We start from the raw sequence: 56,481 nt of genomic DNA, 5'->3' as shown, positions 1-56,481 counted from the left end.
ACACGCCGAAAGCGGCCATCGATCGCAACCTCGGCGTCGTCGGTCCGATGGCACGCAACGTCGAGGATCTCGCGCTGCTGCTCGACGCCATGAGCGGCGACTATGCCGCCGACCCGCTGTCGCTGCCGACGCCCTTGACGTCGTTTCTCTCGGCGGCGCAGTCAGGCAGCAAACCGAAGCGCATCGCCTATTCGGCGGATCTCGGCATCACACCGGTCGATCCCGAAGTCAAAGCGCTCACGCGGAAAGCGGCGGAACGCTTTGCCGAAGCCGGCGCCATCGTCGAGGAGGCGCATCCGGATTGGCGCGATGCGCATGAGTGCTTCCACGTGCTGCGCGCGTTCGACTTCGCGATCAGCAAGGCGCAGCTGCTGCGCACCAAGCGCGACCTGCTCAAGCCCGAGGTGATCTGGAACATCGAGGAAGGCCTCAAGCTCACGATCGAGCAGCTCGAACGCGCCGAGGCGCAGCGCGTCGGCATGACCGCGCGTGCGATCGAGTTCTTCAAGAGCTACGATCTGCTGCTGGTACCGACCACGATCGTGCCGCCCTTCCCGATCGAGCACCGTTATGTCGCCGAATGCGCCGGCAAGAAGTTCGACAATTACGTCGAGTGGCTCGGCATCGTCTATGCCATCACGCTCGCCTGCTGTCCCGCGCTGTCGTTGCCGTGCGGCTTCACCGCATCGGGACTTCCGGTCGGCCTGCAGGTCGTCGGGGCTCCGCGCGCGGATGCGCAGGTGATCGCCGGCGCGAAGACGCTGGAGGATATTTTGGGCGTGCGTGGCACGACGCCCATTGATCCGCGGGTGAAGAACTAGGTTCCCGCTCTCGTGCCCCGCACGCGGCGCAGCGCCTCTTCGGCGGTGCGCTGCAGAGCCGGGGCCCAAGTCTCCAGGACTTCCCGTGTATCCCTGGGTCCCGGCTCTGCGGTGCAGCGCTTTGCGCCGCACCTTGTCCGGAACACGCGCGGCCTTCACCTTCCGCTCGTCGCCTCCAGGCTCCGGCTATACCGCGACATCGCGAAGCAGAAGACAAAATAGATCACGGCGACGAAGATGTAGACTTCGACGGAGAATTGCTGCCACGCCGGATCGATGATCGCGGTCTTGGCCGTGGTGAGCAGGTCGAAGATACCGATGATCAGAACGAGGCTGGTGTCCTTGAAGAAGGCGATGAAGGTGTTGACCAGCGGCGGGATGACGTGACGGATCGCCTGCGGCAGGACGATCAGCCGGTTCTTGCGCCAGTAGGACAGGCCGAGCGCCTCGGCGGCCTCGTATTGCCCGCGGGGCACGGCCTGGAGGCCGCCGCGGATGACTTCGGCAAGATAGGCACCCGCGAACAGGATGATCGCGACCTGCGCGCGCAAGAGCTTGTCGATGTTGAATCCGTTCGGCATGAACAGCGGAAACATCACGCTCGCCATGAACAGCAGACTGACCAGCGGCACGCCGCGGATCAGCTCGACATAGAGCACGCTGAGCGAGCGGATCGCCGGCAGTTTTGAGCGCCGGCCTAGTGCGACGAGGATGCCGAGCGGGAAGCCGAAGGCCAGACCAAAGGTCGCCAGGATCAGCGTCACCGGCAAACCACCCCAACGGTCCTGCGAGACGAACGACAGACCGAGTATGCCACCCCACATCAGCATACTGATCAGCGCGAGCGCTCCGATCCAGAGATAGGCCAGTTCGCGCCGCCATAAGGCGCGGCGGCTGGAGAGATAGAACAGGGCGATGAACAGCAGCACCGCCAGTGCCGGCCGCCACTGCTCGTCAAACGGATAGGTGCCAAACAGGATGAAGCGGTATTTTTCGGGGATGATTGCCCAGCATGCACCGAGGCCGCGTACCGCGCGGCAGGCGCTGGAATCGTTCGCCGGGGTGATCCAGACCGCATTGGCGATACCCCATTGCACGAAGCTGAAGAGGCCCTTTGCAAGCACCGCCAGCAACACGACCGAGAGGATGCCGTTCGGGATCGACGAGAACAGATTGGTGCGCAGCCAGCGCAGCACCGGGTTACCAATCTGCGGGCGGCGGGCGCCGCGCGGTGCTTCCGGAATGTCGGCGATCGCCGTCATGGTCAGCGCTCCACCAGCGCGATGCGCGAATTGTACCAGTTCATGAAAAAGCTGATGCCGAGGCTGATGGTGAGAAACACCGCCATGATCAAGGCAATGGCCTCGATCGCCTGCCCGGTCTGGTTCAATGTCGTGTTGGCGATCGAGACCACGTCCTGATAGCCGATCGCCACCGCGAGCGAAGAGTTCTTGGTCAGGTTGAGGTACTGGCTCGTCATTGGCGGCACGATGACGCGTAGCGCCTGTGGCAGGATGATCTGCCGCAGCATGAAGCTGCGGCGCAGTCCCAGCGCGTTGGCGGCATCCCACTGGCCGCGCGGCACCGACTGGATGCCGCTGCGCACAATCTCGGCGATGAAGGCCGAGGTGTAGGTGACGAGCGCGATCAGCAGCGCGAAATATTCCGGCGCGAGCGTCAGTCCGCCGACGAAGTTGAAGCCGCGCAACTCAGGCCATTCGATCGTCCAGGCCACGCCCAGCAGCACGGACACCGCCGCAGGCAGTACAACGAGCAAGCCGAGTGCAAAAGGCCAGGCCGGCCGCGGCTTGCCGTCGCGCATTTGCTGCGCGATGAGCCGCCGCCGGATCACATAGAACACGACAAGTCCGAGCACTGCGGTGCCGAGCACCCAAAGCTGCGGCGTCCCGATGGGAATCGCCGGCAGGATGAACCCGCGATTGGACAGGAACACGCCCTCAATCGGCCGCCATGCCGCGCGCGCGGCCGGGAGCGCCTGCATCAGCACGTACCAGAACAGGAGCTGGAGCAGCAGCGGGATGTCGCGGAGCGTCTCGACATACACCGCGGCGAGCCGCGACAGCAGCCAATTGGCCGACAGCCGCGAGATGCCGATCACCGTGCCCAGGATCGTTGCAAGCACGATTCCGATCACGGCGACGCGGAGGGTATTGGCGATGCCGACGACGAAGGCCCAGAGATATGAGTCCCTCGGATTGTAGGCGAGCAGGCTGTCGGCGATGGGCATGCCGGCCTCACGGCCGAGGAAGGCAAAACCGGTCGTGATGCGGCGCACGGAGAGATTGGTGACCGTGTTGGACCAGAGGAACACGATGACCGCGACTACGATCCCCACCACCAGAACCTGCCAGAACAGGCCTTTCAGCTCGCGCTGCCCGAAGGCGCCGAAGAAGCGACGGCGCGGCGGCGGTCTCGGACCGTCTGACGTCACAGCACAAAAATCCTTCTCAAGACGGCGATTTCCGGCAGCGCACATCAACTGTTGCACCAAACTCAGCTTCGTGCAACAAATGTTTCATGGCCGAGCCCGCGAAATCCTCGCCACTGGGCGAACTGCGCATTGCATTGCCATCGCTTCCGATGCGGTTGCAGGAGGTCGGGCGTTTCGTCGCAGCCAACGATTACGACGCCACCACGCGTTCGATGCGCGATCTCGCAGCGGTTGCCGGCGCCGATCCCGCCGCGTTCACGCGGCTTGCCAAGGCGATCGGCTATTCGGGTTGGGATGAATTGCGCGCGGCGTTGACGGAGGCGCGGCGGCCCTCGCAGCTAGCGCCTTTCTCCGGCCGCGCCAAGGGCCGCTGCCACGGCCCGAACGCCGATGTCGCGCTCATCACCGACAAGCTGGAGGCCGAGGCCGCCGGCCTTCCGCGCATCCCGGCTCGGCCGATCGCGGAGGCGGCGCGCGCACTCCACCACGCCAAGCGGATCTGGATCACCGGCTACCGAAGCTGCCGCAGCGTCGCGGAATTGCTGAACTACGAGCTCCGGCTGTTTCGTCCCGAACAGGTGCAGCTCGTCGGCGCGTCCGGCCCCGACGATCTCGATATGGGCGCGTTCCGGCCCGGCGAGGCCGTCATCGTCATCGGCTTCATGCCCTACACCCACGCGAGCGTCCGGGTCGCGCAGGCCGCCTATCGTGCCGGCGCGGCCCTGATCGCGATCGCCGATAGCCCATCGGCGCCGATGGCTGAAGGTGCCGACCACGTGCTGCTGTTCGAGGCGGCCTCCTCTCCCGGCTTTTTCCCGAGCCTCACCGGCGCCATCGCGATCGCGCAATCGCTCGCCGCCGTGACGTTTTCGCTCGGCGGCACGGCCGCGAAAAAGCGCCTGGCGAATACCGAGGCCCGGCTGGCCGCGGCTTCAACTTACGTATCAGAGAAAGGTTGACCCATGGCCGCCCGCACCAGCCGCGTGCTGCATCGCTCGCTGCGCGAAACGCTGCCCAAGGCAATCGGCGGCGAAGGCGTCTATCTCTTTGCCGAGGACGGACGCCGCGTGATCGACGCCTCCGGCGGCGCGGCGGTCTCTTGCCTCGGCCACCAGCATCCACGCGTGATCGCAGCGATCACGAAGCAGGCTTCGACCCTCGCTTATGCCCACACAGCCTTCTTCTCGTCGGAGCCGGCGGAGGCGCTTGCCGAGACGCTGGTCGGCCACGAGCCCGGTGGCCTCGCCTACGCCTATTTCGTCAGCGGCGGATCGGAAGCGATCGAGGCCAGCATCAAGCTCGCGCGGCAATTTTTCATCGAACGCGGCGAGCCGCAGCGGCAGCATTTCATCGCTCGGCGCCAGAGCTATCACGGCAACACGCTTGGCGCACTGGCCGCCGGCGGCAATGCCTGGCGGCGTGCGCCCTATGCGCCGCTGCTCTCCGACGCCTTCAGCCATGTGACCCCGGCCTTCGCCTATCACGAGAAGCACGATGGTGAATCGGACGCGCAGTTCGTGGCGCGGCTCGCCGCCGAACTCGAAGCCGAGTTTCAGCGGCTTGGCCCCGACACCGTCGCCGCGTTCCTCGCAGAGCCCGTCGTCGGCGCCACCGCAGGTGCCGTCACGGCGCCGGACGGCTACTTCAGGGCGGTGCGCGAGATCTGCGACCGACACGGCGCGCTGCTCATTCTCGACGAGGTCATGAGCGGCATGGGCCGCACCGGCACCACGCACGCCTGGGAGCAGGAAGGCGTGGCACCCGACATCCAGGCGATCGCCAAGGGTCTCGGCGGCGGCTACCAGCCGATCGGTGCAATGCTCGCGAGCGGCAGGATCATCGACACAATCCGCTCAGGTTCGGGCGCCTTCCTGCACGGCCACACGTATCTGGCGCACCCTCTCGCTTGCGCCGCCGCGCTCGCGGTGCAGGACGTGATCCGCGAGGAGGGCCTGCTCGACCGGGTCAAGGAGCGCGGCAAGCAGCTCGAGCAGCGGCTCACCGAGCGCTTCGGCAATCACCGCCATATCGGCGACATCAGGGGCCGCGGCCTGTTCTGGGCGATCGAGCTCGTCGCCGATCGCGCCAGCCGAACCTCGTTTGATCCCGCGCTGAAGCTGAATCAGAAGATCAAGGCGGAGGCCTTCGCCAACGGCCTCGGCTGCTATCCCGGCGGCGGCACCGCAGACGGCATCCGTGGCGACCACGTGCTGCTGGCGCCGCCCTATATCACCTCCGCGGAGGAGATCGATCTGATCGTCGACAAGCTCGGCACGGCCGTCGACAGCGTATTGCGTCGTGTCAATCACTGAGGGGAGAAAAGCATGATGAGGAAAGTGGTTATCATAGCCGGCGTGCTCGCGGCGTCGACGGTGGTGGCGTCGGCGGCAACGCTCGACACGGTGAAGAGCCGCGGCACGCTGATATGCGGCGTCAGCGCCGGTTTCGCCGGCTTCTCCGCACCGGATTCGCAAGGCAACTACAAGGGTCTCGACGTCGATTATTGCCGCGCGCTCGCCGCCGGCGTGCTCGGCGATGCCAGCAAGGTGCGTTACGTCTCGCTGACCGCGCAGAACCGCTTCACCGCGCTCCAGTCCGGCGAGATCGACGTGCTCTACCGCAACTCGACGCAGACCTATCTGCGCGGTGTCACGCTGGGCCTGCGGCAAGGTCCAATCAACTTCTACGACGGTCAGGGCTTTGTCGTGAAGAAAGACCTCGGCGTGAAGGAGATCAAGGACCTCAAGGGCGCCACCGTCTGCGTCGCGCAGGGTACCACGCATGAGGTCACGCTCGGCGATTACGGCCGCGCCAACGGCATCGATTGGAAGCCGTTGGTGTTCGACCGCGTCGACACCATGTACCAGACCTTCTTCGGCGGCCGCTGCGATGCCATGACCCAGGACGCTTCCGCGCTTGCTGGCGCCGTGACGACCGCGGCGCCGAACGCGGCCGACTACGTCGTGCTGCCGCAGACCATCAGCAAGGAGCCGCTCGGCCCCTTCACCCGCAATGGCGACGAGGTCTGGAGCGACATCATCACCTGGCTGCACTACGGCTTGATCGAGGCCGAAGAGCTCGGCGTCACACAAGGCAATGTCGATGAGATGGCGAAGTCGCAGACGCCCGCGATCCAACGCCTGCTCGGTGCCTCCGGCGATCTCGGCTCGCGGCTCGGGCTCGACAACAAATGGCTGGTCACGGCCATCAAGGCCACCGGCAATTACGGCGAGATCTACGAGCGGAATGTCGGCAAGGCGAGCCCGCTCAAGCTCGAGCGCGGCCTCAACGGTCTCTGGAGCAAGGGCGGCTTGATGTACGCGGTGCCGTTCAAGTAAACGTTTTGCGTGTCCCGGACGCGTTGCGTCCGGGGCTCGCGACCTTCCATCAGGTAACGTTCAATGACGAAGTCTCCTCGCATCGCGCTGATCCACGCCCTCAAGCATTCCATCGCCCCGATCGAAGCTGCGTTCGCGAAGGTGTGGCCGGAAGCGCGGCTGATGAACCTGCTCGACGACAGCCTGTCGTCGGATCTGGCGCGTGACGGCAAGCTCAACGATGCCATGACCGAACGCTTTCTTGCGCTCGGCCACTACGCCGCGGCGACAGGCGCGGACGCGATCCTGTTCACCTGCTCGGCCTTCGGTTCCTGCATCGAGGCGGTTGCGCGCGCACATGCGCCGATGCCGGTGCTCAAGCCGAACGAAGCCATGATCGAGCGCGCGATGACGATGGGCCGGCGGATCGGCCTGCTCTCGACCTTCCCGCCGACGCTGGCTTCGATGCCGCCGGAATTTCCGGCCTCCGTCCAGATCGTGCCGAAACTCGCCGAAGGCGCGCTGGCCGCGCTCGACCGTGGCGACCGCGCTACGCATGACCGGCTGATCGTGGAAGCCGCACGCGATTTGCGCGATTGCGACGTCGTCGCGCTCGCGCAGTTCAGCATCGCGGCAACCGCGCCTCTCGTGGCAGAAGCCACCGGCCGCCCTGTCGTGACCACGCCCGACAGCGCCGTCGAGAAGCTGATGAAGCTGTTGGCGGCGAGGGCTTAAGCGCCAGCCTGTTTCCGGCGCCGCGCGCCTTTGATCGCCGCCGCAAGCGCGGCCTTGGTTTCACTGACAAAATCCTCGACCAGGTCTTCGCGCGTGGCATGGGCCGCCTCGCCGGTGAACAGTCCCTGCTCAGCCAGCATCACCACGCCGTGCACCGCCGCCCAGATCTTGAGCGCCTGCCGCTCGCGCAGATAATCAACGGCCGGGGCTTCCAATGCGTCGACCACGAGCGCAAAGGTTTCGCGGGTCGCTTCGTGCAGCTCGCTGCCTTTCGCCGCACACGACACCGTGCGCGAGGCGAACATCAAGCGGTAGATGCCATTGCGGCGTAAGCCGAAATCCAGCGTCGCCTGCGCCAGCAGCGACAGCTTCGACCGCTTCGACGGCTTTGCCATCGCCGCCCGCAATATCCCGTTGAGCTGCCGGAACGCCTCCGCCGTCACCGCCGCAAGCAGCGCCTCGCGATCGGCGAAATGCCGGTAGGGCGCCGGCTGCGAAACACCCAGCTGCTTTGCCAGCGCCTTGATGCTGATCGCCTCCGTCCCGCCCTGCTCGGCTTCGCGCAGCGCGGCCTTGATCAAGGCGTCGCGGAGATCGCCGTGGTGGTAGGTATTCTCGGGCTTGCGGGCAAGTTGTGAACGCATGTTGCGCAGAGCCTATAAGTTTGCGCTTGACAGGGGAAGCCTGCCGCGAATGTAATAGCCTATAACTTGAACAAAAACTCAAAGGGAGCGCGCGCCGCCTTCGGGCCGGAGTGCACACGATCGAGGAAGCCGCCATGACAGAGCGACTGAGGGTTCACGTTGATCCCGACAAATGCCAGGGGCACGCGCGCTGCAAGGCGCTGGCGCCGGAGCTGTTCGAGCTGGACGAATACGGCAACGCCCACGAAGCCGGCGACGGCACGGTCCCGCCCGGCCTCGAAGACAAGGCCTGGCTCGCCAAGTCCAATTGCCCGGAAATCGCGATCGACGTGATCGAGGAGTAGCGCGCCCGCTTCTGCCCGCGTGCCTTCCGCGACCACGAGCCCCCAAGGGATTTCAAGGGATTTCGAGATGTCCGACATCAGCCAGCCCACCGCCCATCCGCCCGTGACCGACTGGGTCCATGATTTCGACCACACCGATCCGCAATGGACGGAAGATCCCTTCCCGATTTGGGACGAGCTGCGCGCCGCAAGCCCGGTCGTGCATACCGAACGCTTCCTCGGCTGTTACATGCCGACGACCTATGAGGCAGTGCGCGAGATCGCCAACGACAGCGAGCATTTCTCCTCGCGCCGCATCATCGTCCGCGACGTTCGGCCGGAGATCACCAGCAGAAACTCCGCCCCGCCGATCACGTCCGATCCGCCGGTGCACAAGCCAGCCAAGCAATTGCTGCTGCCGCCGTTCACGCCGGACGCGATGAAGAAGCTGGAGCCGCGGGTGCGCGCGATCTGCAACGAGTTGATCGACGGCTTCATCACTGAAGGCCGACTTGACGCGGCAGAGCGCTACACCAAGCACATTCCGGTTCCGCGCGATCGCACACATGCTCGGCATCCCCGAGACGGACAGCGATCTCTTCATCCGATGGATCCACATGATCCTGGAACTTGGCATCAAGGACGAAAACACGTTGCTCCAGGCGGTGCACGAGATGAGCGCCTATTTCAGCGCCCATATCGAAGCGCGCAAGAACAAGCCAACCGACGATCTTATTTCCTACCTGATGAATGCCAGGGACAAGGACGGCAATCCGCTCGAGGATTCGCATGTGCTGGGCTCGCTGCGCCTGCTCCTGATTGCCGGCATCGACACCACCTGGAGCGCGATCGGCTCCTCGCTCTGGCACCTCGCCCGGACGCCCGCCGACCGCGAGCGGCTAGTCGCCGAGCCTGGGCTGATCCCGACCGCGGTGGAGGAGCTGCTGCGCGCCTATTCGCCGGTGACGATGGCGCGCGAAGTGGTCAAGGAGACCACGGTGTCAGGCTGCCCGGTCAAGGCAGGCAACATGGTGCTGCTGTCCTTCCCGGCCGCCAACCGGGATCCGAAAATGTTTCCGGATGCTGACAAGGTCGTGATTGACCGCCGCGAGAACCGCCACGCCGCCTTCGGCCTCGGCATCCACCGCTGCGTCGGCTCGAACCTTGCGCGCATGGAGATGCAGGTTGCGCTGGAGGAATGGCTGAAGCGCATTCCGGACTTCGCCCTCGATCCGGCAGGCACGGTGACCTGGTCCCAAGGAACCGTCAGAGGCCCCCGCCAGTTGCCATTTTTGCTTGGAAAGGCGATGTAGACCTCTCCAAACAGTGATACGGAGAGGCCGGACTTGCACCGCCACGAGTAGCCGATGGCCGAAGACAACGAGCCGCCCGACAGCAAGCTGACGCGCACCAAGGAAAAATGGGCGCGCGAGGGCCGCTTTTTGACAGGCAAGATCACGCGCCCGGAAGATCAGCGCCTGCCGCCCGGCCAGCACCAGACAAAGGACTGGCCAGTGCTCGATCTCGGAGTCGTACCGCCGATTTCGCGCGAGCGCTGGCGGCTCGACGTCTACGGCGCGATCGAGAACCCCGTGTTCTGGACCTTTGCCGAGTTCGCCGCCCAGAAGCGGGCGCGGTTCATCTCCGACATCCACTGCGTCACCACCTGGTCGCGCTACGACAATGAGTGGGAGGGGCTCGCCACGCGCGAGCTGCTCGCGGCCTGCCAGCCGCGCCCGGACGCGCGCTTCGTCGTGTTGCATTCCCATGATGGCTACACCACCAACCTCGCGCTGGACGACTTTGCCGCCGAGGACGCATTGCTCGCCCATAGCTGGTCCGGTGAGCCATTGTCGGCCGAACATGGCGGCCCGGTACGGCTGGTCGTGCCGCATCTGTATTTCTGGAAGAGCGCCAAATGGGTTCAGTCGATCGAATTCCTGACCGAGGACGCGCCGGGCTTCTGGGAAGTCCGTGGCTACCATAACCGCGGCGATCCCTGGGCAGAGCAACGCTATTCGGGCGACTAGGTTCAGCAAGGAACGGGGGAAACCCATGCCGACAGAGCGCTTTCAATTCACCGGCGAAGGCGGCCATCAGCTTTCGGCCGCGCTGGAGCTACCCGACGGCGAGCCCGGGGCCTTCGCGCTGTTCGCGCATTGCTTCACCTGCGGCAAGGACACGCTGGCCGCCAAACGCATCTCGGTCGCGCTGGCCGCCAAGGGCATCGCGGTGCTGCGCTTCGACTTCACCGGGCTCGGCTCCAGCGAGGGGGATTTTGCCAATTCGACGTTTTCCTCCAACGTTGCCGATCTCGTGCGCGCCGCCGATCATCTGCGTAGCGTCCGCAAGGCGCCGTCGATTCTGATCGGTCACAGCCTCGGCGGCGCCGCGATCCTTGCGGCAGCAGGACGAATCCCGGAAGCCAAGGCGGTTGTGACCATTGCGGCACCATCCGATCCCGCCCACGTCACCGGCCTTTTCAAAGAGCATCTCGGCGACATTCGCACGCAAGGTGAGGTCGAAGTCTCGCTTGCGGGACGCCCGTTCCGGATCAAGCGCGAATTCCTCGACGACATCGCCGAGCACGAGCTGATGAAAGACGTCGCCGGCCTGCACAAGGCGCTGTTGGTGATGCATTCTCCGGTCGACGATACCGTCGGTATCGACAATGCGACGAAGCTCTTCGTCTCCGCCAGGCATCCCAAGAGCTTCGTCTCGCTCGACCATGCCGATCATCTCCTGACCAAGCCGGCCGACGCGCTCTATGCAGCCGACGTGATCGCGGCCTGGGCGAGCCGGTACATCGACGCGGCCAAACCTGCGAGGGCGATGGATCTCCCCGAGGCGCCGCGCCGGGTCGTGGTGCAGGAGACCCGCAAGAGCAAGTTCAACCAGACCATCTCCGTCGGTCCGCATCAGCTCGTCGCGGACGAGCCGGTCGCCGCCGGCGGCGAGGATGCCGGCCCTGGTCCTTACGATCTCCTGCTCGCTGGCCTCGGGGCCTGTACCTCGATGACCATGCGCCTCTATGCCGACCGCAAGTCGCTGCCGCTCGATCGTGTCACCGTCTCACTGAAGCATTCCAAGATCTATGCAAAAGACTGCGCGGAATGCGAGACGCGCGATGGCATGCTCGACCAGATCGAGCGCGACATCGCGATGGACGGCGCGCTCGATCCCGAGCAGCGCAAGAAATTGATGGAGATCGCCGACAAGTGCCCAGTGCACCGGACGCTGACGTCGGAAATCCGCATCGTGACCAAGGCCGTGGATTAGCGCGACTGCGCTAGAAGCACGACGCCATTGTTCGCAGCGCCGCGGTGATCTCGCTCTCGCGCCAGGCCGCGAAGCCGAGCAGCAGGCCGTGGTCGCGCGGCCTGCCCAGTGCCAAGCCGGACAGGGCACGCGTTTCAACGCCCGCTTCGACCAGCCGCTTGACCGCCACCTGATCAGCGCGACCGCGCTTGAGACGCGCGACGAGCTGAATGCCACCGGGGGACACTTCGGCAGAGAGCACATCGCCCAAATGGCGCTCCAATCCCTCCACGAGGTGATCGCGGCGGGCGTGATAGATCCGGCGCACCCGGCGCAGATGCGCCAGGAAATGCCCGTCGGCAATGAACTCGGCCAGCGCCTCCTGGATGTGGCTCGCGGCGATCAGTCCGATGTGCCGCTGTACGATCTCGAGAGTACCGACCATGGCCCGCGGTATGACGAGGTAGCCGAGCCGGATATCCGAGGTCATGACCTTGGAGAACGTGCCGACATAGAACACGCGGCCGTGGGCATCGAGTCCCTGCAGGGCCGGCACCGGCCGGCTATCATAGTGGAATTCGCCGTCGTAATCGTCCTCCACGATCCAGGTCTTGCCGGGCCTGCTCAGGCCAAGAAACTCCGTGCGGCGCGAGAGCGACATCAGGCGGCCGGTCGGGTGCTGATGCGACGGCGTCATGAAGATCAAGGTCGGGGCCGCCAAGCCACGAATCCGCTGCATGCCCTGCTCGTCCAAACTCATCCCGATCACGCGCGCACCGGATGCGCGGAAGGCGGCCGCGGCGCCGGGATAGCCGGGATCCTCGACCCAGACATCGTCGCCGGGGGTGATGACGGCGGCCGCGATCAGGGTCAGCGCAGCCTGCGCGCTCGGCAGAATCAGGATCTGATCCGCCGTCGCGCGCACGCCCCTGCTGGTCGCAAGATAATGCGCCAGTGCCTCGCGCAGGCGCGGCCGATTGACCGGTCCGAGCTCGCGCCTCGCCGCGCGCACAGCGCTGCGGCGCAGGCAGCGCGCCCAGACCTCGTTGGGAAACTCCCTGAAATCGCCATGTCCGGGACGCAAGGGTCTCAGTCGCGCCTGATAAGACATCGGCCAGTCGGTCTGCGTGAGGCTCGACGCCCAGGGCGAAAGCCGCGGCTTGCCAGGGCGTATGCGAGATGCGACGGCGCCAGCCTCTGTGACGCGCTCGCCGCCGTCGACCGCAACCATCGGACGGCGGCCGTGCGAGGCTTCGAGATATCCCTCGGCGGCGAGCTGCTCGAACGCATAGCTGACGGTGTTGCGCGAGACGCCGAGATCGCTCGCAAGCCCACGGCTCGACGGCAGCGTGCGGCCTTTGACGAGACGCCCGGTCGCGATCAAGCTTCGGAGCTGGCTCGTCAGTTGAGCCACCAGCCCCTCGTCGTCGGCCCGGTTCAGGTCGATCAGGGCGGAGATCATGCTGTCCGGAACTGGCACCCTATTCCTTTCCGATCTGGCACTGTTTCAGGTGCCAGACGAGATGCTATCCGCTGGACTGGACTGCTTCAAGGACCTCCGAAATGAACTCCCTATCCCCCCGCGCAGCCGTTGGCCTGTTTCTCATCGTCGTGCTGGCTTGGGGCATAAACTGGTCGGTGACGAAGCAACTCGTCCAATTCCTTCCACCACTGTGGGCTTCAGCGATCCGGAGTTGGATCGCGCTGGCTGGATTGTTCGTGATTCTCGGGCTCAGCAACAATCTGATGATTCCGGAGCGTCGCGACATCCCGGTGGTCCTGAGCGTTGCACTGCTGCACATGACCGTGTTCTCGGTCCTGGTTGCGGCCGGTGTGCGCTTCCTACCCGCGAGCAAGGCCGTTGTGCTCGGCTACACCACGCCACTCTGGGTCGCGATCGCCGCGCCGCTGCTCGGGAAGGACACTTTGACGGCGCCGAAGCTCGCCGGCGCGCTGCTGGGCCTGATCGGCCTGATCGTCATCCTGAACCCGGCCTCGATCGACTGGACCAACACCAATGTCGTGCTCGGCGCCGGCATGGTGATCCTGGCCGCGATCTCATGGGCCGCGAACATTATCTATATCCGCGCCCATCGCTGGATTGCCTCGCCGCTCCAGCTTCTGATCTGGCAAGTGCTCGTGGCAACCATCGTGCTATCGGTGAGCGCGACCATCGCGGATGGCCTGCCGCATGTGGAGTGGTCGTGGAGACTCGTTTTGCTGTTCCTGTATTCCGGGCTGATCGGGACGGTGCTCGCCTATTGGGCGATGTCGATGGTGAATAAGAGCATCTCGGCCCTGACGACCTCGCTCGGCACCACCGCAACGCCGCTCGTCGGCATCGCCAGCGCCGCGATCCTGCTGGGCGAGCCGATCGACATGAGTCTGGTGATAGCGGCCGCGCTGATCATCACCGGCATCGGTCTCGCAACGCTCGGCGATCGCCTGGTGCGTGGTCAGGCTACCGCGAAGGGCTGAACGCGCAGTATCCCGCGCAAGCCCGCCGTCGTGCCGAGCAGGATGCCGGCGACGGCGACGAATGAGCCGAGCGCGAGCGTCGACACGCCGGTGAGCCCTTGGCCGATCGAACAGCCGAACGCCATCACGCCGCCGATGCCCATCAGTGCGGCGCCAGCCGCCGATCGCAGCATATGGCGTGGCGAGGAATAGCCTTCGAGATGGAAACGGCCCGTCGCAAGCGCGGTGACCAGACTGCCGGCGAAGACACCGGCAACCGTCGCGATGCCGAAATTCAGCGTCAGGCCCGTCGAGAGCATGGCATATTGCAGGCTGTCCGCGATCGGCGCGACGAAGGTAAGCGAGGTCACGGGGACGGGGTTGAAATCATCCGCGCCGAGATAGCCGGTGACGAACCAGCCGCCGGCGACGAGGAGACCGACGACGACACCGGCTGCAATCTGGCCGGGCGAACGCCGGAACGCTGGGTGCGCGAAAGCAAACAGGATCAGCGTGACGACAACGACAGCAGCAGCCATTGCGCGCGCAAGCGCTTCAGCCGGACCGAACATGGCCAACAATGACGGCAGCGAATTCACGTTGACCGTGGTTTGCGAGGCCCGGACAAGGGCGATGCGCGCCGGCGCGATCAGGCCCTTGAGCGTCATCTGCGCGGCGATGGCGAGCACGACCACCACGACGAAGGAGCGGAGATTGCCACGACCAAGCAGCACCAGCGCGCGCGAACCGCAGCCGTTGGACAGTACCATGCCGTATCCGAACAGAAGTCCGCCGAGAAACAGCACCGGCATCGAGAAGGACTGTTGCAGGTAAATCGACTTGCCGAGATTGACCATGCCGTTGCCGGCGAGGAACTGGCTCGCTGTGGTCGCAACCGCGATCGCCAGCGCATAGGTTCGGACCAACCGCCCATCCCCCTCCGACAACCAGCCGCGCATGCTGCTCATCAGGCAGAAGCCGCTGAGCAGGCCGACAGCGCCGTAGACCAGGCCGATGACGAGGCCGGCGAGGATGATGAGTTGGGGAGACGAATCCATGATCAAGGTTTCAGGATCACGCGATCCCGCGAGGAGCCTGCAACGGCGACATAGGCCTCCTTCGCGCGTTCGAGCGGATAGACGGCGTTCGCCTTGATCGGAAACGGTTTCAGGTGCCCGCTCGCGAAGCCCGGGCCGAGGTCACGCAGCACAGCGCCCGTCGCGATCGACGACAGGCCGAGCGTGTCGATGCCGACATAGGTGTGTTGCCCGCGGTAGAATTCGAGAATGTTGAACTGCACGATGCGGTCGATGGCGGCGATCAGGATCTGGCGGCCGCGAAGCGCGAGCGACTTGTGCGCCGCCTGGAAATAGGGATCGCCGACCGTGTTGAAGACGATGTCGGCGCCTTTGCCATCGGTCAACTCGCGCACGCGTGTGTCGACGTCGGTCGCGGAAGCGTCGATCACCTCGATGGAGGCGTTGGTGTGGCCCTCATAAGGTTCCGCCTTGCGCACCACGCCGATGATCCGCGCGCCCTGCCAGGTCGCGATCTGCACCGCCGCTTGACCAACCTTGCCGTTGGCGCCGAACACCAGCACCGTTTCCCCGGGCTTTGGAATGCCGGCGCGGCGAAAACCCTCCATGGCGGTGACAAAGGGCACGCCGATGCCGGCGGCCTCCTCCCAAGACACGGTCTTCGGCTTCTCCACCACCGCGTCGGATTCAACGACGAGATGGCTGGCGTGAGTGCCGTCGCGGCGGATGCCGAGATCGCCGGAGGAGCCGAACACCTCGCGGCCCATCGTACCGGCCGGCCCGTCGATCACCACGCCGGCGTAATCGCGCCCCGGCGTGCGCGGGAAGATGGCATAGGCCATTAGCCCAGTCGCGGCCTTGACGTCGGACGGATTGACGGCGGCGGCCTTGACCTCGATCAGGAGATCGTTCGGACCGCGCGCGAGCGTATGAGGCTCGACGCGAGGTGCAATCCCAGCGGCGTTCTCGGCCTTGGCATTGAGGCGGACGCAGCGCGCCTCGACGGCTTTGGGATCGGCTGACGACATGGAAAAGATCCGCGATTTCTCGCGGGCCTTGTCGCCTTTGGGGGCGGTCAAGTCAATCCGTCAAGTCAATCCCATCAACTCAATCCTTCGGCCGCTTGTCGTAGAGCCGCTTCGCCTTGCCGAGCGAGCGTTCCAGCGTCGCAGGCGCAACCACCCGCACGTTGGAACTGATCCCGATCGTGTTCTTGATATGGGTTGATATCCGATCGGCATGGTCGAGGAGACCCCGGCCATCCCAGCTCTCCGGCCGCGCCTCGGCAATGATGGTCAACTCGTCCATGCGTCCTTCCCGAGTCAATTCCAGAATGAAATGCCCGCCGCACCAGTCGGTGGCGAGCAGAACCTCCTCGATCTGGGTCGGGAACAGGTTGACGCCGCGCAGGATGATCATGTCGTCCGAGCGCCCCGTGACCTTCTCCATCCGCCGCATGCCGGGCCGCGCCGTGCCCGGCAGAAGCCGCGTCAGGTCGCGGGTGCGATAGCGGATCACCGGAAAGGCTTCCTTGGTGAGCGATGTAAACACCAGTTCGCCCTTCTCCCCGTCGGGCAGCACCGCACCGGTGTCGGGATCGATCACTTCGGGATAGAAATGATCCTCCCAGATATGCAGGCCGTCCTTGGTCTCGATGCATTCCTGCGCGACGCCGGGGCCGATCACCTCGGAGAGACCGTAGATGTCGGTCGCGTCCATGTCGAAGGCATCTTCGATCTCGCCGCGCATCGCATTGGTCCACGGCTCCGCGCCGAAGATGCCGACCTTGAGCGAGCATTGGCGCGGATCGAGCTTCTGACGCTTGAACTCGTCAAGGATCGCCAGCATATAGCTCGGCGTCACCGTAATGATGTCGGGCCGAAAATCGTTGATGAGCTGCACCTGCCGCTCGGTCATGCCCCCGGAGATCGGCACCACAGTGCAGCCGAGTTTTTCGGCGCCGTAGTGCACGCCAAGCCCGCCCGTGAAAAGACCGTAGCCATAAGCATTGTGGATGATCATGCCGGTGCGGCCGCCCGCGGCGCGGATCGAGCGTGCCATCACGTCCGACCAGGTGTCGATGTCGCGTTGCGTATAGCCCACCACGATCGGCTTGCCCGTCGTGCCGGAGGACGCATGCACGCGCACCAGTTTCTCACGGGGCACGGCAAACATGTTGAAGGGATAGTTGTCGCGCAGGTCCGTTTTTACGGTGAACGGAAATTTCGCAAGATCCGAGAGTTCGCGAAAGTCGGACGGGCGCACGCCGGCCGCGTCGAAAGCCTTGCGATAGTGCGCCACGTTGTCGTAGGCGTGCTTCAGCGACCAGGCCAGCCGCTGCACCTGCAGCGCCATGATCTCGTCGCGCGATGCACGCTCGTGCGCATCCAGCTCGGCCTTATAGGTGTTGCCACCTTCCTTGAGCCTCGTCAGAGCCATCCTCGTTTCCCCGTATCATTGCTTTTCTTTATTGATCCTGCGCCGGCAGCCAATTTCCGCGAATCGCCCGCGAATGCCCGCGAAATTCGGCGATGACTGTATCGCCGGCGGTGACGCGCACGTCATAGATGCCGGAGCGGCCGCCGCGCGTAACCTCGCGGGCCTTTGCGACGAGGCGATCGCCGAGCTTGCCCGGCTTGATGAAGGTGATCTGTCCCTGCGCCGCCACGACGCGGTCGTTGTGCGAGTTGCACGCGAAAGCGAAGGCGGAATCGGCCAGCGTGAAGATGAAGCCGCCATGGACGATGCGCTGACCGTTGACCATATCCGGCCGCACATTCATCGCCAGCGTCGCGAACCCCGGGCCGATCTCGACGATCTCCATGCCGAGTCCTTTGGAGGCATCGTCCTCCGCCCACATCGCATCGGCGCAGGCGCGGGCAATATCCTCGGGCGACAAGGCGGCTTTGACGTTCACGCGCTTCTCCCGTCCGATTGTTTGGACACGATGTTCTGCTGCCTGGCTAAAACTGTCAAACGTGGTCGTAGTCGACCACGACCCGCTCCGACGATGGCTTGGCCTGACAGGTCAGGACAAAGCCGGCCTTCAGCTCCCAGGGTTCCAGCGAGTAGTTGATGTCCATCGGCGCCTCGCCCTCCACCAGTTTGGCACGGCAGGTCGAGCACATGCCGCCCTTACAGGCGAAGGGCAGATCGACACCGGCGCGTAGCGCGGCATCGAGGATCGCCTCGTCCTCTGCCACCGGCACGTCGCGGCGCTTGCCGTCGATGATCAGCGACGCGATCGCTTTCGGCGGCGCGTCCGGCGCAACGATCTTCTTCGGCCGCGGCTTGCCACCGAACTCCGAGACAAACCGCTCGACATGGATACGCTCCTCCGCGATGCCGAGATCGCGACAGGTCGCCTCGATGTCCTCGCTCATGCCGGACGGACCGCAGATGAAGACGTGATCGACGCTTTCCGCCGGTACCAGCGAGCGCAGCAGCACCCTCACCTTGTCGCCGTCGAGCCGGCCGTGCAGGATCGGAATGTCCTGTTCCTCGCCCGAGATGACGTGGAAGATCGAGAGGCGGTCGATGAAGCGATCCTTGAGCTCTTCGAGCGCCTCGAGGAACATGATGTTGTCGGTCGTGCGATTGCCGTAGAACAGGAAGAAGCGGCTGTCGGCTTCGCGCGCGAGGACGCCCTTGACGATCGACAGGATCGGCGTGATGCCGGACCCAGCGGCAAAGCCGACATGGATGCGGCCGCCGCCGGCCGGCGGGATCACGCCGAAGCGTCCCGTGGGCGTCATCACGTCCAGCGCGTCGCCACACTTCAAATCGTCCGCTGCCCAGCTCGAAAACGCGCCTCCATCAACCTTCTTGACGGCGATCCGTATCTCGCCGTCGTCGGGGCCGGAGCAGATCGAATAGGAGCGGCGCACTTCCTCGCCATCCAGCATGGTGCGGAGTGTGAGGTATTGACCGGGCGTGAAAGCGTAGTCGGTCGCAAGCTCCGTCGGGATGGCGAATGTCAGCGATATGGCGTCCGACGCCTCGCGGCGGAGGTCGTTGACGGCCAGGCGATGAAAGCGTGGTGCGACTGCTGACATGGTCAATGACACTTGAAATAATCGAAGGGTTCGCGGCACGCCCTGCAGCGCCAGAGTGCCTTGCAGGAGGTGGAGCCGAATTCGGACAGCAGCTCGGTATTCGCCGAGCCGCATTGCGGGCACACAACGGCTTGCTCGCCGAACAGCGCGCGGCGTGAATTCGAGGCCTGCGGCGGTGCGATGCCGTAGGCATGAAGCTTCCGGCGGCCCTCTTCGCTCATCCAGTCGGTGGTCCAGGCCGGCGACAGCACGGTGCGGACCTTTGGACTGCGGAAACCGGCGCGCTCCAGCGCGACCTCGATTTCCAGCGCGATCATGTTCATGGCCGGACAGCCCGAATAGGTCGGGGTGATCGCGACCTCGACCTGATCGCCGTCGAGGACGACATCACGAAGCACGCCGAGATCGGCGATGGTCAAAACCGGGATTTCGGGATCGACCACGCTCGCCGCGGCATCCCAGGCCCGTCGGCGCAGGTCGCTATGGGGCTCCAGCACCGTCACCATGTCTGCCCCGGGAAGGTACGCTGTATCGATTGCAGCTCTGAGAGGAGATGGCCGAGATGCTCGCTGTGCCGGCCCACGCGACCGCCCTGCTGCATCCAGTCGTTCTGCGGCAGCTTGAGCGTTGCTTCGCCGATCACATCCGAAAGTGTCGTCAGCCAGCGACCCCGCAAGGTCCCTGGGTCTACGGCGATACCGGCATGGATCAAGGCGCGCTCGCCGTCGTCGACGGCAAACATCTCGCCGGTGAACGCCCAGAGATGGTCGATCGCAGCTTGCGCGCGGGCATGGCTCTCGTCGGTGCCGTCGCCGAGCCGGATCATCCACTCCGAGGAATGCCGCAAGTGATAGGCACTCTCCTTCTCCGACTTCGCGGCAATCGCAGCGAGCGTCGTATCGCGCGAGGTCATCATGGCGCGCCAGTAGAGATCGGCGAAGGCGGAATAGAAGAACTGCCGCACCATCGTCTGGGCAAAGTCGCCGTTCGGCTGCTCGAGGAGCAGCAGATTGCGATACTGCCTGACATCGCGAAGGTAGGCGAGCTTGTCTTCGTCGTTGTCCTTGCCTTCGGCTTTGGCTGCGTAGGTGTAGAGCTCGCGGGCCTGGCCGATGAGGTCGAGCGCGATGTTGGAGAGCGCCATGTCCTCTTCCATCATCGGCGCATGCCCGCACCATTCCGACAGGCGGTGGCCGAGGATCAGCGCGTCGTCGGCGCGGCGTAATGCGTAGAGCACCAGCGGTGTTTCGGAGACCTCGATGTTCGCCATCACATGTGTCCTACTTCCTCAGGCACCTCGTAAAACGTCGGGTGGCGGTAGATCTTTGATTCCGCCGGCTCGAACATCATGCCCTTCTCGGCGGGATCGCTTGCGGTGATCGCCGTCGACGGCACCACCCAGATCGAAAGGCCCTCACCGCGACGCGTGTAGATATCGCGGGCGGCTTGCAAGGCCATCGTGGCGTCGCTCGCATGCAGCGAGCCGACATGCTTGTGCGCGAGCCCGTTGCGGCTGCGAATGAAGACTTCCCACAGCGGCGTGTTCGGCGTGGCCATCGCAATCTCCCTACTCTGCCGCTTGTGCAGTTCGACGCTGCGTGCGCTTTGCGGCATAGTTAGCTGCCGCCTCGCGCACCCAGGCGCCCTCATCGTGCGCCTTGCGGCGTGCCGCGATGCGATCCCGGTTGCATGGGCCGTTGCCGGCGAGCACCTGCTTGAACTCGGTCCAGTCGATCTCGCTGTAGCGCCAGTGCCCATCGGCGTCCTGAATCATGCCGGGATCGGGAATGGTCAGGCCGAGATATTGCGCCTGCGGCACGGTGGCGTCGACGAACTTCTGCCGCAGCTCGTCATTGGAGAAGCGCTTGATCTTCCACTTCGTCGAGGTGTCGCTGTGCTGGCTGGTGGCATCGGGCGGGCCAAACATCATCAGCACCGGCCACCACCACCTATTCAAGGCATCCTGCGCCATCGCCTTCTGCTCGTCCGAGCCACGGCACAGCGTCAGCATGATCTCGTAGCCCTGGCGCTGGTGGAACGACTCCTCCTTGCAGACGCGGATCATCGCGCGGGCATAGGGACCGTAGGAGCAGCGGCACAGCGGGATCTGGTTCATGATCGCGGCGCCGTCGACCAGCCAGCCGATGGTGCCGATGTCGGCCCAGGTCAGCGTCGGATAATTGAAGATCGAGGAATATTTTGCCTTGCCCGCGAGCATGGCGTCGACCAGCTCTTCGCGCGAAGTGCCGAGCGTCTCGGCCGCGGCATAGAGGTAAAGCCCGTGGCCGCACTCGTCCTGCACCTTGGCGAGCAGCGCGGCCTTGCGGCGCAAGGACGGCGCGCGCGTGATCCAGTTGCCTTCGGGCAGCATGCCGACGATTTCGGAATGAGCGTGCTGGGAGATCTGGCGGGTCAGCGTCTTGCGATAAGCCGCCGGCATCCAGTCGTTCGGCTCGATGCGCTCCTCGGCATCGATGCGCGTCTGGAACTGCGCAGCGTTGGCCGCATCCTCGAGACCGCGATCATCGGTCTCGGCCGTGTTCAGCGCCTGGGTATACATGCGCATCCTCCCATTTTATTGAGAGGCAATATATAACAAGAATCAGATCACGCAAGATATTTCTGTAACATAACAATCAAGTCTCGAATCTCCTCTCCAGGAGTTTCCGCGCCAGCGGCAATGGCCCCTTTTCATTGGTCCCATGACCATCAAGCCATTGTTCCGATGGGACAAGCAGCGCGCGATAGATGTCGCCGCACAACGCACGGGCGGCCTTGCCTGGCCAGTTCGCCGGAAGCAGGCTTTCGGGCAGCAGCGGATCGCGCAGCACGACTCGGCGATAATGGTGGATCAGGAGGATGCGCGCCGTGAAGGCGTCGGCCTCGGACAAGTCGCTGCCGCGCGCGATCGCGGCGCGCAGCGGCTCGAACGTCTTCATGAACTTGAGATAGGCGTCCGCGGTGCGATCCAGCGGCCAGCTCGCACTGAGCAGCCGGCGACCACTGTCATCCTCGGCCGAGACCTCCAGACGGATGGCGCCCGCGGCCTCGCCGGGCACTGGCACGCCTGACGGGGCGACCCACACGCCCGGCAGCGGGCTGCCGAAGCCGGCATTGCGGAGCGCCTCGCGCGAGGCATCGCGATCCTCCCCATTGCCGATCAGAAGCAGCTCGAAGCGCCCGGTCCAGTCGGACGGCGGCGGATCGTAGATATGCCGCGTCGCGGCCGCGAAGATCTGGCGGCCCTTGTCGGCCAAGCGGTAAAAACTATTGCGGCCGACCTTTTCGCGCGTCAGCCAGCCATCGGCAGCAAGCCGCGACATCGCGGTACGCACCACGCCGCTGTCGATGTCCAGGGTCTCGAAGAATTCCAGCAGCGTGCCGAGCCATACCGAACCGCCACGCGGCACGATGGCATCACCGAATACCGTGATGACGATAGAGCCGGTGCGCGATGGCTCGCGCTTGAGCTGATCGATGATGCGGGACAACGGATGCGCCATGCGCGAGGCATAGCGCGTTTGGTGCGGGCACGACAATGGACGGGTGCGACGCTCTTCTCCCTTGCCCCGTTCTTACGGAGAGAGGCAAAGAATTACCGATGCGGATCGGGATAGACCACGCTGCGCCAGCCGCTGCGGTCGAAGGGCCGCCAGCTGCCTTCCTTCTGCGCAAGGCGATCAGCCACCGCGAAGACGGCGGCGGGATGATGGCCCATGCCGCAATGGCTGCTCTCGATTTCGATGCTCTCGGTCTGTGCGCCCGTCTTCTCCACGCAGCCCTGCCAGGCGCAGACGCCGTCGGTGCGGCTGAAGATCGCCGTGGTCGGCACCGGCGGCGGAACGGCGAGATCGCCACCGAACTGCGGATCGACCTCGTTGGACTTCCGCCCGCTCGCCCATTCATAGACGCGCCAGGCATTGGTCGAATGCGGATCGCCGGCAAAGGGGCTGCCGAGCGTGATCACCTGGCGTACGCGGTCGGGCATCATCTTGGCGAGCTGGCGCGCATAGAGACCGCCGAGGCTCCAGCCGACCAGGCTGATCTTGCGGCCGTGCCTGTCGCTGAGCTCCTGAACCAGATCCACCATCGCGTGCTGCACGCCCTCGCGCAGGCCATAGTTGCGGCCCTGGCGCCAGCCGCTCACCGCATAGCCCTTGCCGGACAGAAAGGTGCGCAGTGCACGCGTGGACCCGTCGGAGGCCACGAGGCCCGGCAGAACCAGCACCGGATGCCCATCGCCGCGCGGCGCGAGGCTGAGCAGCGGCAGCGCGCCGAGGAAGGCGCCGAACTCGTGGATCGCTCGCCCTTCCAGGAACATCAGGGTGCGAGACGGCGGGCTCAGCGTCTGGGCAGTAGCGGTCATCCAAGGTCCCCTTGGGAAAATTGCTGAAAAGGCCACCGGTTGTTTGCCGGCAAATGGGTATGGGATTCCAACACGCCGGCTTCTTGATCGTTCCGCAACGCAACATGAATCAGCTAGGCAGCGGGTTCCCGACATTCAAGCGGGAGACACCCCGGGCCACAATAGGCCCGCGCGTTAATGCCAGCGTCCGTGACGCAAAAGTCACAACAATCGAAGCAGGAATTCTACGGAGTAAAGCGCAAGACCCGCCAGCCCGCCGATCAGCGAGCCGTTGAAGCGGATGTATTGCAGGTCGCGGCCAATGTTGATTTCGATCAGCGAAATCAGCTGCGCCATATCCCACGATTTGACCTGGTCGGAGATGAAGGTCGAGACGCCGCTCTTCTGGTCCGCGACGAAACTGCGCAGCACCGCGACCAGCCCTTTGTTGATCTCGCCGCGCAGCTCGGCATCGCCCGCAAGCGCTTCGCCCGCCGCGACACACATGCCCGCGAGATGATGCTGCAGCACCTGCGTCTCGCCGCTTGCACTACGTTCGATGAAGGACCGCGTATTGGCCCAGACGGTGCGGGCGAGATCGGCAAGCTCGGGACGCGCGAGCAGATCGCGCTTCAAGCCGTCGATGCGGTCGATATAGGCCTGGTCGGTGCCGAGCCGGTCGACGAAGCTCAGCACCATGCGATCGAACTCGCCGCGAAAAGGATGTTTGGGATCGCTGCGCACTTCATTGAAGAACGCGGTGGCGGAGGCCACGATCTTGTTCACCAGAAACTTGTCGGCGCGATAGAGCCTGAGCAAGGTCGGCAATTCCGCGCGCACCTTCTCGCGGATGATCGCCATCGTCTCGGTCTGGTTCAGCGTCTCGTGCATCACGCGCAGAAGATCGTCGAACAGGATCTGGTGCCGCCCTTCCGCGACGAAGCCGCGCAACGTGCCGGCCGCGAGCGGCGCCAGATCGACGGCCTGGAGCTGCGAGGACATGCGGCGGATGATGAAGGTCATCAGACCGGAGCTCTCGGTCGCGGAGACAGCCTCCGGCAGCAGGCGCAGCGCAAAGCGCGCGAGGTCATCGCTGCGCTTGCGATCGCGCAGCCAGTCGGCGACGAAGGAGCCGAAATCGATCTCCTTCAGCTTGGCCTCGACGGGAGCGGCCTCGAGGAAATGCACCTGGATGAACTCGCCGAGCTTGTCGGCGATACGGGCCTGGTTGCTCTGGATGATCGCGGTGTGTGGGATCGGCAGGCCGAGTGGACGCTTGAACAGCGCGACCACCGCATACCAGTCGGCGAGCCCGCCGATGGTCGCGGCTTCGGCGAAGGCCGCGATGAATCCGAACACGGGATGTACGGGCAGCAGCCATTTCGCAACGACGAACAGGACAAGCGTCGAGCCCAGCACCAGCGTCGCCAGCGCTTTCACGCGGCGCAATTCGGCTGCGCGTTCGGCGTCGCCGGGAGTGTCGAAAGAGAAGGCGCCTGATGGAGTCATCACGGCATCACCCTATCCGTCATTGCGAACGAAGCGAAGCAATCCAGAGTCTTTCCACGGAGGCAGACTGGTTTGCTTCGCTTCGCTGGCAATGACGGCTACGGCGGAATAACAAAAGGCCCGCCGAAGCGGGCCTCAAAATCAGTTTTACTCGGGGCGCCGTATCAGGCGGTCTTGTTGTAGACCTTGGCAAAATTGTCCTGAACGGACTTCGCACCGTTAGCGGCGAGCTTGCCGAAATAGTCGGTGGTCGCCTTGGCGCGCGAGACGAACGCTTCGCCGCGGGCGCGGAGCAGGCCGGACTGGATCTCGACAGCTTCGCTGAACGACTTGGCGGACGCGAGCTTGTCGATGCCCGCGAAGAACGCCTCGGCGTCCTCGTAGATCGCCTGCTGGATGTTGCGGCTGATCTTGCCGGCTTCGGTGACGGACTCGGTCACCGCGTTTTCGACGGCGGCAGTCACGCGCTCGGAGCCAGCGAACACCTCGGCAGCACGGTCCTTGGCGGTGTTGGCGGACTTCTTGACGAACTCGCGGGCGGCCTCGGGAACTTCCAGGTTCTGGATGTTCTTGAACGCGTCCTTGAAGCCTTCGAAAGCGATGTTGGTTTCGGTGGTCATTGGGGTCTCTCCATCCTCATTGGTTGAGCTATGGGCTCACCCCGTCCGGTTTTGGCCCGGGGCACGGCTTATATGCCATAATTAATTGTGCGATGCAATATTCATATTGCAGTGCAATATCACGAAACCGTGAATAGCCATATGAGAGGCATCTGGCGCCTCCCTGACCATCCGGATTTTCGAACACCCGCCCAGCGGTTCTCAATGCTGGACGGCGCCAGGCAGCCCATAGGCCTCCATCTGGGCCTGGACCTGCGCGATGTTGTGCCCGAGCACGACGATATCGTGGGTCTTGCCGTCGACGTCGCGAACATGGTCGCGCAGCAGTGCCTCGGCCTTGAAGCCAAGGCTCTCGAACAGCGTGATCGCCGCCTGCTGATCGACCGTCATTTGGACCGAGAGCTTCTCGAGGCCGGCCCCGAGCGCGAGGGCGAAGGTCTCCTGCGAGAGCGTCCTTCCCACCCCCTTCCCGCGCACGTCGAGCGAAACCACCATCCGGATCTCGCCGACATGAGGCGACCAGGAGTGCGGATCGCGCACCAGCGTGCCGCAGCCGACGACCGTGCCGTCCCTGACCGCGAGCAGGCTCGTGATCGCGCCGCGCGCGATCTCCTTGACCCAGGCGGAGAGCACCTTCGGCTCACTGATGTTGCGCGGCAGGAACAACAGGTCGTGGGTCGGCAGGCCCTTGCCGAAGGCGAGCACCGCGGCTTCGTCCGCCGGGGACATCAGGCGGATCTCGATATCGCCCGCGTCCGTCTTCACATGGCGCGGATAGGAACGCTGCTCACTCATGTCGATCTCTTCCCCAGCCAGGAATCCAGTTTCGGCCACAGCCGCTTCACCGCATTGGCGCCGGCGACCAGCGAGACGTGACCGCCCTTCAGCATCACCTCCTCCTTGTCCTCCGATCCGATCTTGGCGATCAGGTGCTTTGCCGCCTCATACGGCACGATGTGGTCATGCTCGGCGACCGCATGCAGGAACGGCACCTTGATGTCCTCGAGCTTCGCCGCACGGCTGCCGACCGACATGGTGTCGTTGAACAGCTTGTTGTCCCACATCAGGTCCTTGGTGATGGTGCGGAAATATTCGCCGGCCAGCGGCAGCGTGTCGGTCGCCCAGCGGTCGAACATCCGGTAGGATTTGACGAACTCGTCGTTCCAGATGTTTTCCCAGAGCTGGATCTGGCTGACGGTGCGGGAGGCCGGGCGCAGCATCTCGAACGACGACAGGATCATCTCGGGCGGCACGTTGCCGACGCTGTCGACGAGGCGATCGACGTCGAAATAGCGACGGTCGGAGAAGTTCGAGAACAGCTTCATCTCGCGAAAGTCGATCGGCGTGGTGAAGCAGATCAAATTCTTCATCGGCCCATCCTTGTGGATCGAGCCGTAGAGCAGCGACAGCACGCCGCCGAAGCAATAGCCGATGACGGAGACGTCCTGTTCGCCGGAATCCTGCTGCACGCGGCGGATGCAGTCCGGGATGAAGTCGAGGACATAATCCTCCATGCGGAGGCTCTTCTCCTCCGGCCGTGGCGCGCTCCAGTCGAGCATGTAGACGTCGTAGCCGCGCTTCAACAGGAACTCGATGAAACTCTGGCCGGGCACGAGGTCGAGAATGTAACCGCGATTGGTGGTCGCCATCACGATCAAAATCGGAATTCGATAGATCTCGTCGGACATCGGTCGATAGTGGTAGAGGCTCATCGTGCCGCGTGAATGCAGCACGTCCTTCGGCGTCGACCCGAGCGTGGGGCCGGACGTCGAGAAATATTCGACGCCCTTGATGCTTCTCTGGATGGCGCGTTGCACCTCGGACTGGATGCGCTCCGGGATCCCTGCGAAGTCTAATCCGGCGGGTGCATTCATGTCTTCTCTCCGCCTTCAGACGGCGGGCGCTTGGTGCGCGGCGGGCGCAATGCAGTATCGGAGCCCTGAGAAATTCCGGAACTTGCCGCCATCTGGCTCAGCATCGACTTGATCTCACCGATCTGTCCTTCGATGGACTGTAGCCGTTCCGCAAGGCCGGTGACCTGGTCCCGGCTCGGCAGATTCATGGAGACCAGATATTTCTCCATGAGGTCGCCGAGCTGCTTCTGAGCACCTGCAGCAACGCCGCCGGCCCGGTTCACGGCTTGCGAAAACTCGGGCGACGACATGGCCTGATTGGCGAAGGAGTTGAACCCCTTCTCCATCTCGCCAACCATCTTCTGCCACATGGCAATGGGGTCGTTGCTTTTGTCGGTCATCGGCGTCCTCCTGAAAGCGAGAGCTTCGATGCCCTTCCTTTTTCGCCATACCACACCGTTGCGCGGTGCCGGTCAACCGGCAAGCAGCGGGTCCGGTGTCGCGGACGCGGCTTCATTGCGAGGGGAAACCGTGCGATACAGCATTAATCAAAAGCCGAGGGAACGCACCCGTGAACGCCTATCATCCGCCGCAAACCGTCCACGCCAACGGCATCGACATCTGTTACGAGACTTTCGGCAACGACAATGCCGAGCCGCTGCTTCTGATCATGGGGTTAGGCGCCCAGATGATCCACTGGGACGATGCGTTCTGTGAGCAGCTCGCCGCGCACGGCTTTCGCGTCATCCGGTTCGACAATCGCGACATCGGCAAGTCGAGCCATCTCACAGGCGGCAAGCGTCTGACGCCGCTCGAGCTGTTGAAGCTCCGGTTTCTCAGGATTCCCGTGGCCGCAACCTACAAGCTGATCGACATGGCAAAAGACACTGTCGGGCTGATGGATGCGCTCGGCGTCAAGTCGGCGCACCTGGTCGGGGCGTCCATGGGCGGCATGATTGCGCAGGAAGTGACGTTGTCGTTTCCCGAGCGGGTGCGCTCGCTCACCTCGATCATGTCGACGACCGGCAATCCGCGCCTGCCGCCCCCGACACGCGAGGCCGCCGCGATGCTGATGGCGCCGCCGCCGCGCAGCAAGGAGGAGTTCATCGTCCGCTACGGCCAGACCTGGAACGTGTTGCGGGCCGGGTCCTTCCCGGAGGAAGAGGCGCTCGATCCCGGTCGTGCCGAGCGCGTGTTCGCGCGCGGGCTCAATCCGGCCGGTGTCGGCCGGCAGCTCCGCGCGGTGCTCGCCTCGGGTAGCCGCAAGGAGCGGCTGCATGGCGTCAAGACGCCGACACTCGTCATCCACGGCACCGTCGATCCGCTGGTCCGCCCCGAGGGCGGCAGGGACACGGCAGAGTCAATTCCGGGGGCCAAGCTGCTGATGATCGACGGCATGGGCCACGCGCTGCCGATGCGGTTCTGGCCGGACATCATCGACGCCATCGCCAAGCACGCCCATGGCGCGGAGGTGCAGGCGGCGTAGATTGACCGACGCAGACAGTCTCCTCACGGTGACCATGTGAGCTGCCGGTTACTCTCTTAACGCGTGCCGGTGCGAAAGCTATACAGGCCTCCTTCAATCGCTGAGAACCTCAATCGCCAACAAAGAGGCCGCGGCCTCTCGGAGTTCACATGCATCTCATCGTCCGGTCGGCCGCAATCGTCGCTGCTTCAGTCCTCACGCTGTCCCTCGCCAGCGGCGCCGCGATGGCGGGTGGCGCGCAAGAAGAAGCCAATCGCAAAACTGTCCTTGCGTTCTACGAGAAGGGGCTCAACCAAAAGGACGCCGATGCAGCCCTCGCCTATGTCGGCGACCGCTACGTCCAGCACAATCCAAACGCGGCCGATGGTCCGGACGGATTCCGAAAGTTCATCGGCTTCCTCCGGGATAAATTCCCGAACTCGCACAGCGAGATCAAGCGCAGCTTCGTGGATGGCGACTACGTCATCCTGCACGTTCACGCGGTACGCGAGCCCGGCAGCAGGGGCAATGCGATCGTCGACATCTTCAAGCTGGAGAACGGCAAGGTTGTCGAACACTGGGACGTCGTGCAACCGATCCCGGAAAATCCGGCGAACAACAACACGATGTTCTGACGGATCGAACCGGTTGCTGGGCAAGCGGCCTAGCTCTTCCTGGCCAGCCAGATCACGTGACGTGCGCCACCGCCTCTTCCGGTGGCGCGGATATTGACTTCGTTGACGTCGAATCCGGCGCTCCCGAGCCGCTTGGTGAAGGCCGGGTTGGGCCCCGAGGACCAGACCGCGAGCACGCCGCCCGTCCGCAGCGCCGTCTTCGCCGCCTTCAACCCGCTCGCATTGTAGAGCGCATCATTGCCCTTCCGGGTCAGCCCTTCCGGCCCGTTATCGACGTCGAGGAGGATGGCATCGAATGCCGACCGCTGCGCCCGGATGATTTCGCCAACGTCGGTTTCCCGGATGCTCACCCTGGAGTCATCGAGACTGTCGCCGAACACCTGCGCCATCGGACCCCGCGCCCAGGCGACCACCGCCGGCACGAGCTCGGAGACAACGATCTTCGCCTTGCTTCCGAGCACGGTCAGCGCCGCACGCAGCGTAAAACCCATGCCCAGGCCCCCGATGAGGACGACAGGTTTTGCGACCGTCTCGATCTGCTTCGCCGCGAGCGTGGCGAGCGCGGCCTCCGAGCCCGACAGGCGGTTGTTCATCAGCTCGTTGGTGCCGAGCTTGATGGAGAACTCCTTGCCTCGCCGCATCAGGCGAAGCTCTTCATCGGAGCCGGGGATTTTGGCGGTGTCGATCTTTTCCCAGGGAATCATGCGAGAGCTTTAGCACGTCCGGCTGCCGGGTTATCCACCCGCCCATACGTCCAGCACATACCGGTTCTTCGCACCCATCTCCTCGATCCAGCGGGCAGCCGTGGCGGCATCGCTGCCGCTCTTCTCGCGATGGATCGCGACCAGCCCCGCCTTCACGTCGGGCTCCATCTTGCTGCCGTCGCCACAGACATAGACGATCGCGCCCTGCTCGATCAGCGGCCAGACCTTGTCCTTCTGGGCGGCGAGGACGTGCTGCACATAGGTCTTCGGTCCCTCCGCGCGCGAGAACGCCGTGAACAGCTCGGTGATGCCGCTCGCCGCCAGCGCCTTCAGCTCGTCCGCGTAGAAAAAATCCTGATCGGGATGCCGGCAGCCGAAAAACAGCATGGCCGGGCCGAGGGCCGCGCCCTTGGCCTTGCGCGCGGCGCGCTCCTGGAGGAAGCCGCGGAACGGCGCCAGTCCCGTGCCCGGGCCGATCATGACGATCGGCACGGATGGATCGTCCGGGAGCCGGAAGCCGGCCTTGGTCTCACGCACGGTTGCATGGATAACGTCGCCCGCGCGTCGATTGGCGAGATAGTTCGAGCAGATACCCTTGTAGGTGCCGCGGCCGGAGGCGGCCGGTCCTTCAACCACGCCGACCGTGACGCTGCAACGAACCGGGTCGACCGACGGCGAAGACGAGATCGAGTAATAGCGCGGCGCCAGCAGCGAGAGCATTTCCAGATAGACGTGGAACGGCAATTCACAGGCCGGATATTCGAGCAGCAGATCGAACACCGATTTTCGCCTGGCCAGAATCTCGCTGCGATAACGCTCGAGTGTTTCAGCCTCCTCGCCAACGAAGGCCAGCAGTTTTGGTTTCGTGACCGGACAACGCGTATGCTCGGTCATGATCTGAATCTGCTTCCGTGTCGCCACTTGCTGGAGCTCGACGAACTCGCTGAGCAGGCGGCCCACTGACACGGCATCGCCGACCGGCAATTGCGCGCGGCGGCCTTCGGCGACCTGAAGCCTGATCTGGTCGGCCGGCAGGAAGCCGAAGCGACGGGCAACCGAATCCACCAGCGTCGGATCGTTGCGCGGGACCACACTCAGATGATCGCCGACGCGGTACGTGATGTTGGACGGCAGCTGCACCTCGATGTGGCGCGTCGAGCGCTCCGACGGATTGGAACCGGCCTTGTTCTGAAGCTCGTCATTGACCAGCACCTTCATGGCCACCGCGCCGCCCTGGGCGACGATGGTGTTGACGGCGGTCACCGCGACCGGCTCGATCGCGTAGAGCGGATCATCCTCCGCGGTACGGGTGAAATTCCAGTCGATGCCGAATTCCTTGGTCGCGACCTGGGCGGCCGCCGGGAACCATTTCTGAAACTGGCCGTCGAGATCGCTGCGCGCATCGCCTTCGCCACGCGGATAGACCGCGCGCGCACCATGCGCCGATAATTGTTCATCGATGAAGCGCGGTACCGATTGATAGGTCGCGGCCCAGTCGCTGTTGCCGCAGCCGAACACGGCGTAGCGCACATCGGCAAACGCATCCTTCGGCAGCTCGTCGCCGAGCCATTTGACGAATTGTGTCGCATTGTCCGGCGGCGCGCCGTTGTAGGAGGCGCAGATGATCAGGACGCCGCCCTCCCGCGGCAGCTTGCCGACGTAATCGTCGAGCGGCCCCAAATGCACGGCAAAGCCGTTGATCTCGGCAAGGTCGGCCATCCGCGTCGCCAGCTCTTCGGCGGTGCCGAGATTGGAGCCGTAAAGTACGAGCATCGGCGTGTTGTGGCCGGGACGCGCGGTGGGCTGGCGCGGTGCCTTCGGCGCCGACGACACCGCTACAGGTCCACCATAGGCGCCGCGCTCGCGATCGGCGCGCGGACGGACCTTGATCTTGAAGCCTTCTGGCTTCATCGTGAGCGTTTCCTTCAGATGCATCTGGTAGCGCTGGTGGTCGACCAGCTTGAAGCGCTGGAGGATCATGCCGAGCGCGAGCGCGGCCTCGTGCATGGCGAAGCCGCGGCCGATGCAGGCGCGCTGGCCGTTGCCGAACGGCTTCCAGGCATTGATCGGCCGTTTGGCTTCCGCCTCCCGGCTGAAATTCTCCGGATCGAACGCATCCGGGTTGGGACCCCAGACAGAGGGATCGCGATGCAGCGCGGTCACCAGGATGGTGGTGAACGTGCCCTTCCTGAGCTTGTACTTACCGCCGCCGACAGCCTCGTCGTTCAGTGGGGAGATGCCATAGGCCGGCGCCGGCGGCCATAGCCGCAGCGCCTCCTTGAGGATCTGCGTGATGTAAGTGAGCTGCGTGACCTGTTGATAGGTCGGACGCACGTCGACATTGGGACCGAGGACGCGGTCGACCTCGTCATAGGCTTTTTTTAGAATGTCGGGGTGCTTGAGCAACGCATAGAGCGCGCAGGACAACAGGCCGCTGGTGGTCTCGTGGCCTGCGATCAGGAACGTGTTGATCTGGTAGCGGATGTTGACGTCGTCGAGCTGCTCGCCGGTCGAGCGATCGACGCCCGTCATCATCGCCGCAAGCATATCCTTCTTGTCGTCGGTCGCCTCGCCTCCCTTGCGGCGCTCCGCAATGATCTCGTCGACCATCCTGTTCATGAAGTCGACATCTTCAGCCATGGTCTTGCGCCGCTTCTGCATCCAGAGCTGCTCGAACGGCAGGCCGCGCGTCATCATGATGGTTTCGAGCGAGCGCACCAGCGACTCGACGAAGGGGTGGTAATCGCGCCGGTAGAACGAATTGAAGCGGTAGTCGAAGCCGCACAGGCCGATCGTATCCAGCGTCAGCGCCGTCATGTCGTGGACGACGTCGATCTCGTCGTCGGCGTTGAGCCGTTCCCATTTGCCCACGAGCTGCTCCGCGATGTCGACCATGCTCGGGTGATAGGACTGCATGGCGCGGTTGCCGAAAGGCTGGAGCAGGATGTTGTGCGCCTTGCTCCAGTTCGGCTCCCTGGTGTCGGCCGTGAACAAGCCGTCGCCGCCGACCGCGCGCACCCGCCGCAGGGCACCGCGCACCGTCTTGTCGAAACGCTTCTCGTCGGAGAGCTCGTCGACGAGATCGTGGCCGGAGACGACCACGATCGGCGAGCCCATCATGTCGAGCCAGAAGATCGGCCCCAGCTCCTTGGCAAGCCGGGTCAGATGCTGCACCGGTGCGGCCGAATCCAGCGACAGCATGTTGCCGACCACCGGCTTGGTCGGCGGCTGCGGGATCGGGTCCAGACGGTTCTTCGATGACATTAAAAGTGCTTCCCCTGCCTCGGTATTCAACGCCGTCGTTGCGAGCTAGCCAAACCGCCTTCTACGCCATTCGATCAGCTTGGCGCTGACTTCCTCCGGCTTCTCCTGCTGCGTCCAATGGCCGCTGTCGCGGACCAGATATTTTTCCAGATCGGGGATCAGCTTGTCCATGCCATCGGCGGAAGACGGCGGCAACACCGCGTCGTTCTCGGCCATGATCATCAGCGACGGCACGCGCACCGTATGATCGAGCCCTTCGGCGCGCATCCAGTTGCGGGACATATTGCGGTACCAGTTGATGCCGCCGGTGAAGCCCGTCCTGGTGAAATTGTCCACGAACACCTTTTTCTCTTCCGGCGACAGGATCGGCGTGCGAGGATCGTGCTTCGCATCGTAGCCCGCGATCATCTGCGGAAATGCCAGGTTCAGTCGCGGGGAGGCACCGACACCCGCGACGACTTCCTCCGCCGGAGCATCTGCCGGGCGCGCTACGGGCTTGCGCATGAAGGCATCGAAGGTCTGCTCGACGCGACTGCCAAAGATCTTGTCGGGCTCACGCGCGGGATCCTGGAACTGCACGATATACATCTTTTCGCCGAAGCGCGCGCGCAGGAGCTCGATCGGATCGGCCCAGGCGCGGTTGGTATGAGGCGTATTGATGCCGACCACGCCGGCGACCCGGTCGATGTGCCGGAGTGGCATCTGCCAGACGATAAAACCGCCCCAGTCATGGCCGACGAAGATCGCCTTGTCGATCTGAAGATGGTCGAGCAGGCCGATCAGATCGCCGGTCAGGTGCTCGATGTCGTAGTCCTCGACCGGCTCTGGCCGGTCGGTCGCGCCGTAGCCGCGCTGGTCCGGCGCGATCACGCGGATGCCGGCCTCGCTCAGCGCCTTGATCTGGTGGCGCCAGGAAAATGCGAGTTCGGGCCAGCCATGGCACAGCACCATCGGCGGCTTGTCTGTAACCGGGCCCGCCTCGTAATAGCCCATGCGGATTCCGTTCGTCTGTACGAACTTGAGCGGTGGCATTTCAATCATCGGAACATTCCTACTCAGCGGCGCCCTTGATGTCCGCCGCGGGCGAAGCATAGGCAGCCTCGAGCGCGGCGAATTCTTCCGGCAGCATGTCGCACATCACCTGCACGTGCGGAATGATGTTGGCGCCGACGATGAAGCCGAAATCGAGCTGGTCGCGATAGCTCTGCACGGTGATGTTGAGCGCCTGTCCGTGCGTCGAGATCGATACCGGGAAGATGTGCAACAGCTCCGCGCCCGCGGCGTAGAGCGTCTGCCGCGGCCCCGGCACGTTGGACACCGTAATGTTCGCAGCCGGCGGCAACACATTCGACAAGTCGGAGCGGCTGTAGAGCAACGCCATGATCTGCACGACAATCGGCGCGCCCAGCATCGAGATATTGGAGATCTGCGGCATCAGAGCCCGCAGCGGATGCGACATCTCCTTGGACTTGGTCGATTGCGCGATAATGGCTTCCAGGCGTGCCTTGGGATCGTCGATGTCGGTTGCGATCGAACAGATCATGCCGAACACCTGGTTGTTGGCGTCGGTGTTGCCCTCCTCGCGCAGCGAGATCGGTACGGCAGCGGTCAAGGACTTCGCCGGCAGCGTTCCATGTTGCTGCAGGTAGCGCCGGACCACCCCGGAAGCGAGCGCCAGCACGACGTCGTTGAGTTTGCCGCCGGCCTGCTTGGCCAGCGCCTTGGATCGCGACAGCGAAATCGAGACACCGGCGAAGCTGCGCTCGGACGAGATCGATTTGTTGAGCATGGTCGGCGGCGAGACCATGCTGGCGAGGCTCTCGCGCGACTTTGGATCGGATATCTTGCCGAGCACGTCCGAGACGCTCTTGACCATGGTTGGGATGTTGCCGGCAAAGCGCACCGCACTCTCGATCTGGTACATCGCATTGTCGAACAGGATCGAACCGATATCGCTCTTGCCGGTGCGTGGCAGCTGCAGATTCTTCGCGGCCGCCGATGCATCGAGCGGCTGGGTGAAAAGCTGCTGGTAGGAATCGACCAGGTTCGCTGCGATGTCGCGCGGCTCCTGCCCGGGCTTCGCTCCCGCGGTCGGCGGATCGACCTTCCGCGGGATCGGCGAGATGTCGTAGATCATGTTGGTCAGCGCCGCACCGGCGCCGCCGTCGATGGCGGCATGATGCATCTTGGAATAGAGCCCGACCTCGTTGTCCTTCATGCCCTCGAACACGTAGAACTCCCAGAGCGGGCGGGCACGGTTCAAGAGCTTGGCGTGCATCCAGCCCACGATGCGTTCGAGCGTAGCGCGGTCGCGCGGCTGCGGCAGGCTGGCGCGGAAGATGTGACGGTCAATGTCGAACTGATCGTCCTCGATCCAGGAGGGATGATCGATATCGAGCGGCGCCTTCTCCAGCCGCGCTTTGAGGATCGGCGCGATGTGCAGGCGCGAGACGATCATCGCCTTGAAATCTTCGAAGAAGTCGCCCTTGTAGTCGTCCGGCAGACGAAAGATCGCCATGCTCCCGACATGCATCGGCATTTCCGGCGTTTCCAGATAGAGAAACGACGCGTCCAGCGACGACAGCTTCTTACCGTCAGCCATAGTTCCCTCCCGAGTATTTGACGGGCGCCCTTAGGCGGCGCTTCTCGTCAGGCCGATACTGCCTGTTCCGGCGGGGCATATGCAATGGCAAACGGCCCTGCCCTGTCAAATGGCCAGAACTCTCCCTCCGGTTGCGCAAGGCGGTCCGCCACGGCCCACAGCGCCGCGGGATTCACCCCAAGCCCGATATGGCTCGCCAGGTGCACCTCGATGTTCTCGGCACGGTCGGAGGGACGCAGCAGGCAGGTCCGCCAGTTCACAATCCCGTCGGCGCGCGAATAGATCGACGTCGCCGGCACCGGAAGATCGCCGGCGATCGCCACGCGCAGCTCGGCGAAATCCTCGACACGCTCGCCGGACATCATCTCGTAGAGCCGCGTCGCATTGGTCGCCCGTATGTCATTGGCAAAAGGGCTGCCGAGCGTGATGGCATTGCGGACCATGTCGGGCGCCTGGAGCGCGAGATCGCGCGCATAGACGCCGCCGAGACTCCATCCGACCAGGCTGACCTTGCGGCCGCTCGCAGCATGGATTTCGGCTAGACGGGCGCGCAACGAATCCCGCATCCGTCCGAACCCGCCGAAATTTCGGCCCATCCGCCAGGCATGTGCCTCATAGCCAAGCTCGCTGAGATAGCGCCGCATCGGCGCCATCGAGAGATCGCTGGCGAGGAAGCCAGGCAGCGCCAGCACCGGATGGCCGTCGCCTTTTGGCGCCCGCATCAGGACCGGCGACAGCAGCAGGCTGGCGTTGAGTTCGAGCAACCCACGGGCTTCGGCGAGCAGCAAAGCAAGGCCCGGCGGACGAAGCCGGCCTGAGGTCTGCGGCCCGTCCGGACCGGGCGGCATTATTTCTTCTTATCGCCGCTGCGCGTGCCGCCGAGGCCGGCCATGGTGACGAACATGTCCTGAAATCGCTCGGCAAGCTTTGGATCGAAGGTGAACCAGCTCTGGATCAGCGATTCCGGCGAGACCTTGTCGATGTTGCTCAGAACCTGCTGCTGCAGCTTGTCCATGACCGCCGTCTGCATTGGTGCCAGGTCGGGCAATCCGATGAACTGACGGGCTTCGAGGGGGGTACAGTCGATTTCGATGTTAACTTTCATGTCCCCTCCAGATGAGATTCGAGCGGCCTACTGCAGTATCGCCGCGAGGCGGTGTACAACGCAAGCGACCTGAAGCCGGTGGCGGCGCTCCGGCTTCCCCGATCGGCGGATATGGTCAATCAAAATCGGCCGCGGCCGCGCCCGTCCTCCCGTCATGCCGGTCAGCATTGCTGCACAGCGGTGCAACTTGGCGCGTTCCTTGCTGGAATGGCGCTTGCACGGGTCGAGAACTCTGGGCAACATGGTTCGATCAGCCCCGCCGAACAATCAAAAATGACGGTGCGGGCGAGTGGAGAGGTCAAGAATGTCAGTCGGACGAAGTCTGTTTGCGGCGACGCTCGCCAGTATGCTTGCGTTGGCGGTCTCGCCGGCGTCGAGCCAGACGCTGCGCTACGCCAACCAGGGCGATCTCAAGTCGCTTGATCCGTATTCGCTGAACGAGTCCACCACGCACGCTCATCTCGGTCACGTCTATCAAGGCCTCACCGCGCGCGACAAGGACCTGAAGATCATCCCGGCGCTGGCTGAGAGCTGGGAGACACCGGAGCCGACCCGCTGGCGCTTCCATTTGCGCAAGGGCGTCAAATTTCATAACGGCGACCCCTTCACCGCCGACGACGTGCTGTTCTCCGCCGATCGCGTCCGCAACAAGAACTCGAACATGCAGACCCGGCTGGCGCCCAACGTCAAGGTCGTCAAGGTCGACGACTACACAGTCGATTTCGTCCTGCCCTCGCCCAATCCCATCCTAAATTCGTCGTGGGATGTCTGGTACATCATGGACAAGAAATGGGCTGAGGAGAACAAAGCGGTCGAGCCGACGCCGGTGTCCGCGACCTCTCCGAGCTATGCCTCGCTTCACGAGAACGGCACCGGTCCCTTCATCATCGAAAGCCATCAGCCCGGTGTGAAGACCGTGTTCAAGGCCAATCCCAACTACTGGGGCAAGATGGAAGGTAACCTGAAGGAGATTATCTTCACCCCGATCTCGTCCGATGCCACCCGCGTCGCCGCGCTGCTCTCGGGTGAAGTGGACGTGATCGAGCCGGTGCCGATCCAGGACATCTCCCGCGTCGATGCGAGCCCGAATGCCCAGGTGCTGAAGGCCCCTGAGTTGCGCACCATCTTCATCGGATTCGATCAGACGCGTGACGAGCTGCTCTACTCCAACATCAAGGGCAAGAACCCGTTCAAGGATGTCAAGGTCCGCGAAGCCTTCTACAAAGCCATCGACATCGAGCTGATCAAGACGCGGGTGATGCGCGGGCTGTCCACGCCCTCGGCGCTGATGATCGCTCCGGAATTGTTCGTGCTGTCCAAGGAGTTCACCCGGCCGAAGTTCGATCCAGATGGTGCCAAGAAGCTCCTGGCCGAGGCCGGGTACCCCGAAGGCTTCGAGGTCACCATGGATTGCCCGAACGATCGGTACGTCAACGACGCGGCGATCTGCCAGGCCGTCGTGGGCATGCTTGCCCGCATCGGCGTCAAGATCAATCTGCTGGCGCAGCCCAAGGCGCAATACTTCGCCAAGGTGTTGAAGCAGGGCGGCTATCAGACCTCGTTCTACATGCTGGGCTGGACGCCGAGCACGATGGACTCCCATAACGTGCTCTACGACATCATGGGCTGTCGCGACGATGCGAAATCATCGCGCGGCGAGGCCAATCTCGGCGGCTATTGCAACAAGGAATTCGACGCCATCACCGACAAGGTGCTGGTCGAAACCGAGACCACAAAGCGCAACCAGCTGATCAAGCAAGCGTATGAGATCAGCATCAAGGACTGGGCTTATATTCCGCTGCACCAGCAGGCGCTGGCCTGGGGCGTATCGAAAAAGGTCAACCTGCCGCAGCGCGCCGACAATCTGGTCATGTTCCACTGGGCGACCAAGAAGGAATAGCGTCAGTTGAACACAAGGTCCCGGCAGCGTCAGGCTACCGGGACCTTTCCTTTTTCGGCTGACAAAGACGTCGGCCAGACGCACACTCAAGGAAAGTGGAAGGCATGCTCGCTTTCACTCTTCGCCGGGCCGTTCAGGCCATCGGCGTCATGTTCGCCGTCGGCATCATCGCGTTCTCGATGTTCCGCTTCGCCGGCGACCCCATCAACCAGATCGTCTCGCTTGATACGCCGGCGGCCGAACGCGCCGCCGTGCGCAAGTCGCTGGGCCTCGATGATCCCGTGCCGGTGCAGTTCGTGCGCTATTTCGCCGATGCGGCGCAATTCAAGTTCGGCGTCTCCTATCAGTTCCGCCAGCCGGTCTCGACGCTGTTGATGGAGCGTATGCCGGCAACGCTGGAACTTGCGATCTGCGCGACCGTATTTGCAATGATCTCCGGCATCCTGATGGGCGTCTATTCGGCGCTCAGGCGCGACACCCTGCTCGCCAAATTATTCCAGGCGGTTTCGCTGATTGGCATCTCGCTGCCGACTTTCCTGATCGGCATCCTTCTGATCTACCTGTTCGCAGTGACGTTGGGCTGGTTGCCCTCGTTCGGCCGGGGCGAAGTCGTCAAGCTGGGTTGGTGGACCACGGGCCTGCTCACATTGTCGGGCCTGAAGGCGCTGATCATGCCCTCGATCACGCTCGGCCTGTTCCAGATGACCCTGATCATGCGACTGGTGCGCGCGGAGATGCTGGAAGTGCTTCGGACAGATTATATCCGCTTTGCCCGCGCCCGCGGGCTGACAACCCGTGCCATTCATTTCGGCCACGCGCTGAAGAACACGCTGATTCCGGTGATCACGGTAGCCGGCCTGCAGTTTGGCTCGGTTATTGCATTTTCGATCATCACCGAAACCGTGTTCCAATGGCCCGGCATGGGACTTCTGTTCGTACAGGCCGTGCAAAACGTCGATATCCCGATTATGGCCGCCTACTTGCTGATGGTCTCACTGATTTTCGTCACCATCAATCTGGTGGTCGACATCCTCTACACCGTCGTCGATCCGCGCCTGCGCGCGACCGTCGGCCGCGCCACATAAGGCAGCCTGTATGTCCGAAGTGGTCGCCTCTCATCCCGACAAGCCGAGCACGCTGCCGACGCATGCCGCCCGCAGCTGGTTCAGTCGCGCACTCAACAGCGACATCTTCTATTCGTTTCGCCGATCCAAGCTGACCATGGTGGCGGCAGTCATTACCGTGCTGTTCTTCCTGCTCGCGATCTTTGCCTCCGCGCTCGCGGTGCAGGACCCGTTCGATCCGGCACAGCTCCAATTGATGAATTCCCGGATCTCACCGCTCTGGACCGCCGAGGGGCAGAGCCCGTTCCTGCTCGGCACCGACGAGCAGGGCCGCGACGTGTTCTCCGCCATTCTCTACGGGCTGCGCATCTCGCTCGCCGTCGGCGTGGCCGGCGTGATCTTCGCCGGCGCGCTCGGCATCGCGCTTGGCCTGGTCGCCGGCTATTTCGGGGGCGCGGTGGACGGCGTGATCATGCGGATCGCCGACGTGCAACTCACTTTTCCCGCCATCCTGATCGCGCTGCTGGTCAACGGCATCGCCAAATCGATCCTCGGCAACCGGCTGGATGCAACCAGCATGCTGGTGGTGCTGGTGATCTCGATTGGCCTGAGTTTCTGGGTCGGGTATGCCCGCACGGTGCGCGGTTCCGTGATGGTCGAGAAGAACAAGGATTACGTGGCGGCCGCGCAATTGATCGGCCTTCCCGCACCAAAGATCATGTTCCGCCATGTGCTGCCAAACACGATGGGTCCGATCCTGGTCATCGCCACGATCAACCTTGCGCTCGCCATCATCACCGAGGCAACGCTGTCCTTCCTTGGCGTCGGCCTGCCCGACACAATGCCCTCGCTCGGCACGTTGATCCGCATCGGCAACAACTACCTGTTCGCGGGCGAATGGTGGATTGTGGCCTTCCCTGGTATCGCGCTCGCTGCCCTGATCCTGTCGATCAACCTGCTCGGCGACTGGCTGCGCGACGCGCTCAACCCGAAGCTCCGATGAACAACATTTCGATGAGCAAGACTCGGATGAGCGAGACTTGGATGAGCATGATTCGGATGAGCAAAACCTGGATGAGAGCGTCTCGCTCATGACCGACCCCATCCTCTCCGTGCGTAATCTTCAGGTCGAGTTCGCCTCCCGCCGCGGCACGCTACGCGCCATCGATGGCGTCTCCTTCGACATCGCCAAGGGCGAGGTACTCGGCGTGGTCGGCGAATCCGGCGCCGGCAAGTCCGTCACGGGCTTGGCTGTGATCGGCCTGATCGATCCGCCGGGCCGCATCGCCGGCGGCGAGATTCGCCTTGCGGGCCTGCGCATCGACAATTTGCCGGCAGAGGAGCTGCGCCGTATCCGGGGAAAACGGATCGGCATGATCTTCCAGGACCCCCTCACCTCGCTCAATCCGCTCTACCGCGTCGGCGACCAGCTTATCGAGACGATCAGAACGCATCTGAACCTGTCCGAGACCGCCGCCCGCCGCCGAGCCATCGACCTGCTCGCCGAAGTTGGAATCCCGGCTCCGGAAAAGCGCATCGACGGCTATCCGCACGAATTCTCCGGTGGCATGCGCCAGCGCGTGGTGATTGCGCTCGCGATCTGCGCCGAACCGGAGCTGATCATCGCCGACGAGCCGACCACCGCGCTCGACGTTTCCGTGCAGGCGCAGATCATCTCGCTGATCAAGCGTCTCGGCCGCGATCACGGCACTGCGGTGATGCTGGTGACCCACGACATGGGCGTGATCGCCGAGACCTCCGACCGGGTCGCGGTGATGTATGCCGGCCGCGTCGCCGAGATCGGTCCGGTGCAGGACGTGGTCAGGAACCCGCTGCACCCCTACGCCAAGGGCCTGATGGGAGCGATCCCGACGCTTGCCGGCGACGACAAGCGTCTGGTGCAGATCCCCGGCTCCATGCCGCGCCTGTCGGCGATCCCGCGCGGCTGTTCGTTCAATCCGCGCTGCGCATTCGCATTCGACCGATGCCGCGTGGAGAGGCCGGAGCCGCTGCCGCGCGGCACGCAAGCCGTCGCCTGCCATCTCTATGACGGCGTGCCGGCGGAGAGCGCGGCATGAGCGCTCCCTTCATCCAGGCCACGAATCTGCGCCGCGTCTTCGACGTCTCGAAACCCTGGCTCAACCGCATGCTCGAAGGCGGGCAGCTCGAATATCTCAAGGCCGTCGATGGCGTCACCTTCGACATCAGGAAGGGCGAGACCTTTGCACTGGTCGGCGAATCCGGCTCGGGCAAGACCACGGTGGCGCGGATGGTCGTCGGCTTGCTGCCGCCAAGCTCCGGCAACGTCTTGATCGACGGCATCTCAATGAACGATCCGCGGCAGGCCCAGGCGCGGCGGAAACTGCGCCGCCGCATCCAGATGATCTTTCAGGATCCCTATGCGAGCCTGAACCCACGCTTCCGAGTCGACGCCATCATCTCCGAGCCAATCCGCGCGTTCGACCTGATCGAGGGCGAGCGCGACATCCAGGCGCGGGTCGGAGAGCTTCTCACCCTCGTCGGCCTGCATCCCGACGACAGGTTGAAATTTCCGCACGAATTCTCGGGCGGCCAGCGTCAGCGCATCGCGATCGCGCGCGCGCTCGCCTCCGACGCGGAGTTTATCGTCTGCGACGAGCCGACCTCCGCGCTTGACGTCTCCGTGCAGGCGCAGATCCTGAACCTGATGCGCGACCTCCAGGACAAGTTCGGCTTGACCTACATGTTCATCAGCCACAACCTCGCCGTCGTCCGCCACATGGCGAGCCGCGTCGGTGTGATGTATCTCGGCCGCATCGTCGAGATCGCGGAAGGCCGCGAGCTGTTTGCCCATCCGCGCATGCCCTATACCAAGATGCTGCTTGGCGCCGTGCCTGATCTTGCCATGAGCGGCCGCCAGCGCATCCCCGTGAAGGGCGAGATCCCGAACCCGATCAACCCGCCGTCCGGGTGCGCCTTTAATCCGCGCTGCCCGCTGGCGTTCGATCTCTGCCGTAGGGAAGCACCTGAATTGATCGACGGCGTCGCCTGCCACGCGGTCAACACCGCGCCGGTACCGGCGTGACGCGCGCGTGCCATGCAGCCTGCGCATTTGGCGGCGGCCTGGCCCTGTGATCAATTGCGCGCGCCGCAAATGAGGTAGTCCATGGCCAGCATCGTCAATCCCGATCCCTTCACGACACGCCCCGAGATCGAAGGCACCTTCGGGGTCGTTGCGACCACGCACTGGATCGCGACCGCTATCGGGATGGCCATTCTGGAAAAGGGCGGCAATGCCTTTGACGCCGGCGTCGCCACCGCTTTCACGCTCCAGGTGGTCGAGCCGCATCTGAACGGCCCCGGCGGCGACGTTCCGATCATCGTGCACGACGTGAAGCGCGGCCGCACCGAGGTGATCTGCGGCCAGGGCCCGGCACCGGCCCGCGCCACCATCGCGCATTACAAGAGCGAAGGCCTCGACATGGTGCCCGGCACCGGCCTGCTCGCGGCCTGCGTCCCCGGCACCTTCGAATCCTGGATGATGCTGCTCCGTGACTACGGCACGATGCGCGTGCGCGATGTGCTGGAGCCCGCGATCTCCTATGCGCGCGACGGCTATCCGCTGGTCGAGCGCGCCTGCGCCACGATCCAGACCGTCGAGCAATTATTCCGCACGCACTGGCCGACATCGGCCGCCGTCTATCTCCCGAACGGCGAAGTGCCAAAGCCCGGCACGCTCTTCACCAACAAGACACTTGCGGCGACCTATGCGCGAATCCTGAGCGAGGCCGAAAGCGGCGGCGGCGGCCGCGATGCCGAGATCGAGCGCGCACGCAAGGCTTGGTCGCAGGGCTTCGTCGCGGAAGCCATCGACAAATTCTGCCGGACGCAGGACGTGATGGACGTCAGCGGCTCGCCGCATCGCGGTGTGCTGTCGGCCGACGACATGGCGCGCTGGCAGCCGACGGTCGAGGCTCCGCTCACCTACGATTATGGCCGCTACACGGTCTGCAAGGCCGGGGTCTGGAGCCAGGGTCCCGTGACGCTGCAGCAACTCGCGCTGCTGAAGGGCTTTGCCCTCGATGGGCTCGATCCGACCGGACCGGAGTTCATCCATCTCCAGATCGAATGCGCAAAACTCGCCTTTGCCGATCGCGAAAAATTCTACGGCGACCCCAAGTTCAGCGAAATCCCGATCGCAACGCTGCTGTCAGATGCCTATAACGACGAACGTCGTAAGTTGGTTACCGAGAAAGCTTCGCTCGATCTCCGGCCCGGCACGGTCGAGGGCCTTGGCGGCGTGGTCAAGCTGCGCCGAGCTGAGGGCCAGCGCGAGGCCGTCGGCGCGCTCGGCGCCGGCGAGCCAACCGTGGGGCGCTTCGGCGAGGTGCGCGGCGACACCGTGCATTTCGACATCATTGACAAGGTCGGCAACATGGTGTCCTCGACGCCGTCGGGAGGCTGGCTGCAATCCTCGCCTGTCATTCCCGAGCTGGGTTTCTGCCTCGGCAGCCGCGCACAAATGTTCGATTTGGAGGAGAACCAACCGAGCTCGCTCGCGCCGGGCAAACGGCCCCGCACCACGCTGTCGCCGACCATGGCACTGCGCGACGGCGAGCCTTATCTCGCCTGGGGCTCGCCCGGCGGCGACCAGCAGGACCAGTGGATCACGCAGTTTTTCCTCCGACACGTCCACTGCAATCTCAATCTCCAGGAGTCGATCGACGCGCCGGCCTGGCATTCCGAGCATTTCCCGATCTCGTTCTGGCCCCGCACCGCGCGCCCCGGCGTGCTCGTGATCGAGAACCGCGTGCCGAAGGCGACGATCGAGAACCTGCGTGAGCGCGGACATATCGTCGAGGTCGGTCCGGACTGGTCCGAAGGCCGCCTCACCGCGGCCTCGCGCGTCGGTCCGCGCCGCCGCGCCGCCGCCAATCCGCGCGGCATGCAGGGCTACGCCGCAGGACGCTAAAGGCAGCACATGACCTGGTCGATCATCGCGCGCGATTCTGCTACCGGCCAGTTTGGCATCGCCGTTGCCACGCGCTTCTTCGCCGTCGGCGCGCGTGTCCCCTACATCGCGGCGGGCCTTGGCGCCATCGCGACGCAGGCTTTCGTCAATCCTTATTACGGTATCGACGGCGTCAAGCTGCTGCGTGAGGGCCTCAACGCGCACGACGTGCTGGCCGCCCTGCTCGCGACCGACGACGGCCGCGAGAGCCGCCAGATTCACATCATGGACGCCAGCGGCGCGATTGCCGCGCATACCGGGCGCGACTGCGTGGATTGGTGCGGGCACATTGCGGGCAGCGGCTTCTCGATCGCCGGCAACATGCTCGCGGGCGCCGACGTGCTCGACGAGACCGCAAAAACCTATATCGCCAATGACAGCCTGCCCTTCCCGCGCCGCCTGCTTGCCGCGCTGCGCGCGGGCGAGGCCGCTGGCGGCGACAAGCGCGGCAAGCAGTCCGCCGCGCTCCTGATCCACGGCGAGGAGGAATGGCCGGCGCTGGACCTGCGCGCCGACGATCATCCCGATCCGCTCGGCGAGCTCGAGCGGCTCGAGCGCGTCAGCCACGAACTCTGGGTCCACTTCCGCGTTTCCATGCCAACCCGGCAGAACCCTGCCGGCAACACCGATCGCAGCGTCATCGACGCCAGCATCGCCGCAGCGCGCGCAATACGCTCATGAACCCGAGCCCCCTCATCGAGATCAGCGATCTGCGCATTCGTTTTCACGGCGACGACGGCCGCGTCACCCATGCGGTCGACAGCGTCGATCTCAGCGTCGCCAATGGCGCGACGCTCGGCCTCGTCGGCGAATCCGGCTGCGGCAAGAGCGTGACGTCGCTGGCGATCATGGGCCTGCTGCCGAAGCAGAGCGCGGAGATCTCCGGCGCGATCCGCTTCGACGGTTTCGACCTGCTTAAGACGTCGGACCAGACGCTGCGGGACCTCCGCGGCAACCGGCTCGCGATGATCTTTCAGGAGCCGATGACCTCGCTCAATCCGAGCTTCACCATCGGCGACCAGATCATCGAGACGATTTTGCGCCACCGCGGCGGTTCGCGCAGGAGTGCGCGCGAGCGGGCGATCGATCTGCTGCGTCGCGTCCACATCCCCTCGCCCGAGCGGCGGATCGACGAATATCCGCACAAGCTCTCCGGCGGCATGCGCCAGCGCGTCATGATCGCGATGGCGCTCGCCTGCGACCCGCGGCTGCTGATCGCGGACGAGCCGACCACCGCGCTCGATGTCACGCTGCAGGCGCAGATCCTGGAGCTGATGCGCGAATTGAAGGCGGCGAGCGGCGCTGCCATCATCCTGATCACCCACGATCTCGGCGTCGTCGCCGAAGTCTGCGACGAGGTCGCGGTGATGTATGCCGGCGAGATCGTCGAGCGCGCGCCGGTGGACGAGCTGTTCTCAGCGCCGCAGCATCCCTACACCGTCGGCCTGCTCGGCTCGATCCCGCGGCTTGACCATCGCGCCGACCAGCTCGCCACGATCGAGGGCATGGTCCCGAACATGATGCAGCCGCCCGCGGGATGCCGCTTCGCCGCACGCTGCCCCTTCGTGCTGGACGCCTGCACCAAGGCGCCGCCCCCGCTGCTCGAAGTCAGCCCCGGCCACCTCTCGCGCTGCCTGCGCGCCCCGCTCGAACGTCTGGTGTCGTGATGGCTCTGCTCGAGGTTCAGGGTCTGCTCAAGCATTTCGTCGCCGAGCGTTCGCTGTTCGGCCGGGCGCTGGCGCATGTCAAAGCCGTCGATGGCGTTTCCTTCTCGCTCGATGCCGGCAAGACGCTAGCGCTGGTCGGTGAATCCGGCTGCGGCAAATCCACCGTTAGCCGCCTGGTGCTGCGGCTGATCGAGCCGGATGCAGGCACGATCCGTTTCGAAGGCCGCGATCTGCTCTCGCTCGACGCCGGCGCACTGCGCGCCTTTCGCCGCGAGGCGCAGATCATCTTCCAGGACCCCTACGCCTCGCTCAATCCGCGCATGACCGTCGGCCAGATCCTGACCGAGCCGCTGGCGCTGCACAATCTGGTGCCGCCCGCCCGGCGGCGCGAACGCGTCGAGGAGATCCTGCGGCTGGTCGGGCTGGAGCCGCGGCTGGCGCGTCGTTACCCGCACGAGTTTTCCGGCGGCCAGCGCCAGCGTATCGCCATCGCCCGCGCGCTCGCGGTCGAGCCGAAACTGATCATCTGCGATGAGCCGGTCTCGGCGCTCGACGTCTCGATCCGCTCGCAGATCCTCAATCTGCTGCGCGAGCTGCAGGACCGGCTCGGGCTGGCCTACATTTTCGTCTCGCACGACCTCGCGGTGGTCAAGCACATCGCCGACCACGTGGCGGTGATGAATCTCGGCCAGATCGTCGAGACGGCGGCGGCGGACGCGCTGTTTGCCGCACCGCGTCATCCCTACAGCCGGGCTCTATTGTCCGCGATTCCCGTGCCTAAACCGCGGGCAAAGCGCAGCCGCATTGTGCTGCAGGGCGAAATCCCCAGCGCGCTCAATCCGCCGCCGGGATGCCGCTTCCACACCCGCTGCCCCTACGTGGTCGACCGTTGCCGCAACGAAATGCCTCAGCTCGTGCAGGATGGCATCGGACATGCAACGGCATGCCACCGAACGTCGGAACTGCCGTCGTCCGAGGCGATCGTCCCAACGGACGGCGGCTTCTCCCCGGTTCTCGAAAAATTGGTCGCCGCCTTCAGCGGCGGCCCGGAAGCAGTCCGCGGCAGCGGGGTTAGTTCATTGGGGACGAACCCGGCATAGCCGTAAAACAGAGGTTGAGAGCGATGAGTCCTATGCGTTTGGCACTCCTGGCGTCGGCATTGCTGACGTCGCTCGTAGGCGCGGCCCAAGCCCAGACCACACTTCGCATCGGCATCGCCGAGGATCCTGACATCCTCGATCCCAGCATCGGCCGCACCTATGTCGGCCGCATCGTGTTCTCCGCCTTCTGCGACAAGCTGTTCGACATCGACGAGAAGCTCAACATCGTGCCGCAGCTCGCGCTGTCGCATGAGACCTCGCCCGACGGCAAGGAGATGACTATCAAGCTCCGGCCCAACGTGAAATTCCACGACGGCGAGCCGCTCGACGCGGAAGCCGCAAAGTTCTCGATCGAGCGTCACATGACGCTGCCGACCTCGTTCCGCAAGTCCGAGCTCGCCAGCGTCGACCATGTCGAAATCGTAGACCCTCTGACCATCAAGCTGGTGCTTAAGACACCTTACTCCCCGCTGATCGCCCAGCTGACCGACCGCTCCGGCATGATGGTGTCGCCGAAGGCTGCCAAGGAGGCCGGCGACAAGTTCGGCCTGCATCCGGTCTGCGCCGGTCCCTACAAGTTCGTCGAGCGCGTGCAGCAGGACCGCATGGTCTTCGAAAAATTCGCCGACTATTGGAACAAGGACAACATCCATATCGACCGGGTGGTCTTCCTGCCGATCGTTGACGCCACGGTGCGCCTTGCCAACCTGAAGTCCGGCGGACTCGATCTGATCGAGCGCGTGCTCGCCACCGACATCAAGGACGTGCGTGCGGATTCGCGGCTCGTGCTGTCGACGGCACCGGAGCTCGGCTATTACGGCCTGACCGTCAATATCGGCAACGACAAAGCAAAGGGGCCGCTAAGCCAGTCGGCGAAAGTACGCCAAGCGCTCGATCTGTCGATCGATCGCGAAGCTCTCAACCAAGTTGTCTTTAACGGCGAGTTCACCCCAGGCAATCAATGGGTCAGCCCGACACATCCCTATTACCAGAAGGCGTTCCCGGTCCACGGCCGCGACGTCGCGAAGGCCAAGGCGCTGCTGAAGGAAGCGGGCATCACCTCGCCGGTGACCGTCGACTACATGATCCCCAAGGGCGCGGAGAACGAAGCGGTTGCCCAGGTGATCCAGTCGATGGCGGCGGAAGCGGGCTTCGACATCAAGATCCGCGCGGTCGAATTCGCGACCACCTTCAAGCAGGCCCAGGCCGGCGAGTTCCAGATCTTCCAGATCAACTGGAGCGGCCGCATCGATCCCGACGGCAACTCCTACATCTTCATGCGCAGCAAGGCACCGCAGAACGATGGCGTCTATTCGAACCCGGAAGCCGACAAGCTGATGGAAGACGGCCGGCTGACCGCCAAATTCGATGAGCGCAAGGCGATCTACGAAAAGCTGACCGGGATCGTGCTCAACGATTTGCCGATCATCTACATCTACCACCGCACGCTTCTGATTGCGCATACGACTAAACTCCAGGGCTATAAGCAGATGCCAGATGGCCTCGTGCGCGTGGTCGGGCTGAAGTTCAAGTGAGCGTGGCCTCGCCTGACACGCGGCCGGCGCCATGCTGAACTTCCTCGCCCGCCGCATCGCGCAGATCGTGCCGACACTGTTCTTCGTGTCGGTGCTGATCTTCTCGCTCCAGCAATTGTTGCCAGGTGATCCAGCGCTGGTGATGGCCGGTGAGGAGCGCGATCCCGCCGTGATCGAGCAGATCCGCCAGCAATACCGGCTCGATCAGCCGATCCCCGTGCAGTACGTTTATTGGCTCAAGGGCGTTCTATCAGGCAATTTCGGTGAATCGCTGCGCAACAAGATGCCGGTGCGCGAGCTGATCGCGCAGAAGCTGCCGGTGACGCTCCAGCTCGGCTCGATGGCAATGTTGATCGCGCTCTTGATCGGCATTCCCGCCGGCATCGTCTCCGCCGTGAAAAGGGGCACCGTCTGGGATTATGGTGCCAATTTGTTCGCGCTGTGGGGCATCTCGACGCCGAATTTCTGGCTCGGCATCATGCTGATCTTCCTGTTCTCGATCGAACTCGGCTGGCTGCCGGCGTCCGGCTACGTGCCGTTGACTGAGAACTGGCGCGCGAGCCTCGCCGCCACCATCATGCCGGCCTTCGTGCTCGGCAACGCAATTTCCGCGGTCCTAATGCGGCACACCCGGAGCGCCATGCTGCAGGTGCTGGAAAGCGACTATGTCCGCACCGCGCGCGCCAAGGGATTGTCCGAACGCTCGGTCATCCTCAAGCACGCCATGCGCAACGCACTCACGCCAATCATTACGCTCGGCGCGCTCGAGCTCGGCACGCTCTTGTCGGGCGCGGTTCTGACTGAGCAGATCTTCTCCATTCCGGGCTTCGGCAAACTGATCGTGGACGCCGTGTTCAACCGCGACTACGCGGTGGTACAGGGCGTCGTGCTGGTGACGGCGACGGTCTACATCACACTGAACCTGGTTGCCGATGTCGCCTACATCCTCGTCAATCCGCGGCTACGGGGCTAGACTCATGACCGATGCCGCCCTGCCCGCTGCTCCCATCGCGCAAGCTGACGAGCTGGACAGCCCGGCGCGTCGCGCCCGGCGGCGCCTGTTCAAACGCAAGGCCGCAGTGTTCGGACTTGTCATGATCAGTTTGTTCGTCGGCTTCGCGGCTCTCGCGCCGCTCGTCGTTCCCTACGATCCCATCGCGACGAGCTGGAGCCTGGTTCGCAAGCCGCCCACGACGGCGCACTGGTTCGGCACCGACGAGCTCGGTCGCGACATCCTGAGCCGCGTCGTCTACGGCGCCCGCGCCTCGCTGCTCGCCGGCCTCACCTCGGTGGCGATCGCTCTGGGCGTCGGCGTTCCGCTCGGCCTGCTTGCCGGCTATCGCGGCGGCTTCGTCGATGCACTTATCAGCCGGATGACTGACGCGATGCTGGCCTGCCCATTCCTGATCCTGGCGATCGCACTCGCCGCATTCCTCGGTCCGAGCCTTGGCAACGCCATGATCGCGATCGGCATCTCGGCAACCCCGATTTTCATCCGCCTGACCCGCGGCCAGGTGCTGGTTGTCAAGGCTGAGGACTATGTCGAGGCGGCGCGCGCGCTCGGCAATCCGCCGTGGCGGATCGCGTTCTCGCACATCCTTCCGAACATCCTGCCGGCGCTCCTAGTGCAGGCGACGCTGTCGATTGCGGCCGCCATTATCGCCGAAGCCGCGCTGTCCTTCCTTGGCCTCGGCCAGCAGCCGCCGGCGCCATCCTGGGGCAGCATGCTCAACGCAGCGCAGCGCTTCCTGACCCAGGCGCCGTGGATGGCGATCTGGCCGGGGCTTGCGATCTTCCTCGTGGTGCTGTCGCTGAACCTGCTCGGCGACGGCCTGCGCGACGCGCTCGATCCACGCCAGCGCTAGATCACGACCTCGCGCATCACGCGGCGGCAATCCATCTCGTATTCGAGATCGACCACCGGCGGCCGGGCATAGTGCCAGGTCAGGCCGGACCGCAACGCCCCGCGGCGGACGAGTTCGTCGACCAGCGCGTGGTGGAAGTCGTGCACGGAATAGGCCTGCACGCCGGTCGTGTCCTTCCAGCCGAAGCCGAAGGCCGTCATCCTGTTCTCCATCTGGGACGTCGTCGTGAAGCGCACCTTCTCGCGAAGGCCTTCCGGGCTGAGGTCGCGGTAGCGCACGGTGCGCTCGACATAGGTCCCGCCGCCCTCGCGCGCCTCGGCGCCGCCGGAAATCACGAAGCTCGGCGTCTTCGAGCTTGTCGGCCGCGTGAAGGAGAACGCGTAGAACGACGGCTCGGCCGGTGGATCGATCTCTGGACAGACATTGCTGCGCGCCACCGGATTGGTGGTGCCGTCGAAGATGCCCCATTCGGACAACGTCTTCACATAGTGCAGGTTGAACGCGCGAAAACCTTCTTCGCTGAAGGCCGCGGGCGAGCGCAGTTCGCAAGCGCAGAAGGCCGTCAGCGGCCGCCCCGCCTCCTGGATATGCTTCGCGGCAAGCGCAAAGCCTTCGGCGAGCGGCACCAGCCGGTCGAAGCGGACGCGCTCGATCTCATAGCCGTCGTCCGCGGCCGCACCGGCCGAATACTGGAATACGGACGGAATGAAACGATAGTTGCCGGCGGAGAATTCACCAATCATGTCGGACTCCTATTCCAGTTGCATGCGAATGCCCTTGTCGCCGTTAAGCAGGCGCTTCAGGTGAAAGCCGGCCAGGGAATCGCCGGCATGCATGCCGACCAGCGCCGCGAAAGCCGGCATGGCGGCGGCATCCCCGGCTTCCATCTTGGCAAAAGCTTCGGAATACAGCGCCGTTTCCGGCGCAGCGAATTGGGCCGGCGTCAGCGGCTCGAACGCGCGCAACGCTTCGCTGCGTCCGCGCAGCATTAGCTCCCCGACGGGACGACCTCGAAAATTCTCAGCCGCCTCGGCGATGCCGGCACTGACGCAAATCCGCGTGCCCAGATGCTTGTTCGCGGCTTCCAGTCGCGCCGCGATGTTGATGGAGTCGCCATACGCGGTGTAGTCGAAAAACCGGTTGCCGCCGAAATTTCCGACCAGTGCCGGCCCGGCGTGAATGCCGATGCGGGTGGTGCCGAAATTCACCCCTCTCGGCTTCCAGCGCGCGGAAAAATCCTCCGCCCAGGCGTCGAGCTCGTGCGCGCAGGCAACCGCACGCGTCGCATAATCGGGCTGATCTCCGGGCGCATTGAAGAGCACCTGGATTGCATCGCCGATGATCTTGGCAACCGTCCCCTCATGCGTGAAGACGATTTCGGTCATGCCGCCGACATATTCGTTGAGAAGCGCGCCCAGCGTCTCCGGCGGCGCACTCTCGACCAGCGAGGTGAAGCCCGTTATATCCGTGAAGATGGTCGCGATATCGCGCCACTGCACTTCGATTCCCTCGCTCTCACCGCCGGCCGCCAGACGCTTGGCGAGCTCGGGCGAGAAATGACGCGAGAGCGCGGCGTGAGCGCGCTCGGCTTCCGTCTGGCGGCGCCGCACCTCCCGCAGCATCTCGATATGGCGGATGGTCTTCTCGATCGTCATCTCCAGGTCGGCGAAATCGATCGGTTTGGTCAGAAAGTCGAACGCGCCGCGGTTCATCGCAGTGCGAATGTTGCTCATATCGCCATAGGCCGACAAGATGATGGTGGACTTCTTGTCGTCCGCTTCCTGGAGCTTCGCCAGCAGCGACAACCCATCCATCCTTGGCATGTTGATGTCGGAGACCACCATGTCGACATGCGGATTCTGCTCGAGCGATTGCAACGCCTCGACGCCGTCTCGCGCGAACATGATGGTCACCGACCCATCGCGAATCTGCTTGCGGAATTTTTGCAGGACCAACGCCTCGAGATCCGGCTCGTCGTCGACGAAGAGGATGGTCGCGGTCATGCGGCTTTCTCGAGCCTTGTGTCGATTTCCTGCCGCAGCAGCGCGAAATCGATCGGCTTGGTGAGGAGTGCGACCGCGCCGCGCTCGATCGCCTTCCGGCGCGTCTCGGCGTCGCCATAGGCGGTGATCATGATGACGGGAACGTCCGGATGCGCAAGACGCACCTTCGGCAGCATGTCGAGCCCGCTCATGCCGGGCATGTTGATGTCGGACAAAATCAGGATCAACGAGGGATCGCGCACCTCGGCGGCGAGCTTCAGCGCATCGGGTGCCGACGACGCGAATTCCATCTGGAAGCGGCCGGCGCGCAAATCGCGCCGAAACTGCTGCCGGAACAGCGCCTCGACGTCGGGCTCGTCATCGACGACCAGGATGTAAACGTTCAAGTCTTGCCTCCGGAAGTGCCGTCCGCCGCCATTACGCGCGGCAGGGTGATGATGAATTCGGTGAATACGCCTGGTGCGGTGTTCACGTCGATCGTGCCGCCGTGCTGTTTCACCACGATGTCATGGCTCATGGAAAGGCCGAGCCCGGTGCCCTCGCCGGCCGGCTTGGTGGTGAAGAAGGGATTGAACATCTTCTCCTTCACCTCGGACGGGATCCCGGTGCCGTTGTCGCGAATGCGGATTTCGACCCTGTCGCCGAGCGTTCTGGTTGCTGCGCGCAGGGTGGGCTCGAAGGCGTCTGCGGCGCTCTCCTTGCGCTGGGCAGTGGCGTAGAAGCCATTCGAGATCAGATTGAGGACGACTCGCGTAATTTCCTGCGGATAGATATCGACCATGCCTGCGGCGGGGTCGAAGCCGCGCTCTATCGTGACGTTGAAGCCAGGCTTCTCGGCTCGCGCGCCGTGATAGGCGAGGTTGAGGCTTTCCTCGACGATGGCATTGATGTCCGCCGGACGGCGCTCGCCGGAGCCCTCGCGCGAATGCAGGAGCATGTTCCTGACGATGGAATCGGCGCGCTTGCCGTGCTGCACCACCTTTTCGAGGTTGCTCCTGAGCATGCCAGTCAGCTCGTCGACCTCCGCCTTCGTCTTGCCGTCGAGCGAGGCCGCCTGCAGCGCCTCGTTGAGCTCGTCGATCAACTCGGTCGACACCGCCGAGAAATTGTTGACGAAATTGAGTGGGTTCTTGATCTCGTGCGCGATTCCCGCCGTGAGCTGGCCGAGCGACGCGAGCTTCTCGGTCTGGACCAGGCGGTCCTGCGCGGTTCGAAGATCGTCGAGGGATTGCGACAGCTCCGTCGTGCGCTTGCGCAATTCGTTCAGCAGTCGCGTATTCTCGATGGCGATGACGGCTTGCTTCGTGAAGTTCTCAACCAACGCGATTTGCTTGTCGGTGAACGGCCGGACCTCCTTGCGATAAACCGCGACGGTTCCGATCAGCTCGCTTTCCCTCATCATGGGCACGATTACGATCGTACGGGCGCCGGCGACGTCTGAGATTCCACGAATGGTCGGACCTCCGGCAAGATAGGCCGGAGTTTGTTGCACGTCGTGAACGTGGACGACTTGACGTGTTCTGACGACCACGGCAAGCGCGCTCTCCGGATGGGGACGGATCGCCATATCTTTCCGCGAAGCCGCGAACGCAGGCGGCACATTGTAGTCCGCAGCAATTGTGAAATTCTCTCCATCCCACAAATTCATGACGCCGAAACTCGCGCCACAGACTCGTGTGGCATTCTCGAGCATCTTGTGGAACACCGGTGCGAGTTCGCCCGGAGACGAACTGATGACCTGCAACACTTCCGACGTCGCCGTCTGCTGCTCGAGCGACTCGGTCAACTCGGCGGTTCTCACCTCGACCTTCTTCTCCAGGTCCGCATAGGATTCCTGCAGGCGCTCGCCCATGTCATTGAACTGGTCCGCGAGCCCCTCCAGTTCGTCTCCGGTTCGGATCGAGATGCGCTGGGAGAAATCGCCACTGCCGATGCGCTCGGCACCGCTGCGCAGCGCCTGGATCGGCCCGACCATGCGGCGCGCGAGGAATATCCCGGCAAGCACCGCGAAGATCGACGCCGCGAGCAGCACGAATGCAAGCCGTTCCAACGCGGCATAGAGCGTCGCATAGGCCTCCTCGACCGGGAGCTCGACGAACATGGTCCAGTGCAGCGGCGCGATCGGGGCCGACGCGGTCAGCACCGTCTGTCCCTGGAGATTGCGCGCTTCGGAAAGCGGGTCGAACGCGGCGCTGCCTCCGGCAAGCGCGGCGCGCACCTGGGTGAGACCAGACATGTCGGTGTTGCGCAGGACCAGGCTGATATCGGGGTGCGCGATCAGGCGTCCCTCCGGACCCACCACGTAGGCGTGTCCGTGCTCGCCGACCTTGATCTGGGACACGACGTCCCAGATCAGCTTGAGATTGACCTCCGCGATAGTGACGCCGGCATCCTTGCGCGACCCAGCCTGCGCCAGGGTCATATACGGCTCGGACTCCCTGCGGAAATAGACCGGACCGTAATAGACCTTGTGCGCGACCGCCTCGGTAAACTTCGGATCCTCCGACAGGTCGATCCCGCTGTCGGTCGCGTCCATGGCAAGCCGCGAGACCCGCAGCCGCTCCTTGCCGGTCGCATCGACCTGCGCGAGCTCGGTGACCGCAGGGACCTGGCGCAGCAGCCGCAGCGCATCGAAGCGGCGCTGCTCGAGCGACCCCACCGACCAGGGCAGCTGCGTGGTCCAGCCGAGCTGGCTCTCGATCTCCTTGACGAACTGACCGATCTTGGCAGCGGCCGCCTCGGCCTGTTCATGCTGAACCCGGATCAGCGCGGCCTTGTGCTCGCCATAATAAAAGACGACCTCGAACAGGCCGTTGGCCAGCAGCGCGATCGCGACGACGGCCACGAACAACGCGACATATTTGGCGAACAGCCGCGTCCTGATCCCCTGCCCCGGCATCGTACCGGACGCGACGCCATCCCCCGCGGCGCTCGGCAGCGTCCGTGCTTGCGGGGTGTCGGGAGGGAGGGGAAGGCTCATCCCGCTGAACCTAGCAAGAAGACCGGACCTTGTCTCTCGCGAGCGCGGGAAAGCCTGATGGCAGCCGGGCCCCCGAGGCAAATAGAAAAGGGGGGGGGGGGGGGGGGGGCCGGCCGCGGGGGGGGGGGGGGTTGGGGGGGGGGGGGGGGGGGGGGGGGGGGGGGGGGGGGGGGGGG

Annotated in this window: 53 protein-coding genes and 1 pseudogene (1 of these 54 only partly in view); 24 read left to right on the top strand and 30 right to left on the bottom strand. The window is 64.2% G+C overall.

The features are described 5' to 3' along the window. A protein-coding gene (locus tag AC0L23_RS05090) for an amidase (protein ID WP_085385873.1) crosses the window boundary here: on the top strand, positions 1-821 show its 3' portion. 598 nt of this gene lie to the left of the window's left edge; only the last 821 of its 1,419 coding nucleotides appear in the window; its start codon lies beyond the left edge, outside the window; it ends in the stop codon at positions 819-821. Positions 822-976: 155 nt separating this feature from the next. Here AC0L23_RS05090 and AC0L23_RS05085 read toward each other — a convergent pair whose 3' ends face one another. Both AC0L23_RS05085 and AC0L23_RS05080 read right to left on the bottom strand, forming a co-directional pair. After that, positions 977-2,083 (bottom strand): amino acid ABC transporter permease, encoded by a 1,107-nt coding sequence (locus AC0L23_RS05085; protein ID WP_085362308.1) that lies wholly within the window; start codon positions 2,081-2,083, stop codon positions 977-979. A 2-nt stretch (positions 2,084-2,085) separates the two neighbouring features. Continuing rightward, positions 2,086-3,273 carry an amino acid ABC transporter permease gene (locus AC0L23_RS05080; protein WP_085362307.1) on the bottom strand — a complete coding sequence of 396 codons (1,188 nt, stop codon included), beginning with the start codon at positions 3,271-3,273 and terminating at the stop codon, positions 2,086-2,088. An 86-nt stretch (positions 3,274-3,359) separates the two neighbouring features. Between AC0L23_RS05080 and AC0L23_RS05075 the strand changes: the two genes are divergently transcribed. The 4 genes from AC0L23_RS05075 (at position 3,360) to AC0L23_RS05060 (ending at position 7,325) form a co-directional block, all read left to right on the top strand. Next, positions 3,360-4,232 (top strand): MurR/RpiR family transcriptional regulator, encoded by an 873-nt coding sequence (locus tag AC0L23_RS05075; protein WP_085362306.1) that lies wholly within the window; start codon positions 3,360-3,362, stop codon positions 4,230-4,232. A 3-nt stretch (positions 4,233-4,235) separates the two neighbouring features. Continuing rightward, positions 4,236-5,585, top strand: coding sequence for an aspartate aminotransferase family protein (locus AC0L23_RS05070; protein WP_085362305.1), 1,350 nt, complete (start codon positions 4,236-4,238; stop codon positions 5,583-5,585). 12 nt (positions 5,586-5,597) lie between these two features. After that, positions 5,598-6,611 carry an amino acid ABC transporter substrate-binding protein gene (locus tag AC0L23_RS05065; protein WP_085352170.1) on the top strand — a complete coding sequence of 338 codons (1,014 nt, stop codon included), beginning with the start codon at positions 5,598-5,600 and terminating at the stop codon, positions 6,609-6,611. A 63-nt stretch (positions 6,612-6,674) separates the two neighbouring features. Beyond that, entirely contained in the window at positions 6,675-7,325 is a 651-nt protein-coding gene (locus AC0L23_RS05060) for an aspartate/glutamate racemase family protein (RefSeq protein ID WP_018457005.1), read from the top strand. Here AC0L23_RS05060 and AC0L23_RS05055 read toward each other — a convergent pair. Next, positions 7,322-7,969, bottom strand: a complete 648-nt coding sequence (locus tag AC0L23_RS05055) for a TetR/AcrR family transcriptional regulator (protein WP_018457006.1) — start codon at positions 7,967-7,969, stop codon at positions 7,322-7,324. The genes AC0L23_RS05060 and AC0L23_RS05055 overlap by 4 nt on opposite strands. Positions 7,970-8,103: 134 nt before the next feature. Here AC0L23_RS05055 and AC0L23_RS05050 point away from each other — a divergent pair, with 134 nt between their 5' ends. The 4 genes and pseudogenes from AC0L23_RS05050 to AC0L23_RS05035 all read left to right on the top strand — a co-directional run bounded on the left by AC0L23_RS05050 (position 8,104) and on the right by AC0L23_RS05035 (position 11,571). Continuing rightward, entirely contained in the window at positions 8,104-8,313 is a 210-nt protein-coding gene (locus AC0L23_RS05050) for a ferredoxin (protein ID WP_007607931.1), read from the top strand. Positions 8,314-8,380: 67 nt separating this feature from the next. Next, a pseudogene (locus AC0L23_RS05045) lies at positions 8,381-9,605 on the top strand (cytochrome P450). Positions 9,606-9,659: 54 nt separating this feature from the next. Beyond that, the gene (locus tag AC0L23_RS05040; RefSeq protein ID WP_085352169.1) at positions 9,660-10,322 is read left to right on the top strand and encodes a sulfite oxidase-like oxidoreductase; all 663 of its coding nucleotides are present in this window, start codon (positions 9,660-9,662) and stop codon (positions 10,320-10,322) included. Between the two features lie 25 nt (positions 10,323-10,347). Next, positions 10,348-11,571, top strand: a complete 1,224-nt coding sequence (locus AC0L23_RS05035; protein WP_085352168.1) for a bifunctional alpha/beta hydrolase/OsmC family protein — start codon at positions 10,348-10,350, stop codon at positions 11,569-11,571. A 10-nt stretch (positions 11,572-11,581) separates the two neighbouring features. On the opposite strand, the gene pdxR is transcribed toward AC0L23_RS05035, so the two are convergent. Beyond that, positions 11,582-13,012: a MocR-like pyridoxine biosynthesis transcription factor PdxR gene (gene pdxR / locus AC0L23_RS05030; protein WP_198957676.1), complete on the bottom strand. Its 1,431-nt coding sequence runs from the start codon at positions 13,010-13,012 to the stop codon at positions 11,582-11,584. Positions 13,013-13,113: 101 nt separating this feature from the next. On the opposite strand from pdxR, the gene AC0L23_RS05025 reads away from it, so the two are divergent. Next, positions 13,114-14,028: a DMT family transporter gene (locus AC0L23_RS05025; protein ID WP_085362302.1), complete on the top strand. Its 915-nt coding sequence runs from the start codon at positions 13,114-13,116 to the stop codon at positions 14,026-14,028. Here AC0L23_RS05025 and AC0L23_RS05020 read toward each other — a convergent pair. The 16 genes from AC0L23_RS05020 to AC0L23_RS04945 all read right to left on the bottom strand — a co-directional run bounded on the left by AC0L23_RS05020 (position 14,007) and on the right by AC0L23_RS04945 (position 27,827). Then, on the bottom strand, positions 14,007-15,065 hold the full coding sequence (locus AC0L23_RS05020; RefSeq protein WP_085385874.1) for a YeeE/YedE family protein: 1,059 nt from the start codon (positions 15,063-15,065) through the stop codon (positions 14,007-14,009). The genes AC0L23_RS05025 and AC0L23_RS05020 overlap by 22 nt on opposite strands. Positions 15,066-15,067: 2 nt before the next feature. Beyond that, a complete protein-coding gene (locus AC0L23_RS05015; protein ID WP_085362449.1) occupies positions 15,068-16,072 on the bottom strand; it encodes a quinone oxidoreductase family protein in 1,005 nt (334 codons plus the stop codon). 79 nt (positions 16,073-16,151) lie between these two features. Beyond that, positions 16,152-17,483, bottom strand: coding sequence for a phenylacetate--CoA ligase PaaK (gene paaK / locus AC0L23_RS05010; protein ID WP_085352164.1), 1,332 nt, complete (start codon positions 17,481-17,483; stop codon positions 16,152-16,154). A gap of 28 nt (positions 17,484-17,511) precedes the next feature. Further along, entirely contained in the window at positions 17,512-17,961 is a 450-nt protein-coding gene (gene paaI / locus AC0L23_RS05005) for a hydroxyphenylacetyl-CoA thioesterase PaaI (protein ID WP_085352163.1), read from the bottom strand. A gap of 55 nt (positions 17,962-18,016) precedes the next feature. Then, positions 18,017-19,099, bottom strand: coding sequence for a 1,2-phenylacetyl-CoA epoxidase subunit PaaE (gene paaE / locus AC0L23_RS05000; RefSeq protein WP_085352162.1), 1,083 nt, complete (start codon positions 19,097-19,099; stop codon positions 18,017-18,019). Between the two features lie 2 nt (positions 19,100-19,101). Continuing rightward, the gene (gene paaD, locus AC0L23_RS04995) at positions 19,102-19,605 is read right to left on the bottom strand and encodes a 1,2-phenylacetyl-CoA epoxidase subunit PaaD (RefSeq protein WP_018457018.1); all 504 of its coding nucleotides are present in this window, start codon (positions 19,603-19,605) and stop codon (positions 19,102-19,104) included. After that, positions 19,599-20,369 (bottom strand): 1,2-phenylacetyl-CoA epoxidase subunit PaaC, encoded by a 771-nt coding sequence (gene paaC / locus AC0L23_RS04990; RefSeq protein WP_018457019.1) that lies wholly within the window; start codon positions 20,367-20,369, stop codon positions 19,599-19,601. Before paaC ends, paaD begins: the two co-directional genes overlap by 7 nt. Continuing rightward, positions 20,369-20,656: a 1,2-phenylacetyl-CoA epoxidase subunit PaaB gene (gene paaB, locus AC0L23_RS04985; protein ID WP_008136594.1), complete on the bottom strand. Its 288-nt coding sequence runs from the start codon at positions 20,654-20,656 to the stop codon at positions 20,369-20,371. Before paaB ends, paaC begins: the two co-directional genes overlap by 1 nt. Positions 20,657-20,666: 10 nt before the next feature. Beyond that, the gene (paaA, locus tag AC0L23_RS04980; RefSeq protein WP_473356775.1) at positions 20,667-21,659 is read right to left on the bottom strand and encodes a 1,2-phenylacetyl-CoA epoxidase subunit PaaA; all 993 of its coding nucleotides are present in this window, start codon (positions 21,657-21,659) and stop codon (positions 20,667-20,669) included. 76 nt (positions 21,660-21,735) lie between these two features. Beyond that, a complete protein-coding gene (paaX, locus tag AC0L23_RS04975; protein ID WP_085362299.1) occupies positions 21,736-22,602 on the bottom strand; it encodes a phenylacetic acid degradation operon negative regulatory protein PaaX in 867 nt (288 codons plus the stop codon). 92 nt (positions 22,603-22,694) lie between these two features. After that, the gene (locus AC0L23_RS04970; protein ID WP_085362298.1) at positions 22,695-23,465 is read right to left on the bottom strand and encodes an esterase/lipase family protein; all 771 of its coding nucleotides are present in this window, start codon (positions 23,463-23,465) and stop codon (positions 22,695-22,697) included. A 201-nt stretch (positions 23,466-23,666) separates the two neighbouring features. After that, positions 23,667-24,953, bottom strand: a complete 1,287-nt coding sequence (locus AC0L23_RS04965) for a DUF445 domain-containing protein (protein WP_018457023.1) — start codon at positions 24,951-24,953, stop codon at positions 23,667-23,669. Between the two features lie 164 nt (positions 24,954-25,117). Then, the gene (locus tag AC0L23_RS04960; protein WP_085395777.1) at positions 25,118-25,573 is read right to left on the bottom strand and encodes a phasin; all 456 of its coding nucleotides are present in this window, start codon (positions 25,571-25,573) and stop codon (positions 25,118-25,120) included. Between the two features lie 201 nt (positions 25,574-25,774). Next, complete coding sequence (locus AC0L23_RS04955; RefSeq protein ID WP_018457025.1) at positions 25,775-26,368, bottom strand: GNAT family N-acetyltransferase; 594 nt, start codon at positions 26,366-26,368, stop codon at positions 25,775-25,777. Next, a complete protein-coding gene (locus tag AC0L23_RS04950; protein WP_085362295.1) occupies positions 26,365-27,447 on the bottom strand; it encodes a PHA/PHB synthase family protein in 1,083 nt (360 codons plus the stop codon). The genes AC0L23_RS04955 and AC0L23_RS04950 overlap by 4 nt, the downstream gene beginning before the upstream one ends. Beyond that, a complete protein-coding gene (locus tag AC0L23_RS04945) occupies positions 27,444-27,827 on the bottom strand; it encodes a hypothetical protein (RefSeq protein WP_018457027.1) in 384 nt (127 codons plus the stop codon). The genes AC0L23_RS04950 and AC0L23_RS04945 overlap by 4 nt, the downstream gene beginning before the upstream one ends. Positions 27,828-27,997: 170 nt before the next feature. Here AC0L23_RS04945 and AC0L23_RS04940 point away from each other — a divergent pair, with 170 nt between their 5' ends. Both AC0L23_RS04940 and AC0L23_RS04935 read left to right on the top strand, forming a co-directional pair. Beyond that, on the top strand, positions 27,998-28,912 hold the full coding sequence (locus tag AC0L23_RS04940) for an alpha/beta fold hydrolase (protein ID WP_085352154.1): 915 nt from the start codon (positions 27,998-28,000) through the stop codon (positions 28,910-28,912). A gap of 149 nt (positions 28,913-29,061) precedes the next feature. Further along, positions 29,062-29,526, top strand: coding sequence for a nuclear transport factor 2 family protein (locus AC0L23_RS04935; protein WP_018457029.1), 465 nt, complete (start codon positions 29,062-29,064; stop codon positions 29,524-29,526). Positions 29,527-29,555: 29 nt separating this feature from the next. Here the strand turns inward: AC0L23_RS04935 and AC0L23_RS04930 are convergent, their stop codons facing one another. From AC0L23_RS04930 to AC0L23_RS04905, 6 genes are read right to left on the bottom strand one after another with little or no spacing between them, the layout of a single operon-like run. Next, the gene (locus AC0L23_RS04930; protein ID WP_085362294.1) at positions 29,556-30,230 is read right to left on the bottom strand and encodes a spermine/spermidine synthase domain-containing protein; all 675 of its coding nucleotides are present in this window, start codon (positions 30,228-30,230) and stop codon (positions 29,556-29,558) included. Between the two features lie 30 nt (positions 30,231-30,260). Continuing rightward, on the bottom strand, positions 30,261-33,494 hold the full coding sequence (locus tag AC0L23_RS04925) for a bifunctional cytochrome P450/NADPH--P450 reductase (protein WP_085362293.1): 3,234 nt from the start codon (positions 33,492-33,494) through the stop codon (positions 30,261-30,263). 45 nt (positions 33,495-33,539) lie between these two features. Then, positions 33,540-34,535, bottom strand: coding sequence for an alpha/beta fold hydrolase (locus AC0L23_RS04920; protein ID WP_085385882.1), 996 nt, complete (start codon positions 34,533-34,535; stop codon positions 33,540-33,542). A gap of 10 nt (positions 34,536-34,545) precedes the next feature. Further along, the gene (locus AC0L23_RS04915; protein WP_085362292.1) at positions 34,546-36,096 is read right to left on the bottom strand and encodes a WS/DGAT/MGAT family O-acyltransferase; all 1,551 of its coding nucleotides are present in this window, start codon (positions 36,094-36,096) and stop codon (positions 34,546-34,548) included. A 47-nt stretch (positions 36,097-36,143) separates the two neighbouring features. Further along, positions 36,144-36,944 carry an esterase/lipase family protein gene (locus AC0L23_RS04910; protein ID WP_018457034.1) on the bottom strand — a complete coding sequence of 267 codons (801 nt, stop codon included), beginning with the start codon at positions 36,942-36,944 and terminating at the stop codon, positions 36,144-36,146. Further along, positions 36,944-37,201, bottom strand: a complete 258-nt coding sequence (locus AC0L23_RS04905) for a DUF6489 family protein (RefSeq protein ID WP_007593837.1) — start codon at positions 37,199-37,201, stop codon at positions 36,944-36,946. Before AC0L23_RS04905 ends, AC0L23_RS04910 begins: the two co-directional genes overlap by 1 nt. 304 nt (positions 37,202-37,505) lie before the next feature. On the opposite strand from AC0L23_RS04905, the gene AC0L23_RS04900 reads away from it, so the two are divergent. The 12 genes from AC0L23_RS04900 (at position 37,506) to AC0L23_RS04845 (ending at position 51,322) form a co-directional block, all read left to right on the top strand. Continuing rightward, positions 37,506-39,101: an ABC transporter substrate-binding protein gene (locus tag AC0L23_RS04900; RefSeq protein ID WP_085362291.1), complete on the top strand. Its 1,596-nt coding sequence runs from the start codon at positions 37,506-37,508 to the stop codon at positions 39,099-39,101. Between the two features lie 104 nt (positions 39,102-39,205). After that, on the top strand, positions 39,206-40,186 hold the full coding sequence (locus tag AC0L23_RS04895; protein ID WP_085362290.1) for an ABC transporter permease: 981 nt from the start codon (positions 39,206-39,208) through the stop codon (positions 40,184-40,186). A 10-nt stretch (positions 40,187-40,196) separates the two neighbouring features. Then, the gene (locus AC0L23_RS04890) at positions 40,197-41,168 is read left to right on the top strand and encodes an ABC transporter permease (protein WP_018457036.1); all 972 of its coding nucleotides are present in this window, start codon (positions 40,197-40,199) and stop codon (positions 41,166-41,168) included. A gap of 88 nt (positions 41,169-41,256) precedes the next feature. Then, on the top strand, positions 41,257-42,243 hold the full coding sequence (locus AC0L23_RS04885; RefSeq protein ID WP_085352225.1) for an ABC transporter ATP-binding protein: 987 nt from the start codon (positions 41,257-41,259) through the stop codon (positions 42,241-42,243). Next, entirely contained in the window at positions 42,240-43,229 is a 990-nt protein-coding gene (locus AC0L23_RS04880) for an ABC transporter ATP-binding protein (protein WP_085362289.1), read from the top strand. Before AC0L23_RS04885 ends, AC0L23_RS04880 begins: the two co-directional genes overlap by 4 nt. 81 nt (positions 43,230-43,310) lie before the next feature. Further along, a complete protein-coding gene (locus AC0L23_RS04875; RefSeq protein WP_085352149.1) occupies positions 43,311-45,116 on the top strand; it encodes a gamma-glutamyltransferase family protein in 1,806 nt (601 codons plus the stop codon). A 9-nt stretch (positions 45,117-45,125) separates the two neighbouring features. Continuing rightward, a complete protein-coding gene (locus tag AC0L23_RS04870) occupies positions 45,126-45,836 on the top strand; it encodes a DUF1028 domain-containing protein (RefSeq protein WP_085362288.1) in 711 nt (236 codons plus the stop codon). Further along, on the top strand, positions 45,833-46,822 hold the full coding sequence (locus tag AC0L23_RS04865) for an ABC transporter ATP-binding protein (RefSeq protein ID WP_085362287.1): 990 nt from the start codon (positions 45,833-45,835) through the stop codon (positions 46,820-46,822). The genes AC0L23_RS04870 and AC0L23_RS04865 overlap by 4 nt, the downstream gene beginning before the upstream one ends. Further along, positions 46,822-47,922 carry an ABC transporter ATP-binding protein gene (locus tag AC0L23_RS04860; RefSeq protein ID WP_018457042.1) on the top strand — a complete coding sequence of 367 codons (1,101 nt, stop codon included), beginning with the start codon at positions 46,822-46,824 and terminating at the stop codon, positions 47,920-47,922. Before AC0L23_RS04865 ends, AC0L23_RS04860 begins: the two co-directional genes overlap by 1 nt. A gap of 23 nt (positions 47,923-47,945) precedes the next feature. Beyond that, the gene (locus tag AC0L23_RS04855; RefSeq protein ID WP_026233287.1) at positions 47,946-49,457 is read left to right on the top strand and encodes an ABC transporter substrate-binding protein; all 1,512 of its coding nucleotides are present in this window, start codon (positions 47,946-47,948) and stop codon (positions 49,455-49,457) included. Between the two features lie 31 nt (positions 49,458-49,488). After that, complete coding sequence (locus tag AC0L23_RS04850) at positions 49,489-50,430, top strand: ABC transporter permease (protein WP_018457044.1); 942 nt, start codon at positions 49,489-49,491, stop codon at positions 50,428-50,430. Between the two features lie 4 nt (positions 50,431-50,434). Next, positions 50,435-51,322: an ABC transporter permease gene (locus tag AC0L23_RS04845; protein ID WP_085352146.1), complete on the top strand. Its 888-nt coding sequence runs from the start codon at positions 50,435-50,437 to the stop codon at positions 51,320-51,322. Here AC0L23_RS04845 and cnbZ read toward each other — a convergent pair. From cnbZ to AC0L23_RS04825, 4 genes are read right to left on the bottom strand one after another with little or no spacing between them, the layout of a single operon-like run. After that, a complete protein-coding gene (gene cnbZ, locus AC0L23_RS04840) occupies positions 51,319-52,065 on the bottom strand; it encodes a 2-amino-5-chloromuconate deaminase CnbZ (RefSeq protein ID WP_085352145.1) in 747 nt (248 codons plus the stop codon). The genes AC0L23_RS04845 and cnbZ overlap by 4 nt on opposite strands. Positions 52,066-52,074: 9 nt before the next feature. Further along, positions 52,075-53,325, bottom strand: coding sequence for an adenylate/guanylate cyclase domain-containing protein (locus AC0L23_RS04835; protein ID WP_018457047.1), 1,251 nt, complete (start codon positions 53,323-53,325; stop codon positions 52,075-52,077). Further along, the gene (locus AC0L23_RS04830; RefSeq protein ID WP_018457048.1) at positions 53,322-53,711 is read right to left on the bottom strand and encodes a response regulator; all 390 of its coding nucleotides are present in this window, start codon (positions 53,709-53,711) and stop codon (positions 53,322-53,324) included. Before AC0L23_RS04830 ends, AC0L23_RS04835 begins: the two co-directional genes overlap by 4 nt. Then, positions 53,708-56,305 (bottom strand): ATP-binding protein, encoded by a 2,598-nt coding sequence (locus AC0L23_RS04825; protein ID WP_085352144.1) that lies wholly within the window; start codon positions 56,303-56,305, stop codon positions 53,708-53,710. The genes AC0L23_RS04830 and AC0L23_RS04825 overlap by 4 nt, the downstream gene beginning before the upstream one ends. Between the last annotated feature and the right edge of the window lie 176 nt (positions 56,306-56,481).

Source organism: Bradyrhizobium sp. MI1.4, from assembly GCF_055811315.1.
This window is presented reverse-complemented; position numbering and strand designations above follow the sequence as displayed.

Excerpts from the sequence above, each read along its gene's own strand:
- AC0L23_RS05075 (WP_085362306.1), top strand. The coding sequence starts at position 3,360 with ATGGCCGAGCCCGCGAAATCCTCGCCACTGGGCGAACTGCGCATTGCA.
- AC0L23_RS05050 (WP_007607931.1), top strand. The coding sequence starts at position 8,104 with ATGACAGAGCGACTGAGGGTTCACGTTGATCCCGACAAATGCCAGGGG.
- AC0L23_RS05065 (WP_085352170.1), top strand. The coding sequence starts at position 5,598 with ATGATGAGGAAAGTGGTTATCATAGCCGGCGTGCTCGCGGCGTCGACG.
- AC0L23_RS04920 (WP_085385882.1), bottom strand. The coding sequence starts at position 34,535 with ATGATTGAAATGCCACCGCTCAAGTTCGTACAGACGAACGGAATCCGC.
- AC0L23_RS04860 (WP_018457042.1), top strand. The coding sequence starts at position 46,822 with ATGGCTCTGCTCGAGGTTCAGGGTCTGCTCAAGCATTTCGTCGCCGAG.
- AC0L23_RS04890 (WP_018457036.1), top strand. The coding sequence starts at position 40,197 with ATGTCCGAAGTGGTCGCCTCTCATCCCGACAAGCCGAGCACGCTGCCG.
- AC0L23_RS05085 (WP_085362308.1), bottom strand. The coding sequence starts at position 2,083 with ATGACGGCGATCGCCGACATTCCGGAAGCACCGCGCGGCGCCCGCCGC.
- AC0L23_RS04845 (WP_085352146.1), top strand. The coding sequence starts at position 50,435 with ATGACCGATGCCGCCCTGCCCGCTGCTCCCATCGCGCAAGCTGACGAG.
- paaD (WP_018457018.1), bottom strand. The coding sequence starts at position 19,605 with ATGGTGACGGTGCTGGAGCCCCATAGCGACCTGCGCCGACGGGCCTGG.
- cnbZ (WP_085352145.1), bottom strand. The coding sequence starts at position 52,065 with ATGATTGGTGAATTCTCCGCCGGCAACTATCGTTTCATTCCGTCCGTA.
- paaX (WP_085362299.1), bottom strand. The coding sequence starts at position 22,602 with ATGGCGCATCCGTTGTCCCGCATCATCGATCAGCTCAAGCGCGAGCCA.
- AC0L23_RS04935 (WP_018457029.1), top strand. The coding sequence starts at position 29,062 with ATGCATCTCATCGTCCGGTCGGCCGCAATCGTCGCTGCTTCAGTCCTC.
- AC0L23_RS04900 (WP_085362291.1), top strand. The coding sequence starts at position 37,506 with ATGTCAGTCGGACGAAGTCTGTTTGCGGCGACGCTCGCCAGTATGCTT.
- AC0L23_RS04955 (WP_018457025.1), bottom strand. The coding sequence starts at position 26,368 with ATGAGTGAGCAGCGTTCCTATCCGCGCCATGTGAAGACGGACGCGGGC.
- AC0L23_RS04960 (WP_085395777.1), bottom strand. The coding sequence starts at position 25,573 with ATGACCACCGAAACCAACATCGCTTTCGAAGGCTTCAAGGACGCGTTC.
- AC0L23_RS05055 (WP_018457006.1), bottom strand. The coding sequence starts at position 7,969 with ATGCGTTCACAACTTGCCCGCAAGCCCGAGAATACCTACCACCACGGC.
- AC0L23_RS04880 (WP_085362289.1), top strand. The coding sequence starts at position 42,240 with ATGAGCGCTCCCTTCATCCAGGCCACGAATCTGCGCCGCGTCTTCGAC.
- AC0L23_RS04875 (WP_085352149.1), top strand. The coding sequence starts at position 43,311 with ATGGCCAGCATCGTCAATCCCGATCCCTTCACGACACGCCCCGAGATC.
- AC0L23_RS04885 (WP_085352225.1), top strand. The coding sequence starts at position 41,257 with ATGACCGACCCCATCCTCTCCGTGCGTAATCTTCAGGTCGAGTTCGCC.
- paaA (WP_473356775.1), bottom strand. The coding sequence starts at position 21,659 with ATGTATACCCAGGCGCTGAACACGGCCGAGACCGATGATCGCGGTCTC.
- AC0L23_RS05040 (WP_085352169.1), top strand. The coding sequence starts at position 9,660 with ATGGCCGAAGACAACGAGCCGCCCGACAGCAAGCTGACGCGCACCAAG.
- AC0L23_RS04870 (WP_085362288.1), top strand. The coding sequence starts at position 45,126 with ATGACCTGGTCGATCATCGCGCGCGATTCTGCTACCGGCCAGTTTGGC.
- AC0L23_RS04895 (WP_085362290.1), top strand. The coding sequence starts at position 39,206 with ATGCTCGCTTTCACTCTTCGCCGGGCCGTTCAGGCCATCGGCGTCATG.
- AC0L23_RS05060 (WP_018457005.1), top strand. The coding sequence starts at position 6,675 with ATGACGAAGTCTCCTCGCATCGCGCTGATCCACGCCCTCAAGCATTCC.
- AC0L23_RS04825 (WP_085352144.1), bottom strand. The coding sequence starts at position 56,305 with ATGAGCCTTCCCCTCCCTCCCGACACCCCGCAAGCACGGACGCTGCCG.
- paaK (WP_085352164.1), bottom strand. The coding sequence starts at position 17,483 with ATGGCTCTGACGAGGCTCAAGGAAGGTGGCAACACCTATAAGGCCGAG.
- AC0L23_RS04835 (WP_018457047.1), bottom strand. The coding sequence starts at position 53,325 with ATGACCGCGACCATCCTCTTCGTCGACGACGAGCCGGATCTCGAGGCG.
- AC0L23_RS04865 (WP_085362287.1), top strand. The coding sequence starts at position 45,833 with ATGAACCCGAGCCCCCTCATCGAGATCAGCGATCTGCGCATTCGTTTT.
- paaE (WP_085352162.1), bottom strand. The coding sequence starts at position 19,099 with ATGTCAGCAGTCGCACCACGCTTTCATCGCCTGGCCGTCAACGACCTC.
- AC0L23_RS04945 (WP_018457027.1), bottom strand. The coding sequence starts at position 27,827 with ATGACCGACAAAAGCAACGACCCCATTGCCATGTGGCAGAAGATGGTT.
- AC0L23_RS05035 (WP_085352168.1), top strand. The coding sequence starts at position 10,348 with ATGCCGACAGAGCGCTTTCAATTCACCGGCGAAGGCGGCCATCAGCTT.
- AC0L23_RS04925 (WP_085362293.1), bottom strand. The coding sequence starts at position 33,494 with ATGTCATCGAAGAACCGTCTGGACCCGATCCCGCAGCCGCCGACCAAG.
- AC0L23_RS04850 (WP_018457044.1), top strand. The coding sequence starts at position 49,489 with ATGCTGAACTTCCTCGCCCGCCGCATCGCGCAGATCGTGCCGACACTG.
- AC0L23_RS04930 (WP_085362294.1), bottom strand. The coding sequence starts at position 30,230 with ATGATTCCCTGGGAAAAGATCGACACCGCCAAAATCCCCGGCTCCGAT.
- pdxR (WP_198957676.1), bottom strand. The coding sequence starts at position 13,012 with ATGATCTCCGCCCTGATCGACCTGAACCGGGCCGACGACGAGGGGCTG.
- AC0L23_RS04910 (WP_018457034.1), bottom strand. The coding sequence starts at position 36,944 with ATGCCGCCCGGTCCGGACGGGCCGCAGACCTCAGGCCGGCTTCGTCCG.
- AC0L23_RS05015 (WP_085362449.1), bottom strand. The coding sequence starts at position 16,072 with ATGTCGTCAGCCGATCCCAAAGCCGTCGAGGCGCGCTGCGTCCGCCTC.
- AC0L23_RS04855 (WP_026233287.1), top strand. The coding sequence starts at position 47,946 with ATGAGTCCTATGCGTTTGGCACTCCTGGCGTCGGCATTGCTGACGTCG.
- paaB (WP_008136594.1), bottom strand. The coding sequence starts at position 20,656 with ATGGCCACGCCGAACACGCCGCTGTGGGAAGTCTTCATTCGCAGCCGC.
- AC0L23_RS04950 (WP_085362295.1), bottom strand. The coding sequence starts at position 27,447 with ATGAATGCACCCGCCGGATTAGACTTCGCAGGGATCCCGGAGCGCATC.
- AC0L23_RS05025 (WP_085362302.1), top strand. The coding sequence starts at position 13,114 with ATGAACTCCCTATCCCCCCGCGCAGCCGTTGGCCTGTTTCTCATCGTC.
- AC0L23_RS04970 (WP_085362298.1), bottom strand. The coding sequence starts at position 23,465 with ATGACCGCTACTGCCCAGACGCTGAGCCCGCCGTCTCGCACCCTGATG.
- AC0L23_RS04905 (WP_007593837.1), bottom strand. The coding sequence starts at position 37,201 with ATGAAAGTTAACATCGAAATCGACTGTACCCCCCTCGAAGCCCGTCAG.
- paaC (WP_018457019.1), bottom strand. The coding sequence starts at position 20,369 with ATGGCGAACATCGAGGTCTCCGAAACACCGCTGGTGCTCTACGCATTA.
- AC0L23_RS04915 (WP_085362292.1), bottom strand. The coding sequence starts at position 36,096 with ATGGCTGACGGTAAGAAGCTGTCGTCGCTGGACGCGTCGTTTCTCTAT.
- AC0L23_RS05070 (WP_085362305.1), top strand. The coding sequence starts at position 4,236 with ATGGCCGCCCGCACCAGCCGCGTGCTGCATCGCTCGCTGCGCGAAACG.
- AC0L23_RS05020 (WP_085385874.1), bottom strand. The coding sequence starts at position 15,065 with ATGGATTCGTCTCCCCAACTCATCATCCTCGCCGGCCTCGTCATCGGC.
- AC0L23_RS04965 (WP_018457023.1), bottom strand. The coding sequence starts at position 24,953 with ATGACTCCATCAGGCGCCTTCTCTTTCGACACTCCCGGCGACGCCGAA.